This is a genomic window from Marinobacter sp. C1S70 (genome assembly GCF_000475355.1).
GTDB classification, from domain to species: domain Bacteria; phylum Pseudomonadota; class Gammaproteobacteria; order Pseudomonadales; family Oleiphilaceae; genus Marinobacter; species Marinobacter nauticus.
The window spans coordinates 55,958-113,628 of the sequence record NZ_AXBW01000028.1 but is presented as its reverse complement, the minus strand read 5'-3'; the positions used below and the strand labels follow the sequence as shown (position 1 = coordinate 113,628).

The window sequence follows — 57,671 nt, the reverse complement described above, 5'->3', positions numbered from 1 at the left end:
AAATCACCACCGAGTTCTTTTTCAGTAATCCGCGATTTTCAGCACGCATGACGGCACCGCCTCCGGTCGCCAGCACCGTGCCCATCTCGTTAGACAACTCGTCGAGCATGGCGGTTTCACGCTGACGAAAACCGTCCTCACCTTCAACATCGAAGATCCAGGGAATATTGGCACCACAACGCTCTTCGATAATCCGGTCCGAATCCAGGAATCGATAGCCGAGCTCCTTGGCCAGCAATCGGCCAATGGTACTTTTTCCAGCCCCCATGGGCCCAACCAGAACAACACGTTTGGGCAAAGACATAATTTCCGCTCAACAGGTTTCAGGCGGGTGAGAATAGCATAAGGACCGGCAATCCATAAGCGGCTCGGAACCGGTGAACCAGCCCTGAACGAAAAAACCGCCGGGGTTACCGGCGGTTTTTAGATTGCAGCAAGCTTACTGCAGTATGTCGTTCTTGATGATCTTTGGTGTAATGAAGATCAACAGCTCGCTGCGCTCATCAATTTGCTCAGTGCGCTTGAACAGACGACCGAGATAAGGGATATCTCCCAGGAACGGTGTTTTCGTAGTCTGAGTGGCAACCTCTGACTGGAAGATACCGCCCAGAACCACCGTTTCACCATTAGCAACCAGAACCTGGGTGGTAACTGAGTTCGTATTAATAGACGGGATCCCTGCAGTTACCTCACCACGAGAGTCCTGATTCACCACAAGATCCATAATGATCTTGTCGTCAGGAGTAATTTGCGGGGTCACCTCGAGAGACAGAACCGCCTCTTTAAATTCAACGTTGGTGGCACCGCTGGATGTCGCCTCCTGATAGGGAATCTCCTCACCCGACTTGATGGAGGCACTCTGGCGATCCGCAGTTACAACTCGCGGCTGAGACACAACTTCCGCTCTGCCGTCGCTTTCAAGTGCTGAAAGCTCCAGGTCCACCAGGAAATCATCACTACCCCAACCGATGGCGAACGAAGAAGCCCCCTCACCACTTACACCAAGATCTACACCCAATGCTCCGGGGAATGAAATAGTGTTACTACCTCCAGATGCTGCATCTCTGGCCTCTTGCAGAGTGCCTAGAGAACCCCCGATGCTGATCACATCATCCCCGTCGACGTTATACGCAGCTCCACCCCAGCGTACACCCAGGTTTTCGGCGACGCTGGTTTGCGCCCGTACGATTCTTGCTTCGATGGATACCTGGCGAACAGGAACATCCCAGGTGGATACCAGCCGACGGATCTCCTCAAGCTTCTCCGCCGTTTCACGAATACTAATGGTATTCGTTCTGGCATCAGACGACACAAAGCCGCGGGAGGAGATCAGCTCCTCATCCGCCTGGATCAGAGATACAATATCTGCTGCCTTAGCATAGTTCACCTGCACAATATCCAGCCGCACCGGCGCCAACTCAGCAATCTGCTTAGTCGTCTCAAGCTCAAGTTTTTCACGGGCCGCAATTTCTTCAGCGGGCGCAACCAAAAGTACGTTGCCAATCTGGCGCTTGTCCAAACCCTTTGTCTTGAGAATCAGGTCCAGCGCCTGATCCCAGGGAACATTCTGCAGACGCAGCGTAATACTGCCACCCACTGTGTCACTGGCAACCAGGTTAAGGCCCGTGAAATCAGCAATCAGCTGGAGCACAGAACGAACCTCAATATCCTGGAAGTTCAGGGAGAGTTTCTCCCCGGTATACGGGAACTTCTCTTCCCGCCGGGCTTCGGCCTCTTCCTGGGTCAGCGCCTCAACACTGACGGTAAACTCCCGGCCTGATTGGTAGGCGATGTAGTCGTAGTCGCCTTGTGGCCGAATTTCGACAACGGCGTTTCCTTCTTCAACAAATGTGTCTATGCGATTGACCGGTGTGGCAAAATCAGTGACATCCAGCCGGCGACGCAAATCGGCCGGTACCTGAAGATCCGGCATGGTCAACCGAATGCGGCCACTCACTTCGTTCAGGTTAACGGTCGCGGTATTGCTACCCAGATCGACGATCACCCGACCCTCGCCCTCTTTACCACGACGGAAATCAACGCCGGCCAGCGCATTCGACGATGCGGACGGAGTGGCTGCCGTGCGCTGGGCAGGCTGAGAAGTTGCGGCGACCTTATCGGACTCACCGCCAATGGTCATTACCAGCGAGTTATTGGTACGTACAGTATCGTGCGGCACCAGTTCAACCAGGTTAAAAATCAGCCGGGTGCGATCCTTGGTTTCGACCACCGTCACGCTCTGGGCATTACCTGTACCCAACTGGATGCTGCGCTGATTCAGTGCGCTGGTGGTATCTTTAAGATCCACTGCAATCCGGGCAGGCCGCTCTATGGTGTAGCCCGAAGGTTCCGGCGGCGTGCCGTCAAACTGCATGGTGACTTCCAGCCGCTCCCCTGGCAGCGACGAAAACGACAAGTCCTGAAGCGTGACCGCACTGGCCAGGCCGCTCCATAACCCGATGGCAATCACGCCTATGCAGACATTGAGTTTTTTGAACATCGCTAGCCTCGACCCTAAACCTGTTTGTTCATAAATGTTTTCTGAATTCATAGCCTTACCGCTCCTCAGCCTTCATCCAAAGACAGGGAGCGCGGGCGTTCCACCCAACCACCCCGACCGTTCGGAACGATTTCAATCAGTTCAATGCGGGTCTCACTGACCCCAACAATACGACCATAGTTCTGGCCCATGTAATTGCCGGTGCGAACCCGATGAATACCACCGGTATTGTCCCGTACCAGAGCGAAAAGATTGCCCTCAACACCCTGGAGTGTGCCCACCATGGCCAGAGACTTGAGATCAAAATTCTCAAGCACCTCGCGCGGGCGATCCAGGTCCGGCTCTATGTCACTGACCGGTTGCTCATCAACCATCGTAAGCTGGACATCCACCGGCGGCTCAAAAGGCGCCCGGCGATCAGATGCCGAATAACTGAAGGCTTCATAAGCCTTGAACTCCGGCAAAGGTTCCACGTGCCCCCGAGGCTTGGCTCGGGTATCTGCCATGAACTTGTCGAGATCCGAGAAACCGTTTCCCTGGGAACAAGCCGTCAGCAAAGACGCCAGACACACACCCAGCCAGGCCTTTCCCGCATGCTTTCCTGTCATGCTCATTCTCCAGCCCGGTAGCGGTAAGTACGGGCAACCACCTGCATGTCCAGCTGGTCTCCGTCTCCGCCAATTGGTTTGATGGTTAAATCATGCAGCGTCACGATACGCGGCAGGCTCGCTACGCTGCTAACGAAAGAGGCCAGCTCGTGATATGAACCGGATACCCGAATATTAATCGGTAGTTCGGAGTAGAAGTCTCGCTGCTGCTCCGGCTGAAGTTTGACTTCCTGAAGCGCCAAACCACTCCCTAACGCCGTATTGGTGATATCTTCCAGCAGGCCCGGCACCTCGGTCTCACTGGGCAGCTGACGCACCAGGGCTCCAAAGGTTTCTTCCATTTCTTCCATCTGGGCCTTGAATACATCCAGGTTCGCCACCTGATAGGCCTTTTGCTCATAACGCTGCTTGAGCTCCTGCTCCTGCTGCTCCACCCGATCAAGCTGGGCATACTGATCCTTGATAAAGAACCAGTAACCACCACCAAGTATCAGGCCGAAGACAATTAACGCCACAATAGCCTTTATCGGGGCAGGCCAGATGCCGGCATTGTTGATATCAAGATCATTGATATCAAATTCATTAAGACTTTTCAGAGAGTCCGCGAGGCTCATCAGTTATCCTCCCCTTCGGGCTCAGGCGTCCGCTGCTGGACAGAGAGATTGAACTGGCTGTAGCCAGAGCGGGCGCTGTCTGCTGCAGCCACATTGGTCAGATTGGGATTGGCAAACCATTCGGAATCTTCAAACTGACGCATCAGATTCGAAATTCGGCTGTTGGACTCTGCCATCCCCACAATATCCAGTCTCTCACCGGTTTTCTTGAGATCGGTGTAGTACAGCCCGTCAGGAAGGGTCCTCACCAATTCATCGAACACCCGAACAATCACCGGCCGCTTGCCCTGAAGATCCTGAATCACCTGCATGCGTGCCAGCAATTCATCGCGCTGACGCTTCAGGTTTTCAATCTCCTTGATCTGCTTGTCCAGTTCCTTGGTTGCAGTCTCAATGTAGGCATTACGGGATTGCTGATAGGCAATCCGGTTGTCCATGTCCGATTTCCAGAGGAAAGCCAGGCCACCGGCGATAATCACGGCGCCCAGTATCATCACAACAAACTGTTTCTGCTTCTCGGCGCGAAGCTCTTCCCGCCAGGGCCTGAGGTTAATTTTTGCCATCAGTCGAAACTCCTCATTGCCAGACCGCAGGCAATCATCAACGAGGGGGCATCATTGCTGAGCGCAGAGGCGTTGACCCGGGAACCCACCGCCATGTTGGCAAACGGATTGGCCACCAGGGTTGGCGTTCCGGTTTTCTCTTCCACCATTTCCGTGAGCCCCTGAATCGACGCTGTTCCACCGGCAAGCACTACGTAATCCACCGCATTGTACTGACTGGCGCCGAAGAAAAACTGCAGCGCCCGCGCCACTTGCTGAACAACCGCTTCCCGGAACGGAGTCAGAACTTCCTCGTTGTAGTCGTCCGGCAAACCACCCTGTTTCTTGGCCAGACCAGCCTCTTCGAGCGACAGGCCATAACGACGCTGAATTTCTTCAGTCAGCTGTTTTCCGCCAAAGATCTGCTCACGGGTATATACCGTCTTACCCTCTGCCAGCACACTAAGAGTTGTCATGGTTGCACCGATATCAACGATGGCAACCACCAACTCTTCTCCCTGGGAGTCAAGCTGAGGCTCAATCAGGCTGTAGGCTCGCTCCAGGGCGTAGGCTTCCACATCGACAATCCTGGTTGTCAGCCCTGCAATTTCCAGGGCGTCTTCGCGGATATCGACGTTTTCCTTACGGCAGGCCGCCAGCAGCACATCCACCTGATCCGGGTTGGATTCGGAGGGGCCCTGGACTTCAAAATCGATTGCTACTTCATCAAGGGGGTAAGGAATGTACTGATCAGCTTCCAGCGCGATCTGGTCTTCCATTTCAAACTCGTTGAGACCACCATCCATCTGGATAACCTTGGTGATCACCGCCGAGCCGGAAACAGCAACAGCCACCTGTTTCACACTGGTGCGTGACTTGGACGCGACACGCTTGAGCACTTCCCCAACCGCTTCGACGTCTGTGATATTTTTTTCAACAACTGCATTGGCCGGCAACGGCTCTACCGCATAGCTCTCGACCTTATATCGATCGCCATGTTTTGACAGCTCTAGCAGCTTGACCGAACTGGAGCTTACATCCACTCCAAGGACGGCACTGGATTTTTTTCCTGGTAATCCGAACACGCGCTCACCCTATACCTGGTTAAATGCACCCGGCGTTGGAACCCCTGAACCACTCCCTGTTAAGGCGATCATTTCAGAGGCGTTCTATGTGTTTTTTATGTAAGAGAATTTCTTATTTATTCCGTCTACAATGCAAGCTCTCGAATTTCGGGAGACATTGCAGACGGCGAGGCGACCGAACCTTCCTAAAGCAATTTCTCAAATAATAGACCTATATCCAACAGTTGTCAGAAAAAAATGTCTCATTTGTTGCGTACATCTCGCGTTTTTGCCTGGTTCTTTCTCACCGGCCTGAGTGTCGCCATTATTATTTCCTCAAGCCTGTATCTTTATCTTCGGCCCAATCTGCCACCGGTTGAGCAATTGCTGGATGTCCGGCTTCAGACGCCTTTACGGGTGTATAGCAAAGACAACAGATTAATAGCAGAATTCGGTGAAAAGAGAAGGGCACCGATCACAATAGAACAGATCCCTACAATTCAGTTACAAGCCTTCCTGGCCGCAGAAGACGCGCGTTTTTACGAGCACTTCGGAGTCGACATTAAAGGCCTGACGCGGGCTGCAGTGGAACTGATCACCACCGGAGAAATCCAGTCTGGCGGCAGCACCATCACCATGCAGGTTGCAAAAAATTACTTTTTGTCACGCGACCGGACCTTCATCCGAAAGTTCAACGAGATACTGCTGGCTCTTCAGATTGAACGTGAACTGGATAAAAACCGGATTCTTGAGCTCTACCTGAACAAGATCTACCTCGGCAACCGTGCATATGGAATCGCCGCCGCCGCCCAGGTTTACTACGACAAACCGGTGACAGAACTGTCACTGGCACAGATGGCAATGCTCGCCGGCTTGCCAAAGGCCCCCTCTGCCTACAACCCTCTGGCAAACCCGGAACGAGCCCTGATTCGCCGCAACTGGATACTCGGCAGAATGAAAGACCTTGGCTACATCACCGAAGACGCCTGGTCTCTGGCCACCAAAGCACCCCTGACCGCCAGCTATAACACCCGGGATGCCGAAGTGGACGCCGACTACGTGGCCGAAATGGCCCGGGCAGAAATGGTTCGCCGCTACGGGGAGAATGCCTACACCGACGGTTACAGCGTGACCCTGACGGTCGACAGCACCAAGCAACAAACTGCCACCGAGGCATTGAGAGCAGGCCTCGAAGCCTATGACCGCCGGCACGGATTCCGGGGCCCCATCGGACAGTTTGATATTGAAGGGCTGACACCGGCCGAACTGTCAAACCAGATGCAGAATTACCCGCGAGTTGAAGCACTGGTACCAGCCGTTGTGACATCCATAGATGACGAAAAAGATGAAGTGAGAGTGCACGCACGGCGCCTGGGCCCGGGCGTTATGCCATTTGACACCATGACCTGGGCACGCCGATTCCGAACCGAAAGCATCACCGGCCCCGAACCAGAAAAACCTTCGGATGTGGTCAACCCCGGGGAGGTCATCTATGTAAAAGTTGACCAACTGCCACAGATTAAAGACTCTGAGGCAGAACCTGGCAGCGAGAGCGCATCCACGCAGGCTGTCACCGAACTGCGGGTTTCCCTGGCGCAAGCACCCCGAATCGAGGGCGCACTTATCTCCCTGAAAGCCAAAACCGGCGCCATTGAAGCTTTGGCGGGCGGCTACAGCTTTAACCAGAGCAAGTACAATCGCGCCACCCAGGCCAGCCGCCAACCAGGCTCAACGTTCAAGCCGTTCCTGTACCTTTCCGCGCTGGAAAACGGCCGAACACCGGCGACCATCTACAACGACGCCCCGATTGTGTTCGAAGACTCGGAACTTGAAACCGCATGGCGACCACAGAACTCATCAGGCCAGTTCTACGGACCAACCACATTGCGCGAAGGCCTTTACCGATCCCGTAACCTGGTTTCCATCCGCCTACTGAGAGACCTTGGCATAAACACCACCCTCAGCTATCTGGAGCAACTCAAACTCCCGACTGAAAATATGCCCTCTAACCTCTCACTCTCTCTGGGCAGCGGCCTGCTGACACCCATGGAGCTGGCAAGAGGCTTTGCGGTGATAGCCAATGGCGGTTACGACGTACAGCCTTACCTGATTGAGCGAATCGAGGAATGGGACGGCACCGTGGTCTATGAAGCCCCGGACACCCTATTGTGCGATGAGGATTGCGAAGCCTCATCCGCACCGACAGTCGATACCCAACAGGAAAATCCGGAGCAACCACCCGAAATTGAAGGCATGACACTGCCAGCCTCCGCAGCCGAGGAAAACACAACCGAACCACGGATCATGCAACGCCTGGCCGACGAACGATCCATCTACATCATGCATTCCATGATGCAGGACGTGGTTCGCAGAGGGACAGGACGCCGCGCTCTGGCCCTGAACCGCAGTGACATTGCCGGCAAAACCGGTACAACCAACGAGCAGAAAGACACCTGGTTCGCGGGCTTCAATCACGACATTGCAACCACGGTCTGGGTCGGCTTCGACCAACCCGCCCCTCTGGGTCGCGGCGAGTTTGGCGCCAGTACCGCGCTTCCCATCTGGGTCGACTATATGAAAGTAGCACTGGCCGACCAGCCAGCAGCCACCATGCCCAGACCCAATGGCATCGTGAATATCCGCATCAACCCGGAAACCGGCGAACGAGCCCGCCCCGGCGAAGAAGCTGTGTTCGAGATATTCAAGGAAGAAGACGCGCCCGCCCCTCTGCCAGCCGAGAGCATCGGGAAAAATGGCGACAACGGTAGCGGAGACGACCTGTCGCGGCAGATCTTCTGATCTGCCGCAGCCCCCCAGCCAGTAAGCACAAAAAAACCGGCGGGATCTCCGCCGGTTTTTTTTGAAGCCAGACTACATCCCGATCAGATGATGTCGTCCATAGACTTCAGCGGGTAATGCGCAGGGTACGGATTGCGCGCAACACCGGAATCTACCGCAGCACGGGCCACAGCGGCCGGTACCACTTCCAGCAAGCGAACGTCCATCGGCTTCGGAATAATGTATTCCTTACCAAATTCAAACGCATCAACACCGTAGGCTTCACAGATTTCCTGCGGCACCGGCTCTTTGGCCAGTTCACGGATCGCATTAACCGCGGCAACCTTCATTTCCTCGTTGATAGCGGTCGCACGTACATCCAGTGCACCACGGAAAATGAACGGGAAGCCAAGCACGTTGTTCACCTGGTTCGGGTAGTCAGAGCGACCGGTCGCCATGATCAGATCATCGCGGGTGGCCAGAGCCACTTCCGGGCTGATTTCCGGATCCGGGTTGGAACAGGCAAACACCACCGGGTTCGGTGCCATTTTCGCCAACTGCTCGGCAGACAGAAGATCCGGGCCGGACAGACCCAAGAACACGTCTGCGCCGTCGATGGCGTCATCCAGAGTGCGCTTGTCGGTATCGTTGGCGAACATCGCCTTGTACTGGTTCAGATCATCACGACCAGAGTGGATCACACCCTTACGGTCGAGCATGAAGATGTTCTCAGAGCGCATACCGCAGCTGATCAGCAACTTCATGCAGGCAATGGCGGCCGCACCGGCGCCCAGACATACCACCTTTGCCTCTTCAATTTTCTTGCCCTGCAGCTCAAGGGCATTGATCATGCCGGCCGCAGTTACGATAGCGGTACCATGCTGGTCATCGTGGAAGATGGGCACGTTACACTTTTCAATCAGCGCACGCTCAATCTCGAAGCACTCCGGTGCCTTGATGTCTTCGAGGTTGATACCACCGAAGGTATCGGCGATACGCTCAACAGTTTCAATAAACGCTTGCGGGCTTTCGGAATTAACCTCGATGTCGAAGACGTCAATTCCGGCAAAGCGCTTGAACAGTACGCCCTTGCCTTCCATAACCGGCTTGCTCGCCAGAGGGCCGAGATTACCCAGACCCAGGATAGCGGTACCGTCAGAGATCACGGCGACCAGGTTACCCTTGGCTGTGTATTTGTAAGCGTTCTCGGGGTCCTTCGCGATCTCGCGGACCGGTTCGGCAACCCCGGGGCTGTACGCCAGGGAGAGGTCGCGGGAAGTCTGGGTCGGCTTCGTGATTTCAACACTCAGCTTACCCGGCCGCGGTTTGGCGTGATATTCAAGGGCTGCTTCTTTCAGATCTTGAGACATTGCCACTGTTCCGTTTGTCACGTTTAAAGGTAAATCCCGCTGGAGCTCGCCCAACGGAGCGCGCCATTATGGCGCGCCCGACCCGAAACGACAAGCCGAAATCGAATATTTTGTGAACAGTCAATAGTGCATTTTGCGTATATAGCAACTTTTATTTTTCATTGGCGCACAAAAAAAGCGCCCGAAGGCGCTTTTTTCAACATCCCGGTGCGGATCAGTCTTTCTTGCCACCGATACGGCTGCCGAAACGCTTCTGGAAGCGATCGATACGACCACCGGTGTCCATAACCTTCTGCTTGCCGGTGTAGAACGGGTGGCACTGGGAGCATACGTCCAGCTGCAGATCGTGGCCGATGGTAGAGCGGGTCTTGATCACATTACCGCAGGAACAGGTAGCGGTGATGTCTTCGTACTTCGGGTGAATACCTTCTTTCATGGCGAACCTCTTTAGGTCATGCCGCTACCTGATCACGGGGCATTTTGGCTGCCCAGGTGCCAGGCACCGCATGTTTGAATCAATTGAAAAGACCGTGCACAATCAAGCCCGGCCAGAAACAGACCGCGAATCTTACTGACAAACCCGACCACAGGCAAGTATCTTGGCCATCCGGAACAGTCCGGATACCATGCAACCAGCCTACTTTTGCCCGCTTTCAGGATACGCAGTTACCGTGACACGGCCCTCAACCGCTCGCATCGCCCTGAATCGCCCGCTCCGGCGACTCTTTGATTACCGAATCCCGGAGACCATGACAGTCTCACCCGGGCAACGCGTAAAAGTACCCTTTGGCAGGCAAATCCTGACCGGCCTTGTGGTGGAAACCGGCGTGGTTCCACCAGACGGCATTACCCTCAAGCCAATCCTGGAAGTGCAGGAGCCTTGGCTCGCCTTACCCCAAGCCACTTTCCGGCTCCTTAGCTGGGCCAGTGACTACTATCAGCACCCCTTGGGTGAGTGCCTGTTCACCGCTCTGCCCCCCGCATTACGCAGAGGGCGGCCGTCACAGCAAAAACAGGATGAACACTGGCGAGCCACCCAAAACATCGCCCAACTGCCGGCCAACGCTCATCGTCAGAAAGCCTTGCTGGAAGCCGTCCAGAGCGCCCCCGGCATATCGACCGGCGAGCTGGTTAAAGTCGGCTTCAACCGTCCTCAGATCAAAAGCCTTCACGATAAAGGTCTCATCGAACTGACCGACCCACAACGTCCGGCCTGCAGTAAAACCGCTGGCACAACAGAAGGGCCAGAACTCTCACCAGCCCAGCTGGCAGCAGCAAAAGAGTTACCGCCGGTCACTGATCGCTTCAGCGCCACACTTCTCTACGGCATCACCGGCAGTGGCAAGACTGAGCTGTATCTCCATTTCCTGAAACGACAACTGCAGGCCGACGAGCAAGCTCTGGTTCTGGTTCCGGAAATCAACCTCACACCCCAGACCCTCGCCCGCTTCCGGCGTTATTTCAGCCACCGGATTGTGGCCTGGCACTCAGCCCTGAACGACAGCGAACGCCTGGCTACCTGGCTGAGAATCCGAAATGGGGAACCGGTTATTCTGATTGGCACCCGCTCCGCCGTCTTGCTGCCGTTCACGAATCTTCGCGCCATTGTTGTGGACGAAGAACACGACAGCTCCTACAAGCAGGGCGAAGGGTTTCGCTACTCGGGCCGGGACGTCGCGGTATACCGTGCACACCTCAATGAGTGCCCCGTCATCCTGGGTTCAGCAACGCCATCACTGGAATCCTGGCACAACGCCAGGCAAGGCAAATACCACCTGATTCGGCTCGAACAACGCGCCGGTAACGCCCTGCCGCCGGAAGTAGTCTTGCTCGACATCCGCAGCCGGCCACTGGAGGCCGGCCTTTCGCGACCCACCCTGAACGCAATAAAGGAAACACTGGCACGAGGTGAACAGGCACTGGTATTTGTGAACCGGCGGGGATTCGCCCCCATCATGATGTGCTTCGATTGCGGCCACATGGAGGAATGCCCGCGCTGCGATACCCGGCTGACCTACCATCGCCGGGACAGAGCCATGCGCTGCCATCACTGCGACTTCCAGATGGCCGCGAGCCACACCTGCCCCAAATGCCGGAGCGAAAATTTCAAACCCGTAGGCCAGGGCACCGAGCGCACAGAAGAAACCCTGGCCGAACAATTTCCCGATACACCGATTGTCCGGGTAGACAGGGACAGCACCCAGCGCAAAGGGAGCATCCAGAGCATACTGGCAAAGGTGAACAGCGGTGAACCCTGCATTCTGGTGGGCACCCAGATGCTGGCCAAGGGCCACGACTTTCCGAACGTGACGCTGGTTGCCGCCGTCAATGCCGATGGCGGTCTGTTTAGTGTCGATTTTCGGGCGCCGGAACAGATGGTACAGACGCTTTTGCAAGTCAGCGGCCGCGCTGGCCGGGGCGAAAAACCCGGCAAAGTGCTGATTCAGACCTGTCATAGCGACCACCCGCTATTGAAATCTCTCTGTAAGGGCAACTACGCCGCCCTGGCAGACCAGCTTCTGGCCGAACGCCAAACCGGCGCCCTTCCACCATTCCGTGCCATGGCCATACTCCGCGCGGAAGCCGACACCATGCAGGCCAGCCTGCACCTGCTGGACACCATTAAACCGATGACGGCCGCGCAAGGCATAGAAACCTGGGGGCCGCTACCGGCGGTAATTGCACGTAAAGCCGACCGGCACCGGGCCCAACTGATACTGGTCAGCGACAGCCGGCACCGGCTCAACCACTTGCTTAGTCACATTTGCCAGCACCTGGATCAGAGCAAGCTGCCAGCGAGCACTAAATGGATTGTGGATGTGGATCCGCAGGAGACCGGGTAATGCCCCACACTCTAGAATGTGACATAGCGCTCATCCTGCAATTCGTTACAATCTTTTTCAGAATTCCCAATCCATAAGCATTTCGTTTGAATTGACTGTGCTATGATTTTCAGCCATATAACCAACAAACCTAGAATGAAACCTGAGGTTGCGGTTCTCGTGCCGGGAATGCGCAGCGAAAAGGCTTTTGCTGTAAACGAAAACTGGAGATAAGAAGATGTCAGGGAAATTCCTTGCGCGTGCGTCAGCGTTGTCGCTGGCTTTTGTGTTAGCTGCTTGTGGGGGCGACGACAGCTCAACCCCTCTGGGCGGCATTACCGACAACCAAGACCAGGGTGGCACTGATACTGGCGGAAACACGGATTCAGGGAGTACCGACACACCTGAAGATGGTGATACAGGCGGAATTATCTCCCTCCTATCCGACAGCACTCAGATTGGCACCGCACCAAACTCCGAACTGGAACTAATTGCTTATTATCGCAACAATCAAGGCGTCGCCCAGTCAGAGACAGCTGTCAATTTTACTGTTGATCAGCCAGAATCTTTCACCATCTCGAGCAACACCCCACCAACAGATGAATCTGGAAGAACAACCACCAAACTGATCAGCCTCGATCAAGAATCCAAAAACCGAACCGTAAGAGTTACAGCGTCAGCCGGAGAAGCAACAGGTTCACTCACCATCAATGCGGTCGGAACCTCTCTGTCGCTAAGCGGACCGACAACCCTATCAAGCGATGCTTCTGAGCCCTACAACTACACAGCAAGACTTACGAACTCCGAGGGTGACGGCATTCAGGGCCAACCTATCAACGTGAGCACACCCTCGATCGCCACAGTAGCTGGCGTTACTGCCGGAGGCACAACCACGAGCGCTGGGCTCTACGAATTCACTGTTACCCCGCAAGCAACAGGCAGCGAGACAATCACCGTCTCAGCTTTTGATGGTGAGAGCCAAGTTTCAGCCTCTCTAAATCTTACTGTTGCCTCTGAAGTATTCCAGATTACATCGCCGACAGCCGAGTCAACGATTGACATTGGTGACACTGAAACAATAAGTCTTGATTGGACCAAAGACGGCTTGCCGATAACAGACGGGGAGACTGTCACCTTCACCACCGATCTCGGCACTCTAACCGACTCCCAACCAATCACCTCTTCCGGTAGCGCACAAACCAGCATTACTTCGGACATAGCAGGCAAAGCAACCATTACTGCAATTGCAACGAGCGGAGAAAATGAGCTTACCGCCCGAAGAGTCGTAAATTTCGTCGCGACTACTCCATTTGAACTTATCGCTGAAGCAAACAGAACACTTCTAGCAACAGGGGAGAGCACAGAAATTACGGCGAAACTCTTTGACGTCAACGGCAACCCGGTTGCAAACCAATATGTTGAATTTAAGAGAAAGAGCGATCCCAGCTCAGGTTCAATCCAACCATCAATCGTAAAGACCAACTTGCTTGGGCAGGCGTCAGCTGTTTTTACAGCTGGTACAACTGGCTCGGGTGATCAGGGTGTAGAAATTGAAGTCTCAAACCAGGACTTATTGCCCGAAACCCAGGTTGTTTCATTAAGCGTAAACGATAAACCAGGGCGTATTGTAGCGGGCACTGGTAATGAGCTCGAGGAACTCAGCTCCGCTACTTACCGTAAAGAGTGGAGTGTCTTTGTAACAGATTCAAGCGGTGCCCCAGTAGCAAACAATGAGGTACAGCTAAGCATTCTGGCCCATTCATATGGCAAAGGATCGTTCGAGCGTGTGGATACAGATGGTGACGGTACCCCAGATATTTGGGCGCCAATAAGAGTGGTGACTTGCGATGCCGAGGACGCCAACAAGAACTCGATATTGGAGTCAGGAGAGGACATCAATGGCAACGGAACGCTAGAGCCAAGCAATGAAGCGACGCTCAACAGCAAGGTCGTTACAACTGATGAAAGTGGTATGGCAACCTTCTATGTAGTATACCCGCAAAACAGCTGCGCTTGGACGGATGTTACTCTGAGGGCCACTACCAAAGTTGATGGCTCTGAGGCGTCCTCCACAACAAAATACACGCTTTCTTGTTCAGCTGAGGACTTAACCAACATAGATAATTCACCGTCTTTGGGGACTGAGAGCAAGTTTGGCACCGCCAGTGTTTGTTCGAACCCAGACTAAAGCTTCGAAAGCGAAAAACAAAAGCCCGGCCCGAGCGCCGGGCTTTTTGCTTACACACCAACTTTCCGCGATAATACGCCCCTTCTATTTTCAACGGGCGCCCTGCCCTGACACCCATTCTTCTGCAAACCGAGTCATTCGACAGCATGAAAGAGACCGTATCCGAGCTTCTCCAGTCTGCACTGGCGACCCTGCAATCTGACGGCACACTGCCGGCAGACCAGAGCTTCACTCCTCAGGTGGGCAACACCAAAGACAAGTCCCACGGGGACTATGCCTGTAATATTGCCCTGGTGGCCTCCAAAGCCGCCGGCTGCCCACCTCGCAAGCTGGCCGAAGCTCTGGTGGTGGCATTGCCAGAGAGTTCTGCCGTAGAGAAAGTGGAGATTGCCGGGCCGGGGTTTATCAATTTTTTCATGAGCACTGCCAGCGCCTTCGGCATTGTGAACACCATCCTGGACGAAGCGCAGCAGTTCGGCCGCAACAACTCCGGTAAAGGCGAGAAGGTTCAGGTAGAGTTTGTGTCTGCCAACCCCACCGGCCCTCTGCACGTGGGTCACGGACGGGGCGCCGCCATTGGCGATTGCCTGTGCCGCTTGCTGGAAGCCAACGGTTACGACGTCACCCGGGAGTTTTACTACAACGACGCCGGAGCCCAGATCAACAACCTGGCCCTCTCGGTGCAGTCCCGCGTTAAGGGCCTGACGCCGGAAGATGAAAGCTGGCCGGAAGATGGCTACCGGGGCGATTACATCATCGATGTGGCGAACGCCTACCTCGCTGGCGAAACCGTGGTGGCCGACGACCGCGAGGTAACCGCAAAAGCAGATCCGGAAGACCGGGATGCCATCCGGGAATTCGCCGTCGCCTACCTACGCCGTGAGCAGGACCTGGACCTGAAAGCCTTTGGGGTTCAGTTCGATGTGTATTTCCTGGAATCCTCTCTGTACGAGGATGGCAAGGTGGAAGCCACCGTCGAGCGCCTCAAGGCCAACGGTTACACCTATGAGCAGGACGGCGCCATGTGGCTGAAAACCACCGAGTTCGGCGACGACAAAGACCGGGTGATGCGCAAGAAAGACGGCGGCTACACCTACTTCCTGCCAGATGTCGCTTACCACCTGGACAAGTGGCAGCGCGGTTTTACCACCGTGATTAACGAGCAGGGTGCCGACCACCACTCCACCGTAACCCGCGTTCGCGCGGGCCTGCAGGCCCTGAAGGCAGATATTCCACAGGGTTGGCCGGATTACGTTCTGCACCAGATGGTGATGGTGACCCGCTCCGGCCAGGAAGTAAAAATCTCCAAGCGCGCCGGCAGCTACGTCACCGTGCGAGATCTGATCGACGAAGTGGGCCGCGATGCCACCCGCTTCTTCCTGGCGGCACGTCGCGTGGATTCACAGTTGACCTTCGATATCGACCTGGCGCGCTCCCAGACCAATGAAAACCCGGTGTATTACATCCAGTATGCCCATGCCCGGATTTGCAGTGTAATGCGTAAGCTGGCCGCAGAGGGCGTGCAGCGCGGCATGAACGAATGCGTCGGCGACCTGAGCCTGCTGACCCTGGATGAAGAGAAGGAACTGGCCAATCAGCTGGCGAAATACCCGGAACTGATTGCCAACTCCGCCGCCCAGCGCGAGCCGCACCACCTCACCCATTACCTTCGTGAGCTGGCCGGCCAGTTCCACACTTACTACAACGCCCACAAGGTGCTGATTGAAGATACCGGCCTGCGGGACGCCAGAGTCAGCCTTTACCTGGCCGTGCGCCAGGTAATTGCCAACGGCCTGGACCTGCTTGGCGTAAGCGCCCCAGAGGAGATGTAATCAGGCCATGGCCAGAGATTACGCCAGGAAAGATCGCCCTGCGGGCAAAGGGGCCGCCGCCAGCAAGCCCGCGGCCAGGCCCCGCAAGCCGTCCAAACCCAAAAAGAGTGCACCCTCGCATTCACAGCATGGCGCCTTGTCTATGAAAACCATCCTGTCTCTGGCCGCCGTGGGTGGCTTCATCGGCTTTATCGTCTACCTGAACACCTTGCCCGGCGGGCCGGAGACGGCCAGGCAAACTCCGATTCAGGAGCAAACCCCGGTAGCGCCGAAACAACCCGCCAACACCACGGCTAAACAGGACAATCGGCCGAAAGAGCAGAACTTCCGATTCTACGAAATGCTGCCGGAATCCGAGGTAGTACCGCCCAACGTGGAAGAATATACCCCGGGCCCGGCCATGCAGGAATTCGATTACGTCGTCCAGTCGGGCTCCTTCCGGAAAAAGGAAGACGCCGAGCGACAGCGTGCGCAGATTGCCTTCCAGGGACTCAGAGCTCATGTACAGCGCATCGATCTCGACAACGGAAGTGTGTGGTACCGCGTGAATGTGGGGCCATTCAACTCCCGTAGCCAGATGAACTCGGCGGTCGACAAGCTGGTTACTATCAATATCCAGCCTCTGGTTCGGAAGATCCCGAAAGAAGGCTGAACTGTGTTCCGCCACCTCCCCTGCTCTTGAAATCCCGCCCCGCGCCTCCATAAAGCCAAAATACAAATTCAAACAGGCAACTGGAGCCCCAATGACCACCATAGTTTCCGTACGCCGGGAGAATGAAGTCGCCATGGGCGGTGATGGCCAGGTATCCCTTGGCAACACCGTTATGAAAGGCAATGCCCGAAAGGTACGCCGCCTGTACAACGGCCAGGTAATCGCTGGTTTTGCCGGTGGCACCGCCGATGCCTTCACCTTGTTCGAGCGATTCGAAGCCCAGTTGGAAAAGCACCAGGGCAACCTCACCCGTGCCGCTGTAGAACTGGCCAAAGACTGGCGCACAGACCGCGCCCTGCGCAAACTGGAAGCTCTGCTGGCCGTTGCGGACAAAACCGCTTCTCTGATCATTACCGGCAACGGCGACGTAATCGAGCCGGAGCAGGGGCTGATCGCTATCGGTTCCGGCGGGCCGTTTGCCCAGGCCGCCGCCCGGGCGCTGCTGGAAAACACCGAGCTAAGCGCCCACGAAATCGCCGAGAAGGCGCTCGAAATTGCCGGCGACATCTGCATTTACACCAATCAGAACCGCACTCTGGAAGTGCTGCCCATTAAAGACTGACGACCGGAGCGACCATGTCTGCAATGACTCCCCGAGAGATTGTCCACGAACTGAACAAACACATCGTGGGCCAGGAAGAAGCCAAACGCGCCGTCGCCATTGCCCTGCGTAACCGCTGGCGCCGCATGCAACTGGACAGCAGCCTGCGGGATGAAATCACCCCGAAAAATATCCTGATGATCGGCCCCACCGGTGTCGGCAAAACGGAAATCGCCCGCCGGCTGGCCAAACTGGCGGATGCCCCCTTCCTGAAAGTGGAAGCCACCAAATTCACCGAAGTGGGCTATGTAGGCCGGGATGTTGAGTCCATCATCCGCGACCTGGCCGACATGGCGGTTAAAATGCTGCGCGAACAGGAAATGAAGCGGCATGAACACCGTGCACTGGATGCCGCCGAAGACCGCATTCTGGATGCCCTGCTGCCGCCCCCCAGGGATTTTAACGAAGACAGCCAGCGCACCAATGCGGACTCCTCGACCCGACAGCTGTTCCGCAAGAAATTGAGGGAAGGCGAGCTGGACGACAAGGAAATCGAGATCGATTTGCGCAGCAGTGGAGCCGGCGTGGAGATCATGGCACCTCCGGGTATGGAAGAGATGACCTCCCAGTTGCAGAGCATGTTCTCCAACCTGTCTTCGGACAAGCGCAAAACCCGCAAGATGAAAGTGGCGGATGCCATGAAGCGGGTGAAGGACGAAGAAGCCGCCAAGCTGGTGAATGAGGAAGAGATCAAGCAGAAGGCCATTCAGGCGGTTGAGCAGAACGGGATTGTCTTTATCGATGAGATCGACAAGGTTGCCAAACGCTCGGAAAACACCTCCTCGGATGTGTCCCGGGAAGGCGTTCAGCGCGACCTGTTGCCTCTGATTGAAGGCAGCACCGTAAGCACCAAATACGGTTCCATTCGGACCGACCACATTCTGTTTATTGCCTCTGGCGCCTTCCACCTGTCCAAGCCTTCTGACCTGATTCCGGAACTGCAGGGCCGCCTGCCGATTCGCGTGGAGCTGCAGGCGCTGACGCCGGACGACTTCAAGCGCATTCTGACCGAACCGGATGCCTCGCTGGTACAGCAGTATGAAGCGCTGATGGGCACCGAAGGTGTGAAACTGACCTTCGCCGACGATGCCATCGCCCGCATTGCGGAAGTGGCTTACAAGGTGAACGAAACCACCGAGAATATCGGTGCGCGCCGCCTGCATACCGTGCTTGAGCGCTTGCTGGAAAGTCTGTCCTACGACGCTGGCGACCAGGTCACCGATACCTTTGAGGTGACCGCGGACTACGTTGACGAGAAGCTCGGCGAGCTGTCTGAAGACGAAGACCTGAGCCGCTACATTCTCTGATTCGCGGTTTCCTGAAATGCCAACAAAAAAGCCGGAGGGGATGACCTCTCCGGCTTTTTCATGCCCGTATCGGCAACATCAGTACTTATTCTGCCTTTGAGAACAGGTGCGTGACGGTACTGAAGCCGCTCGCAATCCGGTTCTTCTCGCCCTGCTTCTTGCGACCTTTGGCCACATACAGGGGCAGCATTTCACCATACAGGCTGGTACTGATGGTTCTCTGCTCATCCTCAAGACGATCCCGGCGCAGCGTAATGCCGTACTTGCGCAGTTTGGGCTCCAATTCATCTGCCCGCCGGAGCAGATCTCGGCGGGTCATCTGATAGGCGTGCTCACACACCATCCGGCGACTCTGGAAGCTGAACACATTTGAGAAAAACAGCTTGGCATCATCCCGGGTAGGTTCAAACAGCAGTATGTCCTTATCCGGATAATCACGGGTATATTGAGCAATACCCGACTGCATACGGGAATAAACCATGGTCCGGAACATCTGGGACAACAGATTCGGCATTCCGGAACGGGTGAGCTCTCCCGGCTTCATGGTCCCCGCGCGCACCGCAGCACTGGCATCGATGGGCACCTGGGGATTGACCGCCAACACCAGATCCGCGCCATCTTCAAAAGCGACCGAGGCATGCAACCCCTTTCGCAGCGTACCGTCCACGTAAAAACGACCATCAATCTCGACCGGCACGTACAGCCCCGGAGATGAAGTACTGGCTTGAACCGCCCGGGATATGGGGACATGATCGTACCCGGGCGCACCAAAGCAGACCGCTTCCGTGCTCTCCACGTCTGCAGCAACCACATACAGACTGCGCTTGAGCTGACGAAAATCATTCGTGCGGCCAAGCATGGTGAAGGCGCGCTTCAGGTACTCGTGCAACCCCTCGTTATCGAAAAGTCCGGCCGGTGCCGCCTGGGCCAGAATGGTCATGGCTTCCAGCAGGCTCTGGTCGTAAGGGTTGTTCACAAACCGGCTGACCGCCGTTGAAAGCAAGCCCGGAACGGCGAGCAGCCGGCGCCCGATCTCACGCAAAGCCGGACGATAGAAAACCTCAGGGTGAAACGGGTGAACCTCAGCTTCGTTCCTTACAAAGATGCGGCAAAGCTGGGCTGTGGTCATCTGGTTTGCCAGATTGGCAGCCACAAAAGAGCCGGCATTTACGCCGACATAGACATCGATATTATTGAAATCCAGACCATCCAGGGCTTCGTCCAGAGCCCGCAGGGCACCGATCTCGTAAATACCACCCAGAGGCCCGCCGCCGCCAAGGGCGAGGCCAATTCTCGGTGCTGGCTTGAGCTCGGTCGCTGTCTTCATTGACTGTCCTTATCGGATACTGCTGCAGGATTTCAGTTATCCAACAACCTAACAAGGGAATTTAGAGTGCGCACACTATAACCCTCACAATGCTCAGGAAACGGCCTGTTCCGCCAGCGCTGCTGACGAAGTGCGGGCAGGCCGCAAATAGCGACCAAATCCGGCATTACGCAGCGCCAGATCAACACAACTCTTGATGACGTGGGGCGAATCCAGCAACAGTACATCTTCCAATAGCTGAATGGCCCACTCCCGCCCCACGCTGCGGATCACGGACTTTACTTTCGGCAGACTGGCTGCGTTCATCGACAAGGAGTCATACCCCATGGCCATCAACAACAGAGCGCCGCCCGGATCACCCGCCAGTTCGCCACAGATACCCACCGGCTTGCCCACCGAATGGGCATCCTGAGCCACCCGCACCAGTGCCTGAAGAACGGCAGGATGATAGGAGTGATAGAGCTGCGCCACCCGCGGGTTGTTTCGATCTACTGCCAGCAGGTATTGGGTCAGATCGTTGGAGCCCACCGACAGGAAGTCCACCCGCTCAGCCAGCTCACGAATCTGGTACACCGCCGCCGGGATTTCCACCATCACACCCACCTTGGGCATGTGGATGTCGTAACCTTCTTCACGGACTTCGTGATAGACCCGATAGATCAGGTGCAGGGACTCCTCCACCTCAGAAATATTGCTGATCATCGGCAACATGATCTGCAGATTGTTCAGGCCCTCACTGGCCTTGAGCATGGCCCGCACCTGAACCAGGAAGATCTCGGGGTGGTCCAGCGTTACCCGGATACCGCGCCAGCCCAGGAACGGGTTTTCTTCCTGAATAGGGAAATAGGTGAGTGCCTTGTCACCGCCAATATCGAGGGTTCGCATGGTCACCGGGTTGGGGGCAAAGGCCTCCAGCTGTTCCCGGTAGTATTCCCGCTGCTCCTGCTCCGACGGGAAGCGGTCCTTGATCATGAACGGCACTTCGGTGCGGTACAGGCCGATACCTTCGGCACCATGGGAAAGAGAGCGCACCACGTCGGTCATCAAACCGGTGTTTACCAGCAGGGAGACCCGGTGGCCATCGGTGGTCTCGCAAGGCTTGTCGCGCAGTGCTTCAAGGCCCCGAACCAGCTCGTCCTCTTCGTCGCAGATGGCTTGGAAAAAGGCCCGAAGATCCGCCGAGGGAGAAGCAAATATCTGTCCCTCAAAACCGTCAACAACCAGTTCCCGGCCTTCGAGCTGGTTTACCGGAATGTCCACCAGTCCCATCACCGTGGGTACACCCATGGCCCGGGCCAGAATGGCGACGTGGGAGTTGCTCGAACCCTTAACCGAGACAAGCCCGACCAGCTGCCCTTTGGGCACTTCACCAAGCATAGCCGGCGTCAGCTCTTCACTCACCAGCACTGTGCGCTCGGGATATTCGAGATGCTTCTGCTCACCTTCCTGCAGGTGCGAGAGTAGCCGGCGGCCCAGATCACGGATGTCGACTGCGCGCTCTTGCAGGTACAGGTCGTCCATCATCTCAAAATGACGCACATACTGCTGAACCACCTGTTTCAAGGCGCCCTGAGCCCAGATGCCTTCCCGGATTCGATTCGCCACCTCACCCGGTAGCGCCTCATCTCCCAGCATCCGCAGGTAAACATCGAACAACGCCTGCTCTTCCGGCCGGAGCTGGGAAGCAAGGCGGTTGGCAACGCGCTCGATATCTTCCCGCACCGCCGAAACAGCTGAACGAAAGAGTTCCAGCTCCTGATCGATGTCTTCGGTCGGCTTTTCCGGAACCACGTCCAGATCGGCGGCAGGATAAACCACCACGCCCGTTCCAATGGCGACACCCGGCGCTCCGGGAACGCCGCTGAAACTGACATCGCGGGCTTCCTCACCCGTCAGCGACAAACCACTGATGGCACCTGTGGCCTCACTGTGGGCAATCACCCCCGCCAATTGCGCCGAAACAGTAACCAGGAATGCTTCTTCACCTTCATCGAAGCAACGGGAGCTTTCCCGCTGCTGCACCACCAGCACGCCCAGTACCCGGCGATGGTGGATAATCGGCACACCCAGAAACGAGCGGAAGCGCTCCTCACCGGTTTCCGGGAAGTAACGGTAGCGCGGGTGGGATGGCGCATCTTCAAGATTGATGGGTTCCTCACGGGAACCGACAAGCCCCACCAGACCCTCGGAGTAGGCCAGGCTGACCTGACCCACGGAGTCTTTGTAAAGGCCTTCGGTGGCCATCAGGATGTAGCGATTGGAGGCGGGATCCAGCAGATAAACCGAGCAGACCTCTGTGCCCATGGCCTTTTGCACCCGCGATACAATGATTTCCAACGCCTCCTGGAGATCGCGGGCGCTGTTTACCTCTTGTACTAGACTTCGCAGGATGCTCAGCATGGAGTCAGTCCGTCATTTCTGATGTTCCTTCATACGCCGTGGGTTCTCGGCCCGGTGCCACTGCTCCATGTTATGAAACAGTCTGGGGGCCAGTTCCCTCAACGCGCGTCTGTATACTTCTCGTTTAAATGAAACCACCTGCCCCAACGGATACCAGTAGCTCACCCACTGCCAGCCGTCGAATTCCGGTGAATCCGTGCCATCCACGCGTACATGCGCATCTGGCGATAACATCCTCAGCAGGAACCATTTCTGTTTTTGCCCCACGCATACGGGGTGCGAGTTATGGCGTACCATCCTCCTCGGAAGCCGGTAACGCAGCCAGCCCCGGGTGCAGCTGATGATTTCCACATCGCTGGCACACAGGCCGATTTCCTCTCCAAGCTCCCGGTAGAGTGCATCCTCGGGGGTTTCGTTGTGCTTGATACCGCCCTGAGGAAACTGCCAGGAGTCCTGCCCTATTCGCCTTGCCCAGAGAACTTCTCCCCTGTGGTTGGCCAGAATGATTCCGACGTTGGGTCTGAAACCGTCTGAGTCGATCACGGCACAGTCCTCGTAGTAGTCGGCTGCCGGTTATTTTTTAACCGGCGAAAATTGTCCAAGTTGCTCTCATTCTTACAGAAACCCAAGACTTCGGCAAACGGAGCTGTTGGCGGCACGTTACTGGCGTGCCGTGGTAGACTGTCGCCTTTGCCATAAGGCCTGTACGGATGGGAGGGGAAGGCTTGACGCTCGCGATTTTTGATCTGGATAACACTTTGCTGGCCGGGGACAGCGACCACGCCTGGGGCGAATTCCTGGTGGAAGAGGGCATGGTGGATGCGGAGGAGTACAAGCGGGCCAACGACCGCTTCTATCAGGAATACCTGAATGGAGAGCTGGATGTTTTCCATTACCAGCGCTTTGTGCTGGCGCCGCTCACTCGCCACAACATGGATGAGCTCGAGGACTGGCGGGCGACTTTTATGGCCAAGAAGGTGCAGCCGATGATGCAGGACAAGGCGGTGAAGTTACTCGCAGACCATCGTGAGCAGGGTCACACGCTGATGATTATTACCGCGACCAACCGTTTTATTACGGAGCCCATCGCGGAATTGCTGGGCGTGGATCACTTGATTGCCACAGAGCCTGAGCTGGTGAACGGGAAGTTTACCGGCGAAGTGGCGGGCACACCGAGTTTTCAGGAGGGCAAGGTGGAGCGGCTGAATGACTGGCTGACTGCCCACGGCGAGAGCCTTGAGGGCGCCTGGTTCTACAGCGATTCCCACAATGATCTGCCGCTGTTGCGGAAGGTGGACAATCCCGTGGCGGTGGATCCGGACCCTACCCTGGAGAAAACGGCAATTGAGAATGGCTGGGCGGTGATTTCGCTGCGGGCGTAACGCCCGCAGATCACAAAAACCCAGTCAGGGAACGCACAAAGCAGGACTTGATATAGTCCGTCTCCGGAATGCCCGGTACGATCGGATGATCCGGCGCCTGGTGACCCTGTTCCAGCAACTGCACAAACCGGTCGATCTTGCGGCCGCTGCTACGAATAATATCGATCAGCTTTTCCTGGGAAAGGTGCATGGAACAGGAGGCCGACACCAGTAGTCCGTCGCGTTCCAGCAGCCGGAGCCCCAATTGATTCAACCGGGCATAGGCCTGCTCACCGGCTTTCTGGTCCCGGCGGCGCGGGATCAAGGCAGGAGGGTCCAGCACCACGATGTCGAATTTTTCCTTTTCGTCCGCCAGGGCTTTCAGGGCATCAAAGGCATCGCCTTCAATGGTATCCACGTTCTCCAGCCCATTCAGTTTGGCGTTGTGGTGTACCGCATCTACAGCGGCTGAGGATGCATCCACGCAGGTCACCTGGGATGCGCCGGCACAAGCGGCCTGAACGCCCCAACCGCCCACGTAACTGAACACATCAAGAACCTTTTTTCCGGGCGCGTAGGCTTGCAGGCGCTGTCGATTCATGCGGTGGTCGTAGAACCAGCCGGTTTTCTGGCCGCCCGCCAGGGGCACTTCAAAGCGGGCGCCGTTTTCTTCCACCAGCACAGTGTCGGCTTCCGGACCGTGGGCAAATTCCACGTAAGTATCCAGCCCTTCAACCTTGCGCATTTTTCCATCGTTCTTCAGCACTATGATGCGGGCATGAGCCAGGCGCTGGACGGCACGGACAATAGCCTCCTTCATCTGCTCCATGCCGGCGGTGGAGATCTGCACTACGACGACATCATCGAACCGGTCTACTACCAGGCCAGAGAGACCATCGCTGTCGCCGAATACCCAGCGATAAAAGGGTTTATCAAACAATCGCTCCCGCAGACTCAGTGCCGCCTCCATGCGATCAGTCAGCCGCTTGGACGTCATGCCGTGAGCAGCATCACGACTGATCAAACGACCGCAGATCAGGGCATGGGGGTTCACAAACGCCACCCCCATCGGTTTGTCGTTCGATGCCCGAACCTGCACCTGCGCGCCGGGCTGAAACTCCGTTAGCGGGCTGCGGCGGGTATCCACCTCGTTGCTGTACACCCACAAATGACCGGCCCGGAGACGACGTTCTGCGCCTTTGCGCAGATAGAGAACGGGGAATTCCATCAACAACTATTCCTCAGCAGCCACGTGTTCAGCGTAGGCAGCCGCATCCATGAGGCCTTCCAGCTCGCCTTCGTCGGCCAGCTTCACCTTGAACATCCAGCCATCGCCGTAGGGGTCTTCGTTAACGATTTCCGGTTCGTCTTCGAGCTTTTCGTTGATCTCGATGACCTCGCCGGTTACCGGACTGAATACGTCTGAGGCGGATTTCACGGATTCTGCCACTCCGGCTTCTTCGCCGCCGTTTACCGTTGCGCCCGTTTCCGGCACACCGATGTAGACCACATCTCCCAGCTGCTCCTGGGCAAAATCGGTGATGCCCACGGTGGCGGTGCCGTCAGCGTCAACGCGCACCCACTGGTGAGTTTCGATGTACTTCAGATCAGAAGGGATTTCACTCATGATTTGTGTGTCCTGTGATAATTTTCCGCGCAGTTTAACCGAAGAGATTAGTTCCAGCGAATGCTGCGGGCCAGCTTCACGAACGCGTTCAGATAATCCACCGCCTCGTCACGCTCCCGGAAACCCAGAAAAATCTGTTTGGGCATACCTTGTTGACCGAGTTTCAGGGCTCTGATGGGCATGTTCCGGGCATAGTCATCCACCAGCCAGCGTGGTAACGCACTCACCCCTCGCCCTGCAGCAACCATCTGCAACATGATATCGGTGGTCTCAATGGTCTTATGGCGTGCCGGTGCGGTATGCGCCGGCAGAAAAAACCGCGTGAAGATGTCCAGACGCTCTACTGCCACCGGATAAGTAATCAGCGTTTCTTTTTCGAGTTGATGCGGCTCTACCCATTTTTCATCGGCAAGCGAATGATCTTCCGACACCACCAACACCTGTTCATAATCGAACACGGGCTCAAAACGTACACCGGGCTTATGCAACGGGTCCGGGGTAACCAGCAAGTCGATATCATGACCAAACAACGCGCCCATACCGCCGAACTGGAACTCCTGTTTCACATCCACATCGACATCCGGCCACTGCTGCAAGTAAGGGCCTACTACTTTCAGAAGCCATTGATAGCAGGGGTGACACTCCATGCCAACTCGCAAGCTGCCGCGCTGCCCTTGGGCAATCTGGTGAATCTGCATCTCAGCGTGTTCAAACTGCGGCAGCAAACGATTGGCCAATGCCAGCAGTTGATGACCAGCCTGAGTCAAACGCAACTGACGCCCCTCTCGGAGCCAGACCGAAGTGCCCAGTTGTTGCTCCAGTTTACGAATAGCGTGGGACAACGCCGACTGGGTGAGGTGTAGCTGTTCCGCCGCAGCCGTCAGTGAACCCTGGCGCTCCACCGCTCGCAAGATTTCCAGATGATGCCGCTCGACCATAACCTTTCCGTGAACGTTTTTCATGATTTAGTGAAATAATACCATTTTTATTCATGCAAAAGCCCACCTAACCTTGAGACCTGACTCAACACACAGGATTCAAGGACTCAATCATGGCAACCACACATAACCTCGGCTTCCCCCGTATCGGTGGCCAGCGTGAGCTGAAATTCGCGCTGGAAGACTATTGGGGCGGCCGGCAAACCGAACAGGAACTGGCCATCACGGCAGCCGATCTGCGCCGGCGTCACTGGCAGCAACAGGCCGGGCTCGATTACGTGCCGGTAGGCGATTTTTCCCTTTATGACCAGGTGCTGGATATGTCCGTCACTCTGGGAAACCTCCCCATCCGGGCCGCCAGCAAAGAAGGCTCGGAGCTGGACGCTTACTTCCGTGCCGCACGTGGCCGGGGTGCCAATGATAGCCCCTGCTGCGCCACTGCCGCTGGCGAGATGACCAAGTGGTTTGACACCAACTACCACTATATTGTGCCGGAGCTGACAGCTGACACTCACTTTGAACTCAATCCGGAACGACTGTTAACACAACTGTCCGAAGCACGGAAGCAGGGACTCAACGCAAAACCCGTGATTATTGGCCCGGTGACCTATCTCTGGCTGGGAAAAACCTCGGATGGAAGCAATCCTCTGGATTTGCTGGAGCGCCTGCTACCGGTGTACTCCCAACTCCTGGAAGCCCTGGCGGATGCCGGCGCGGAATGGGTTCAGATTGACGAACCTGCCCTGGTCACGGACCTGGACGCCAACTGGCGTTATGCCTTTAATCTGGCTTACCACCAGCTCAAAACGAACCGCCCGAAACTGCTATTGGCCACCTATTTCGGCGAGCTCAGGGACAATCTTCAACTGGCGTGCGAATTGCCCGTTGCAGGCCTGCACGTTGATGCCATCAGCGCGCCGGCCGAGGTCAGTCGCGTGGCAGACTGGCTGCCGAGCCACAAGGTGCTTTCTCTCGGGGTGGTCAACGGTCGCAACATCTGGAAATCGGATCTGAACAGCACTCTGGGCTGGTTGGAACCCCTGAACGAAAAACTGGGGCAACGTTTGTGGCTGGCACCAACCTGCTCGCTTCTGCATGTCCCTGTCGATCTCTCCCGGGAACAGGAACTAGATCGCGACATTCGCAACTGGCTGGCGTTTGCGGTTCAGAAACTCGACGAACTGAAGATTCTCGCCAGAGCACTGAACGAGGGCCGCAGCAGCGTGCGCGCCGAGCTGGCAGACAATCAATTGGCCATCGATAGCCGCCGCAGCTCCCATCGCGTGACCAATCCGGAGGTTCGAAAGGCCGTTGCCGCCGCCACGTCTGAGCTTGGCAATCGCCAGAGTCCCTACCCTCAGCGGATCGTCCGCCAGCGGGAGAGACTAAACCTGCCCGCCTTCCCGACCACGACCATCGGATCTTTCCCGCAAACCCGCGAGATTCGACAGGCGCGACTGCAATTCCGTAAGGGCGAGCTGAGCGAAAAGGCTTACATCGAACAAATGCGAGCAGAAATCGTTCGTTGCGTGGAAGAGCAGGAAAAGCTCGGACTGGATGTCCTGGTACACGGCGAACCCGAACGTAATGACATGGTGGAATACTTTGGCGAGCAACTGGACGGCTATGCCTTCACGCGCTTCGGCTGGGTTCAGTCTTACGGTTCGCGCTGCGTGAAACCTCCGATTCTGTTTGGCGATATCCGCCGACCCCAGGCCATGACCGTGGAATGGATCCGCTATGCCCAGTCGCTGACGGACAAACCAGTGAAAGGGATGCTGACCGGCCCGGTGACGATTCTGAACTGGTCTTTCGTGCGGGATGATCAGCCTCGCAAGGATTCCTGCCTGCAACTGGCCCTGGCAATTCGCGAGGAGGTTCAGGATCTGGAACAAGCCGGCGTGAACATCATCCAGATCGACGAAGCCGCTCTGCGCGAAGGTCTGCCGCTGAGAAAGTCGGACTGGGCAACGTATCTGGAGTGGGCAATCAACAGCTTCCGCATCGCCGCCAACGGCGTAGATGACAGCACCCAGATCCATACCCATATGTGCTACTCGGAATTCAACGACATCATCGAAGCCATTGCCCGTATGGATGCCGATGTCATCACCATCGAGACCTCTCGGTCAGACATGGAACTGCTGGATGCGTTCCGGAGCTTTGAATACCCCAACGACATTGGTCCGGGCGTATACGACATCCATTCGCCCAACATTCCTGACAAGGAACACATCATCAACCTGATGACTCTGGCGGCTGAACGTATCCCCGCAGAACGGCTGTGGATTAACCCGGACTGCGGCCTGAAAACGCGGAAATGGGAAGAAGTGACGCCGGCACTGGAAACCATGGTAGCGGCCGCACGGGAACTGAGAAGCTAGGATGCACAAACCTGCAATCTGTGGGTGCGCTCAAAAAAAGGCACCCGCAGATTGATCGGTGCGGCTACCACTTGTCGAGCTGCAAGCCGTGCTCTTCCAGGTAATCGCCATGCTCCTCCAGATAAGACGCTGTGGCACTGGCAAAATCGGCGGGGTCGCCCTCAACCTCAGTAGCAGATACTCGCATCACCTCCACCGCGTTACTTCGCTGGCTCATCATCCACATTACGACCTGGCCGCCGGGGGCCAGGCCAAGTACCAGGCTATGGCGGGGCATATAACGTTCTTTGCCACTAGGAGTCGTGGTAAGGGCGGGCACACTCATTCTGGCTTCCAGATCGTCAGGAACCCTGATCAACGTTGAGTAAAACTTCTGCTCGGCATACGAGAACCAGTGAAGCGCAATCAAGTTGGGAAACGGATCCATTTCACCGCCACCACCTCGTGGACCATACTTGCCCGTCCAACAACATGAAACAGTGCCTATAGGCACGCGCCAGCTGCGCTCACCCGACCTCTCGAGGTGCATGTTCATCACCCACATCTCATAGTGCTGGGGAGCAGCTACACCAATATACCAGGGAATATCACCTTTCTTCGATGTGGAGCAGCCAGTGATAAGCAAGCCAACGCTGACAATCATCAAAAGCCTTCGAAGAGAATACATAACGGCACCTTATCGGTTGGCATGAATGGCGCGCTCTCCTGACGAAGCAGGAGCATTAGGACTAAAGTTTCGTCCGAAACGAATGTTCGTAACGGTTTCACCGATCATAAACCTTAACGCGTTATAGTTTGCCGAATAGTGAACATAGCGCTGCCTAATCAATGCCTGTTGACCCAAGGTCAACGAGGGAGAATCACAACCAGAAATAACTTGATGAAGAATGTCCTCGGAAACTTGCATCAAGTCATCAGGTATACGCGTTTCTTCGTCTGCACGAATATCTCGTAGCGGCACTCCAGCCTGGCTGGCCAATTCCCACATAACTTTGAAAGCTATTCTGGAGTACTCTCCCCTAACCTGCCGCACCATCCGCAACGCCAGCTCTACCCGTCCATCTGGCGCCGGGTGAGCGGATACTTTCTTATGCACTTGATAATAAGCATCTCCCAGCGGACCGAGCTGACTGGGTGCTGGATCCGGTTCTTCAGATGATTGAACAGGCATACTGTATTCCCCGATCCAGCCTTCCGATTCAAATTTGAGTTTCAAGTTATTCAGGTTATCCCATTCCATCGTCTGCTCTGGCCAACGATGACGATGTGTCGGAATCACATAGTAAGGAGTTACCAGAACATCCTCGCGTTGATTATCCGAGTAACCACCACCGATATCGGAATGCACCCCCGGCAATGAGATTTCCCGGAAGTTTTCAGGGAGACTGCCATCAGAATTCCGTAAGCTGTTGAGGGAGAAATTTTCCCGATGTTCGTCAGCTGCAATTAAATGCGCTGCGGCCTCTACCTTTTTGGGATCGAGATAGACAGTAACAGGTGCATTACGCTCATTCGACGGCGATAAATCAATGGCGAGCGGATTAATTACCGCAGCCACAGTGTCGAATACCCCCACAAAGCGGACAGCAACCTTACCTGGCCATTCCATGTCAAATGACTGAAACATCCGCCCCAGTGCACCAGTTGGTCCTTCGAGTATTTCGTGGGCAGCCAGGCGAGCCGAGGCTGCTCCACGACTGAATCCGAATAAATCTACCGTTAGCGTTCTAATATTGCTCGACAATCCCAAACCATAAATTCGCCGAACAACTCGAAAAAACGCATTTCTCACCTGACTAACAATTCCTGTTTCCCCCATTCCAGAAACAGATCCAACCAGCGAATCACCTTCGCCAGTTTTGGTGCCAATACCAGGCGCATAAATCAACAGACGATGTATAGCTCGACCATTCGACTCTTCACTGGACTCAATATAATGACGAGCCAGCTTCGCCACATTACTCGGCGCATTGCCATAACTCCCACCCAATGCCAGAGACAATCGATACTCACATTCCTCCAGTGACATCTCGCCGCGCTCAAAAGCCTCAACGCATTCGGTCGCCACTCGCTCTTCCAGTTCCCTGGAATTTTCAGCATTGTTGAGGGTGCCATCAGTGAAGATGCCGATTTCGAGATGGACCTCCGGAGGTGCTTCGGTGGTGGAAGATTCGGTCGTCTTGGTCAGTGGAGAGACAGGCAAAACGTTTTTCGAGAATGAGCTGGGTGAGCCGCCGGATTGAACGTCTTGCCGCGAAGCCTGCTCGCGCTGTTTAAGGCGATACTCCATCGCGAAATCGCCTGAAGGCAGACTTCCCACGCCCAGACTGCCCTGAACCCGCAAATCTCCCGGGGTAATACCGTGCTGATTCAGAGCGTTTACTCCGGCGATGATCTCATGATCAACTCCGGCGTCTGTCACCTGCCAACGGCCCTCGCCTCCCACCTCCTCACGCCAACGCACGACGGGTGAGGATGGCTCGCCATCAATACTGTCAAAAACCAGAAGAAGTCGCCCATCCCGTATTTCCCGGAGGACATTTTCAATATGGGTATTGCGCTGTAGATTGAACGCCCGCGCTCCCAGACCGTAAGTTGCCGGCTGTCCAAGGAGGCGCTCCAGATTTATGTTGGGGTTGTTCTGAATAAAGCGCCGGGCTTTTTCCAAGGCAAAAAAGGGCGATTCCAGCCCTGGCAGATCCGCAGCCCGCAGATCCTGAGGTTGTATGATTTTCATTCCGTGTCATCCGTTGACGAGTGCTGATCTTCCCTGTGAAATCCCCTTCACAGGCTTGTCATATTATCAAAGCCGTCAACGTAAACCGTGATCTGCCTTCAGCCAGGCCCGAATCAATACCCGGTACTCTTCTCATCCAGGTCAAACTCGAAACTGGCCGCCCGGCGGACTTCCGTTTTGAAGCATCCCGAGGGGTCAAGTTCCAGCCAGCGATAGCCGGGGGCCAAAGGCTCCACGGCAAAGTCGCTGGATCCTGTGGCAAACTGGATGCAGGTGGAGGGTGTAGCCAGCAGACATGCACCATTGCGCTGCTGTTCAAGCTCTTGATGAATATGACCCCATAGCACCACACGAACCTGCGGATGCCGGTCAATCACTTGCCAGAAGGCGTCCCGGTTTTTGAGCCCGATTTTTTCCATCCAGTCTGAGCCGATATCCACCGGGTGGTGATGCAGGCAAACCATAGCAGGCAGCTCTGGCCGTTCGGACAGAGCCCGATCGAGAAAACTCAATTCATCGGCCGAAAGCTCACCAAACACTTTGCCGTGTACCGAGGAATCCAGCATGACAAACTGCCAGCCGCCCTGTATCCATTGTTTCTGATCAGAGCCGGTCTCCGCCGCAATCGCAGACAACAGCGCAGAATCGTCGTGATTACCAGCAATCCAGAGCGAGGGGCAATCAAACGCCTGCAGTTGTTCACCGAAATACCGGTAGGCCTCCGGCGATGAATCCTGGGTGAGGTCTCCGGTGGCAAGAATCAGGTCGGGCTGGCCGTGATTGCGAAGCACTTCGCCAATCACCGCCGCCAGGCTGTCACGGGTGTTGACTCCCAGCAAGGCGCCATCCGCAGACGCCATCAGGTGCGGATCGGTAAGCTGCAACACATTGAGTGGGCGCGCCGTTGTGGGTTTGGTCATGCCAGGCCTGTTCTGTTTTCTGCAAGCAGTTGATAATCCAGACAAGTGTACGATGGCTGAGTTCAGATTGATTGTTCACGAATGGAAGGTGGATCACATTCTGACCAGCGGCACGCTAGATTTTGCAGTATTTGACAACTCTGCCACAGGTCCGACAACCGACTTTATAGACTTTCGGCGAACTGAGAAACCGTGCAGAGATGATGTCTTTCAATCGATGCCTTCGCCCGCCGACCAGGCTGCATGCTCCATCGGCAGATGCCCGAAGCGCAGGCAGTAGTCCAGCCAATCGGCAAGGAAGCCATTCACCTGAACCTTTTCATCCGGGTGGTGCATGAACCGGTTGGGATAGTCATTCACGGGCGCAATCTGTCGCTGCCGGTAGCAGCTGATTACTTCGGCCATCAAGGCATCGTGATAAACACGAACGGTCATCCGGGGGTTGTTCAGCCACCGACCAATGTTGTGGACTTGTTCCAGCAACAGGGTTTCGGTGAATCTGGCCGTCTGCAGCACTTCAATCCGCACTCTGCCCAGGTACTGGTTCTCCCGGTGCAGTTCGAACTCGCATACGGGCTTGCCGTCAGCCTCAAGCTGGCGCAGCTTGCGCAGGCGCTGATAGTTGCCGTCGCAGAGTGCTCCCAACTGGCGCAGATCCGGCACATACTGCTTGGGCCGCTTTACCCACTCCGTCATGCTTGCCACTCCCGCCGCAACCGCTCCCTGTTCAGTTGCAGCCACTGGATGGCAATAATCGCGGCGGCGTTATTGATGCGGCCATCGGCAATCATGGCGAAGCATTCATCAGCCGAAACCACGTGGCTGAGAATGTCCTCATGCTCATGCTCCATGCCAAAAACACCACCGGCCTCGGCGCTGCTGATCTGACCACAATAGAGGTGAATCATTTCCGTGGTGCCGCCGGGGGACACCAGATAATCGCAGATTTTGTCCAGGCGACTGAAACTCAGCCCAGCCTCTTCCTGACCTTCTCGCTGAGCCACCTCTTCCGGGCTCTCACCATCCTCATTCATACCAGCAACAAGCTCCAGTAACCAGGGGGACTGATTACGGCCGAGCGCACCCAGACGAAACTGCTCCAGAAGTACAACCTCGTCGCGCGCCGGGTCGTATGGAAGTACGCAGGTGGCATCACCCCGGATAAACAGTTCCCGGGTAAAGACGGGCATGTCGCGACCATCGAAGCGCGGATGCGTCAGCCAGAGTTTGTCCATGCGGAAGAAGCCCTGGAACACGGTTTCACGTTTTTCGACTTTGACGTCGCTGGCGTTGAACTGGAATGGTTTTGGCATTACTTCACCCGGTTGCGCATTCGGCCTTGAACGATAGCCGGAGCCACGGCGGGGTGCAAGTTAACACCCCACCAGGCTCGGATTCACGCCATCATGGAACCAAGTGAATGCGGGTCAGATCTTGTCGTAAATCTTGCTGCCCGATTCCACAAACTCCCGTGATTTCGCCTGCATACCGGCATCAATCGCCGACACCTCATCGATACCGTGCTCTGCCGCGTAATCCCGGACCTCCTGGGAGATTTTCATGGAGCAGAACTTGGGGCCACACATGGAACAGAAATGCGCCACCTTGGCCGATTCCTTGGGAAGGGTTTCGTCGTGGTAGGCGCGGGCAGTATCCGGGTCCAGCCCCAGGTTGAACTGGTCTTCCCAGCGGAACTCGAAGCGGGCCTTGGACAGGGCGTTATCGCGGATCTGGGCGCCTGGGTGGCCTTTGGCGAGATCGGCAGCATGGGCAGCGATTTTGTAGGTGATGATGCCGGTTTTTACGTCATCTTTGTTGGGCAAGCCCAGATGCTCTTTCGGGGTGACGTAGCAAAGCATGGCGCAGCCATACCAACCGATCATCGCCGCCCCGATGCCAGACGTGATGTGGTCATAGCCTGGGGCAATATCGGTGATCAGCGGTCCGAGCGTATAGAACGGCGCTTCGGCACAGCATTCCAGCTGCTTATCCATGTTTTCTTTGATCAGGTGCATGGGCACGTGGCCGGGGCCTTCGATCATGCACTGGACGTCGTGCTTCCAGGCAATTTTGGTGAGTTCTCCCAGGGTTTCCAGCTCGCCAAATTGTGCCGCGTCGTTGGCATCGGCAATGGAACCCGGGCGTAGGCCGTCACCGAGGCTGAAGGAGACATCGTAGGCCTTCATGATTTCGCAGATGTCTTCAAAGTGCTCGTACAGGAAACTTTCCTTGTGGTGAGCCAGGCACCACTTGGCCATGATCGAGCCGCCCCGGGACACGATGCCCGTGGTGCGTTTGGCGGTCAGTGGCACGTGGTGCAGGCGTACGCCGGCATGGATGGTGAAGTAATCCACGCCCTGCTCCGCCTGTTCAATCAAGGTGTCGCGGAAGATTTCCCAGGTCAGGTCTTCGGCCACGCCGCCGACTTTTTCCAGGGCCTGGTAGATGGGCACGGTGCCGATGGGAACCGGGGAGTTGCGAATGATCCATTCCCGGGTTTCGTGAATGTTCTTGCCGGTGGACAGATCCATGATGGTATCCGCTCCCCAGCGAATGCCCCAGGTAAGCTTTTCCACTTCCTCTTCAATGGAGGAGGTCACAGCCGAGTTGCCGATGTTGCCGTTGATCTTCACCAGGAAGTTGCGGCCGATGATCATCGGTTCGATTTCCGGGTGGTTGATATTGGCTGGAATGATGGCGCGGCCACGGGCCACTTCGTCGCGGACGAACTCCGGGGTAATTTCTTTCGGCAGGTTGGCGCCGAATGACTGGCCGGGGTGCTGCTCGGCCAGCAATCCATTCTCTCGGGCTTCCTGCAGCTTCATGTTCTCCCGGATGGCAATGTACTCCATTTCCGGCGTAACAATGCCCTGCCGGGCGTAATGCATCTGGGACACATTGTTGCCGGGTTTGGCACGCAGGGGTTTGCGCTCGTCCATAAACCGGAGCGGATCCAGAGTCGGATCTTTCATACGCCGGCGGGTAAACTCAGAGGTATACCCTTCCAGTTGTTCGACATCGCCGCGTTCGGCAATCCATGCAGCGCGCACCGGCGGCAGCCCCTTGCGCAGATCGATGCTGGCTTCCGGGTCTGAATAGGGCCCGGAGGTGTCGTAGACAACCACCGGAGGATTCTTTTCCCCGCCCATTTCGGTGGGGGTGTCACCCACAGTAATTTCCCGCATAGGCACGCGGAGATCGGCTCGGCTACCCTGCACGTATATTTTTCGTGAGCTTGGTAATGGTTTGATTGCTGCGGAGTCTACTTTTGCGGAGTCGCTGAGGTATGCTGGTAAGTCCGTCATGATCTGCTCCCGGATGGTCTTGTGGTATCGGGTCGCGTATGACGGAGTTGCGACAAATAGCCCTACAGGCATGGTGTCGCGGTTCATCTGGCCTTAATCCCTACGCCGGTATTATCCGGATCAGGTCGCGGGTTCTGCGTTGCAATCTCAGCCGATCGCCTGGTTCAGGCGAATCAGCACCCCGTCAAGACGCGATAAATATTCTGTTTTGCTCACAAAATGAGTGAACTTTTCAAGTGTAGAGACGGGAACGATTATTGTCCATAATGGGCCACCAATACCTTTGGGTCACTATCGGGATAAACCCGCGCTCTACACGTTGACCTGCCGATACCTGTGTCCAGATCACGGATGCCCGGAGATAGTTTTCAGGAGCAATAATGAAGAAACGTTTACTTCCAGGTTTGATCACCCTGCTGGCCGCCCAGCCCGCTTTCTCTCTGGATCTTGTGGAGGCCTACGAGCAGGCACTGTCATACGACTCCGGCATCGCCTCAGCCTTGGCACAGTTTCAGGCCCAACAAGCGGCCAGCGATGTGAGCAAGAGCACCCTGTTACCGCAGGTTGGCGCGTTTGCCGAGGCCAACCACACAGATTTCGACGCTGAGAACGGCCCGGGAGACAGCTACAAGTCATTCAACTACGGCGTTCAACTGTCGCAACCGGTTTTCCGCGCCGACAACTGGTTCCGCTACGACGCCAGCCAGTTCCAGACCGAAGCCGCCCAGGCCCAGTACAACCTGGCCCAGCAACAACTGATTCTGGATGTTGCAACCGCCTATTTTAATGTCCTGCGCGCTCAGGATACCGTTGCAACAGCTCGCGCGACTGAAGCAGCAATCCAGCGCCAGTATGAACAGGCGCAGGAACGCTTCGATGTCGGCCTGATCGCCATCACCGAAGTGTACGAGGCCCGCGCCAGCTATGACGACAGCAAGAGCCAGCGCATTGCTGCAGAAAACCAGTTGAATGTCGCCCGCGAGCAGCTGGCGCGACTGACCGGCGAATATGCTGAAGACCTGGAAAACCTGCGCGAGAATTTCCCGCTCGGTCGACCTGAACCCATGAACCCGAATGCCTGGGAGACAACCGCTCTGGACCAGAACTGGTCTATTCAAGCGGCCCTGTCCCAACTGAACGCCAGCGAGGCTAATCTTAAAGTTGCCAAATCCGGCCATCTGCCAACAGTGGATCTGGTAGCCTCCTACGGCGAGTCTGAGTTGGACGGAGCCCGGAACCCGCAGCAGGAGGGAACCCAGGGGGTTATTGGCCTCGAGCTGAACGTGCCCCTCTACATGGGCGGCGGCACTCAAGCCGGCGTGCGCCAACAACGCTCTCTGGTTACCGCAGCCGAGCAGGATCTGAACACCGTCCGTCGCGATGTGCAGGTGAACACCCGCAGCCTGTTCCTCACCGTGAACAACAACGTGGAAACGGCATCGGCCCTGGAACAGACCATCATCTCCCGTCGCAGCGCACTGGATGCCACCCGGGCCGGTTATGACGTTGGTACCCGCAACATTGTGGAAGTGCTGGATGCCGAGCGGGCGTACTACGTTGCCCTTCGGGATTACGCAAATGCACGGTATGACTACGTGATCAATACCCTGCAACTGAAACAGGCAGCCGGAACCCTGAGCCCCCAGGATCTGGTGGATCTGAACAACTGGCTGAGTGAAGGTGCCCGCGGCATAGAAGCCATGGCAGAAGAAGACCGGACACTGGACGACCCTACTCAGTAATCCTGAAAAGGAGAGCCCCGGGCATCACCCGCGATGCCCGGGGTTACAGGCGTTCAATAATGCCTTCGACAACCTTATCAAGGGCGCCACGGTTTTTCTGAACGACACTCAATGCACGCTCTCCGTAGGCCCGACACTCCTCTTTATCAGCCATCAACTTGCTGATCGCCGTGGCCAAAGCATCCGCCCCGTCTATTACCTGAACACCGCCATCCGTCAGCAAGTGTTCAAAAATGGTTTCAAAGTTGAATACGTGGGGACCTGAAAAAACCGGTATTCCCCAGGCTGCCGGCTCCAGCGGATTATGCCCGCCCCGTTCGATCAACGAGCCTCCGACAAAGGCAATATCACTGGCACCGTAGAGCATCATCAGCTCGCCCATGGTGTCGCCCAGATAGACTTGGGCCTGAGCAGGGTCATCACCGGTCGAACGACGGGCAACAGAAAATCCCTCTTTCTCCGCCAGCTCGGCAACCAAGTCAAAGCGATCCGGATGCCTGGGCACAATAATCAGCAAAGCCTCAGGATGTTGCTGAAGTATTCCCTGATGAGCGTCAAGCAACTGCTGGTCTTCTCCGGAGTGCGTGCTGCCGGCAATCCAGACCGGGCGACCCCCAAGCTCCTCACGCAAGGCACGGGAAGCCGCACGCACATCATCCGGTATATCGACATCAAACTTCACACTACCAGTAACCTCAACGTGGGAGGCGGCAACGCCAATGCGCCGAAACCGGTCAGCATCCCGGTCGGCCTGCGCCGCCACCCAGGTAATGCTTTTCATGATCGGCGCGGCCAGCCCTTTGACCCGTTCGTAACCACGGGCAGAACGCTCGGACAAGCGCGCATTTATCAGGAAAACCGGAACTCTCCTCCGGCGGCATTGGCGGATCATATTGGGCCAGATTTCAGTTTCGAGAATAACGAGAATCCTGGGATTGATGCGGTCCAGAAAACGACGGATGGCGCCAGGCGTATCGTAGGGGGCATACGCATAGGTTACCCTGTCACCGAACATCTTGCGGGCCTGGGCCAACCCGGTATCGGTCATGGCCGTCATCAGGATGGTTGCGCCGAGATTTCTGGCAAGCAGACGCCTGACCAAAGGGCCAGCGGCAATGGTTTCACCCACAGACACCGCATGCACCCAGATAACCGGGCCAGAGATTTCGGGCACCCAACCCAGGCGATGCTGGCAGTCACGCCGCAGCGCGGGCGCTTTACGCCCTTGCCACCACAACCGGATCAGTATGAACGGCAGCGCAAGGCGAATCAGCTGGGAATAGATAAACTGGAACACGCAGGACTCCCGGCAAAACAGTGCGTTATCATAGGGCCAATTTTTCTCTGGACGGGCATCTTGCCCCCCGGAAAACCGTTTGTCGATGCAGGATTCACGATTTTGAAGAAGAAGTACCGCAAACTACCACGAAACACAGACTATTCCGCCTACCGCCATCCACGATGGTGGCCAACCTGGCTTGGCATAGCCGCGATGTGGCTAGTGGCCCAGTTGCCGCTGCGCCTGCAATGGTGGCTGGGCAAGATTGCTGGCCTGCTGGCCTGGCGGCTGGCGAAAAGCCGGCGCCATATTGCCGAAGTGAATATTCGCCTGTGTTTCCCGGAGCTGAACCAGCAGCAACAGGCCGCGCTGGTTCGCAATGCCTTTATCGCCAACGGGATTGGCTTGCTGGAGATAGGTATTGCCTGGTTTCGTGACCCAGCCAGGCTCACGGGCATCACACAAGTCCATGGCCTTGAGCATTTCGAACAGGCCCTGGCTGGCGGCAAAGGCGTCTTATTACTGGGAGGGCATTACAGCACCCTGGACCTGGGCGGCAGCCTGGTTACACAGTTCATCGAAGCAGATGTCATGCAGCGGGATCATAACAACCCGCTGATGAACGCGGTAATGACAAGAGCCAGGGAACGCCGCTACGGCACCGTGCTGGGCGCCCGGGACCTCCGGGGCCTGTTTCGCAGTCTGAAGAAAAACCGGGCGGTCTGGTATGCTACCGATCAGGATTACGGCCGTAAGGATATCGTGTTCGCGCCGTTTTTCGGCATCCCCGCCGGCACCATTACCGCCACGTCGCGAATCGCCGAACGCAGCGGCTGCAAAGTTGTTCCGTTCAGCCATTTCCGCCGGGATGGCAAACCTGGTTACGACATATACTTTCATCCGGCTTTGGATAACTTTCCGAGCGGCGACGATCAGGAAGATGCCACCCGCATCAATGCCATCATTGAAAGGGAAATCCGAAAGGCCCCAGATCAGTACCTCTGGATGCACCGCCGCTTCAAGACCCGCCCAGACAGGGATGACCCTGGTTTCTACGGGCGAAAGCGCAAGGACTAACTCGTGAGCAATCACTCGCAAGCACCGGTTGTCTGGCTGCTGACAGACAACAAGCCCGGCCACAAAAACCAACTCAAGGGGCTGGGCAATCGCCTGCGGGTGCTGACCGGCGCGGCGCTCTACTGGATCAGTGCCGAAGAATACCCGGTACCTCTGTGGCGAGCCCTGCTGGGTGTGGCCCCAGCCATGGATACAGCACTGCCCAAACCGGCCCTGATCGTGGCCGCAGGCACCGGTACTCACCGTTTATTGCTGGCACTTCGGCGCCTGGGCAAGGCCAAAACCCTGATATTGATGAAACCGGCCTTCCCACTGGGCTGGGTAGATGGCGCGATTATCCCGGCCCATGATGAGGTAAAGCCTGCTAACAATATCCTGCACACCGAAGGCGTGATCAACACCATCACACCCCTCGCCCGGCTGACCAGCAAACCGGAAGCCCTGATCCTGGTGGGTGGGCGTTCGGAACATTTCGATTGGGACGAAGATGCCATTCTGAATCAGATAAGCGACCTGATAGCCCGCTACCCTCAGTGGCGCTGGACCATCACCGATTCCCGTCGCACGCCGGAAACGACCAGCGAGCGACTGGCCGAATTGCAGAGCCCGAAAATCTCCGTAGTGCATCACACCCGTACCCACGACGACTGGCTCAGCCACCAGCTCGCTGCTTCCCGCGCAGTGTGGGTAACGCCGGACAGCATTTCCATGGTGTGCGAAGCCGCCACTTCCGGCGTGCCCACCGGCCTGCTGAACCTGAATGCGCGTGCCAACAGCCGCGTGGCGAACGGCGTAAAACGCCTGACAGAGCGGGGGTTGATTGCCCACTGGGCAGACCATGCCAGCGTGATGGCCGAACAAGCAGAAAGGCATGAACGACTCTGGGAAGCCGACCGGGCCGCCCGATGGGTGGCGGCTAACTATTTGGCTGCTTTTCAAAAATCAGGAAAGGAGGCCAGACAATGAAGATTCTCCAGGCTCTTCCTGCGCTCTATAGCGGTGGCGTGGAAAGAGGCACAGTGGAATTCGCCGCCGAGCTGGTCAAACGCGGCCATCAGTCATTCGTGGTCTCCAACGGTGGACCAATGGCCGAACAGGTTCGCGGCCAGGGCTCGACTCATATCCACATGCCCATTCACCGTAAAACACCCGCCTCGTTCGGGCAGGTTTTGCCGATGCGCAAACTGCTGCAAGAGCTCAAGCCGGATATTGTGCACGTGCGCTCCAGGATGCCCGCATGGATTATTCACCTGGCCCTGAAAACACTGCCACGGAACGAACACCCGGCCATAGTCTCGACCTTCCACGGCATGTATTCCGTCAATCCGTACAGCGCCATCATGGCCAGGGCAGACCAGGTGATAGCGGTTTCCAATTGTGTCCGGGACTACGTACTGGAAAACTTTCCTGTTCCGGAAAACAAACTGACAGTAATCCAGCGCGGCGTAAACATCGACGCCTTCCGTAACCGCGCCATCAACGACCAGTGGCTGGATATCCTGCTATCGCGCTTTCCACAACTGGCTGGCAAGAAGATCATCATGATGCCCGGCCGGATTTCCCGCTGGAAAGGCCAGCTGCATTTCATGGAAGCCATGGCCAGAATCGTACGCCAACGGCCGGACTGTCACGGCATCATCGTTGGCGGCGCAGAGCCCGGTAAGGAAAGATTTCTGCAAGAGCTGGAAAAAGAACGCAGCCGCCTGGGCCTGACCGACAAGGTCACCTTCCTGGGCCAGCGCAACGACATGACCAACCTGTACCTGCTGGCCGATGTGGTGTGCCATATGTCCACCAAGCCTGAGCCGTTCGGGCGGACAGTAACCGAAGCCCTGGCGTCCGGCACACCGGTGGTGGCCTACAACCGTGGCGGCGCCGCAGAAACCCTGCAGGCCTGCTTCCGGGATGGACTGGTGACACCAGATGATACCGGGGCGTTTGCCAGTGCCGTGCTGGGACTGCTGGATAAGCCCCGGCCGGAGATTGAGTTGCCAGAGCGGTTTTTGTTGCGGGCGCAGACGGAGGCCACGCTCGCCATCTATCAAAAACTGATGGCAGCGCGGCAGGATCTCACCCCGTGAATATTCTGATGCTGATGCTCTCGGACAATCCAGATACCGGCGGCATGGAAAAACACGCCCGTGAACTCTCCAGCGAACTGGCACGACTGGGGCACACGGTGACGTTGGCGGCTGCATCACAGCATCTCTCGGACCTTGAACCAGCGGTAAAAACGCGAGCATTGGATACAGGTGGCTCACGCAACTCTCCCTTTTTACTGCTCACCGTCCTTCGTCTAATCAGAGCCAACGGTTTCGATGTTATTCATGCACAGGGCACGAAAGCGGCCTTCGTTCTTCAGCGGCTGACACCTTTTACGAGAAGCCTGATGCGAGTAGCGACCATTCACGGCTTCAAGTCGCGCTACCCTAAAGCCGCTGCGTTTCACCAACTGATCGCCGTCAGTCAGGCCCTTGCAACGGACATCGCCCAACCGGGCGTTACGGTCATCTACAATGGCGTATCGGTTATTCCTCAGGCGCCAGCCCTGCTTCCCAAGGAAACAGAACGGCCGGTTTGGCTGGCCGTGGGCAGATTGGTGTCGGTCAAAGGCTTCGACTTTCTCATCAGAACCTTTCAGTATTGCCCGGGAACCCTGCTCATAGCGGGTGACGGGCCTGAGCGGCAGCGACTTGCGGATCTCATCAGCTCAACCCATCAGTCTGAGACGGTGAAGTTGCTTGGCTTCCGCTCAGACGTTCCCGCACTGATGGCTGCGGCAGATGGGGTGGTGATCAGCTCTGAAAGAGAAGGGTTTTCTTATGTGTGTGCAGAAGCGCTCTTGCTCGGTAAGCCCGTCATTTCAACCGACGTACCGATAGCCAACGAAATCTTGCCTGAAAAACACATCTTTCGTGGTGAAGACCCAAAGCGGTTTGCTGCTTATCTAAGCCAAGACACTTCAACATTGGTCGCCGAGCAGGCAGAAGCACAAGCATTTGCTGCTGATCAACTATCGCTTTCCAGCATGGCTAGCCAAACGCTGAATGTCTATCAGAGAGCTATCGCTAACCTTGTTTCAATACACTAATAATCTTCGCCGCAATCCGTTCATGCCCTGCGGCTGTCAGGTGAGTACCGTCCTCCATGAGAGTGAGGTCGCGATGCGCCCAGATATCCTCATAAACATCCACGTACATCACATTATCGTGGGATTCCGCAATCCTCGCTAATGCTTCGTTGTAGACTTTGATCCTTGGGTTGCGTGGCTCATCCAGGTTGGGCGCCGTTGCAACAAGAATAAAACGGGTCTTGGGCGCCGATACAATCACCTGATGAAGGTTATCCACGTATTCTGATAACGGTACCTGTTCAACAGCCCCCAAACGCTTTTGCAGCTGCCATACACGCGCCAGTTTCTTGAGCTTCTTAACCAGCTTTCTGGCCAGTTTACGCAAGGGGAAATCAGGGTAATAAAGCACATAGGGTGCCCCGCGAAACGTTAGCCAGGAGTCCACCAGACCATACTGGACAAAAGCAACAGCGTACTGTGACGCGGGGAAAGCACGATTGTACTCAAGCAGTTCACGAGTCGTGCTCATAGTGTGTCCGCAATTGGTCAGCTCAAGCGCTTCCGACTCACAAACAATCTGTGGCCATAAAGGGAAACATTCACCTTTAAGCCCTTCTGTGTTGCAATCCCCGTATGCTATTGCCCGATTCACTCTCTCGCCTCAACTAATGAAACCATGCTAGACCTGTCTGACAAGTTGCCGTTCGCGCAGGGCTACAATCGCCTGTGTTACGAACACCCGTTAGATTCAGCCCGCTGCCTGAAGATCGTTCGCCCCGAAAATATTGCAGCCCGCACCCAAAGGCAATCACGCCTCAAGCAGCTTTTAGGAACCAATCGGCTCAACGATAACACCCAGGAGATCATCGCGCACAATCAGCGTGCCATACGAGAACTGCTCGCTAAAGGTCGCGAAGATCTTGTCTGGTCGCATCTGCCAAGGTTCTATGGAAGCGTGCAAACTTCCCTTGGCGAGGCCAATGAAAGCGAACTGATTCGTTGTGCTGATGGCAATGTTGCGCCAACGCTCGAAACACTGATGCAAGACCATGGCCTGACACCGGAACTGGAAACAGGCATCAGAGAATTTCTCGACTGGCTGAAACAAACCCGAATACTCACCAGAAACCTGCTCCCTCATAACCTGGTCGTCACGGATCGGATTGGCCGCACTCAATTGTTTCTGGTGGATGGTCTCGGGGCGCCAACGATCCCCCAGGCGCTGGCGCCGCTACCGGGCTGGAGTTCACATTACATAGATAGAAAGATCGACAGGTTCAGAAAACGACTGGCCTGGGAACAAAACGGCGAAGGTCTATCCTGGGAAGATTTCCAACGCCTAAGATAAAACCGTTAAGATCTGCGTGTTAACATATAGTGTCAGTGATTCTTAGCCGAATTGGCAACAATTCAACACCCTGGAGCGCGCACATGATTCACCCCGTCATTATGGCCGGAGGCACCGGCTCTCGCCTTTGGCCGTTATCCAGGCAACTGAACCCCAAGCAGTTCCTGAAACTGACGGACCAACATCTATCCATGCTGCAGCTGACCGTGGCGCGGCTGGATGGTATGGAATCCGCCGATCCACTCCTGATCTGCAATGAAGACCACCGTTTTCTGGCGGCTGAGCAAATGCGCCAGGCGGGCTACAAAGATGCCCGAATTATTCTGGAGCCTTGTGGACGCAACACGGCACCGGCCATCGCTCTGGCAGCCCTGCAACTGGTCAAGAACATCGATGAAAACCAGAACCCGCTGATGCTGGTTCTGGCCGCAGACCACCTGATCAAAGATATCGCTGCGTTCCAGAGCGGCATCCAGAAAGCCATACCCCTGGCTCAGCAGGACAAGCTGGTGACCTTCGGCATAGTACCCGGCCATGCGGAAACCGGTTACGGCTACATCCAGCAAGGCCCGAAATTGGCGGACGACAGCTTCAGCGTTAGCCGGTTTGTAGAGAAGCCCGACCAGACTACCGCGGAAGAATACCTCGCATCCGGTGATTACCTCTGGAACAGTGGCATGTTCCTGTTCGGCGCCCGCACCTACCTTCAGGAACTGCAGAAACACCGCCCGGACATTCTTGCGATCTGCCAGGCAGCGCTGGACGACGCCAGCGAGGATCTGCACTTCACCCGCGTGAATGAAAGCGTATTCGCCGAGTGCCCGGAAGATTCCATCGATTACGCCGTGATGGAAAAGACCGATAACGCCGCCGTGGTAGCGCTCGATGCCGGCTGGAGCGATATCGGCTCCTGGTCCGCCTTGTGGGAAGTTTCCGAGAAAGACAGCTGCGGAAACGCATTCAGCGGTGATGTCATTGCCCATAACACAGAGAGCACTCTGGTCCGGGCAGACAGCCGCCTTGTGGCCACGGTTGGCGTGAAAGATCTGGTGATCATTGAAACCAAAGACGCCTTGCTGGTCGCCCATAAAGATCAGGTCCAGGATGTCAAAAAGGTGGTTGAACGCATCAAGAATGATGGTCGACACGAGCACATGAATCACCGGGAAGTCTACCGGCCCTGGGGTGTATATGATTCCATCGATAATGGCCACCGCTACCAGGTGAAACGCATCACCGTGAAGCCCGGCGCCAAGCTGTCTGTCCAGATGCACCACCACCGGGCAGAACACTGGATTGTCGTCAGCGGCACCGCAAAGGTAACCAATGGCGAGGAGTCGTACCTGGTGACCGAGAACCAGTCCACTTACATACCGGTCGGCCAGATCCATTGCCTTGAAAACCCCGGCGTTATTGATCTGGAACTGATTGAAGTGCAGTCCGGATCCTATCTGGGCGAAGACGATATTGTACGATTCGAGGACCGGTACGGCAGATCATGAGCAAATTCAAGTATTACCTGATTGCCGGCCTGTTGCGGATGGTTAGCTATTTACCCCTGGGAGCCGCACAGTTCATCGGCAAATGGCTGGGGCTCCTGGCCTGGAAACTGGGCGGCAGGCCAAAGAAGATCACCGACATCAATCTGGACATCTGCCTGCCGGAACTCACCGAAGAGCAGCGCAGGGACCTTTCCAGAGACTCCCTGGCCCACACCGGCATGACGGCCCTGGAAATTCCGCTGATGTGGGAGTGGCCCGTAGATAAGTGCCTTGGGTTGATCAAGGAAACGGAAGGCCTGGAGCTGGTTGATGAGGCCCTGGCGACCGGCAAAGGATTGATCTTGCTCGCGCCCCACCTTGGCAACTGGGAGCTGGCCGGCCTGTTTTTCTCTTCCCGCTATAAGATGGCCGCGCTATATAGCCCTCCGCACATCAAGGAATTCGAAGATTACATGATTCGGGTGAGGGGGCGCCTGGGCTCCGAACTGGTACGCGGCGACCGTAAAGGCCTGATGCGCCTGATGGGCATTTTGAAGGAAGGTGGCGTAGCCGGCATTCTTCCCGACCAGTCTCCCCGGGGCAAAACCAACGCCTACGCGCCCTTTTTTGGCATGGACGTGATGACCATGACCCTGGTCGGCAAGTTGGTACAGAAAACCGGGGCCAATGTTCTGGTGACCTACGCCGAGCGCCTGCCCAACGGCGAAGGCTTCAAGATTCTGGTCACTCCGGCGGAGCCTGGCATTGGTGCCGATGATGCAGTGGCCGGCGCCACCGCATTGAATCAATCCGTGGAAAAGGTGGTACGAATGGCCCCTGAACAGTACCAGTGGGAGTACAAACGTATGCGGCACCGGCCGCCGGGGAACCCGAATCCTTATAAGCCCGGGCAGATTTGCGACTAACCGCCCGGCTGCCAGGAACTACCTTAGGATTGCAAGGTTGCGGAGTAGAGTCCCAGGTAACGCTCCGCTACCGACGCAGGGCTGAACGCTGTTAATCCAGCCTGGGCAGCGTCTGCGAAAGCGGCGGCCTGCTCAGGGCTATCGAGGATAAACTGAATCGCCGAAGCCAAAGCCTCCGGGTCACCCGGAGATACCAGAAGACCATTCGCTTTATCGGAGATCAGATCAGGAATGCCTCCGGCTTTGGCCCCAACCACCGGCACACGATGTTGCATGGCCTCAAGAATCGTTGAGCCAAGCCCCTCGGAGAGTGAGGGGAACACGAAGACATCCAGAGCTGCCAACCAATCCCCGACGTTATCTTTATGCCCCAGAAAACTGACGTTGGGCAAACCCTGTGCCTGGGACTTGAGCCACTGTTCATCTGGCCCTTCTCCCAGGAAAATGAACTGCACGTCTGGCCTGAGGCTGCCCAGCAAACGCGCTGCCTCAATCGTGATGTGATAACCCTTGTGCTTCAGGAGGCGCCCCACTTGGCCAACCAGGCGTTTGGCGGGATACTGCTGCCGGATAGCTTCGACGGCGTCTGGTGCGGCGGGAAAGCCTGAGAAACTCGAGGGAATGATGACAGTGTCCACGCGGCCCAGTCGCTGTTGTACAACTGATTCAATGGCCGAACTCAGGCAGACGACGGTCGCGGCTCCGCCATAGGCCGCAGACGTCAGGCGCCCGGTTCCGATGGGATTATCGACTCGCCGTGTGACGACGTAAGGCGTTCTACGCAGGCGGGACTCGATCCAGGCCCAGTAGACTGATTTACCGTCGTGGCAATGAACGAGGTCCCAATCCCCCTTGCCGTGGCCCAGCAGAAAATGTGCAGTCTCTCGCCTACCGAGCGATTGGATGCTTTCCAGCTCAGCCCATAGACGACTCCCCGGCCGGGCCACCAGCGATTGCTGAATGCCACGCTTCGCCAGCTCCCGAATCAGGTTTACGGTCTGTCGCTCACCACCGGAAAAACCTCCGGCCAGATTTACGTGGCAAATGTGCATACCAACTCGGCCCCGTCGATGTTTTAATGGCGGCAGTGTAAGAGATCGACCATGAAAAGGACATAACACTGTGAAGCTACTTGTAATCAGCTCCTATGTAGATACCTGGAACTCTGTTCGGCCAGAAGCCGAAATGCTGATCGGGCTGGCAAAATTGGGTGTCGAAGTTGAGCTGATGACACAACCGGATGCGGAGTACCGCTCCCGATTTGAAGAAAACGGCATCAAGGTACACGGTTTCCATCCCCGAAAGAAAATAGAGCCTGAAGCCATTCGTCGAATTCGTCACCTCCTGATCGAAGGCAAGTTTGACGCCGTGTACTGCTTTAACAACAAAGCCATCGCTAACACCAACCTTGCGGCAATCGGCCTGCCAGTCAAAGTTATGACCTATCGAGGCCAAACCGGCAATATCAGCCGCTGGGACCCAAGTGGCTACCTGACCCACTTAAGCCCACGGGTGGATCGAATTATCTGCGTTTCCAAAGCAACCCGCGATGACCTACAAAAGCACGTCTGGGGCAACAAAGACAAAGTTTGTACGGTCTATAAAGGCCACGATCTCGACTGGTACCAGGATACTCCGGTAGACCTCAAACAATTCGGCGTACCGGATGGCGCCTTTGTGGTTGGGTCGGTGGCAAATATCCGCCCCAGAAAAGGACTGCCAATTCTGCTGAAAGCCACACACCTTTTACCCGCGGACAGCAACATCCACCTATTGCTCGTGGGCCGGGGAATGGACAATCCAGAGGTTCAGACTCTAATCCAGGCCAGCCCGATGGCCGACAGAATTCACCTGACTGGATTTAGAAAAGACGCGCCGGCCATCATTGCGTCCTGCCAGGTATCCGTGCTGGCTTCAACCAAACGGGAGGGGCTTCCAAAAACGGTGATTGAAGCTATGGCCTATGGCGTTGCACCGATCGTCAGCGATACCGGAGGGAGTGCAGAGCTCATTGAAGATGGTGTATCCGGCATACGCGTAACGCCCGGTAGCGCTGAAGAAATTGCTGCAGGCATTCAGCGGCTACATGAATCCCCAGAGCTATGCACCAATATGGGTCAAAGCGCCCAAAAAAGAATCGCCTCGCACTTTCATGTACAGCAGTCGTCTGAAGCCCTTTTGAAGGTGCTGAACGAAACCGTCAACGGCGAGTTTTAATCCAGAGCGCTGCGTATTTGTTAAAGGCATAAATGGCGGTGGTGACGGCCAACAAAAACCCATGCCGGCCGTCCAGAAACCCTCTTTGAAGCAGATACTTTCGGACAAAGGCGCCAACGCCGTGGATGCATGCAGAGAGCAGGGATGCTGTCTTGCCGCGGCGGGCCCGCCCTTCGGCCCAATCCTCAGCATAGCGAACGGATTTCGCCATATACTCCGGGAAATTAGTGGCAGTATAGTGCAGAAGATCCCCTTCAAGCGTTTCCACGCTGGCATCCGGACAGTGCACCTTTTCGTGCACCAACGCATCGTCATACCGGTATTCTTCGCGGCGGTATAACCGAACCACTTTATCGGGATACCAGCCGGAGTGCCGGATAAAGCGGCCAAAAAACCACGACAACCGCTTTACCTGAAACACCTGCTTCGCCCTTGCCTGCTCGATGGCGTGCTGAATGGAGGAGGCCAGCTCAGGGGTGACCACTTCGTCGGTATCGATCCAGAACAACCACTCGCCCTGTGCGTGGCTTTGGGCCCTCTGACGCTGCGGACCAAAGCCTGGCCAGTCGTCCGATTTGAAAATGCGCGCCCTGAATCGCTCGGCGACGGCCAGCGTATCGTCCGTCGAACCAGAGTCCAGCACTACAATCTCATCGGCAAAAGCCAGACTCTCCAGGCATTTGGCAAACTCAGGCCCTGCGTTCTTAGTGATCAGTACCGCGCTGAGTTTCACTGGCAAGCCTCCAGAACCCGCTGCACGGAAATACCGGTCAAGCAATTGTAATGACCAAAACGGCAGGTCCGCTCAAAGCAGGGACTACACTCCACCGGATGCCGGACAATCGTCGCCTTATCCGTCAGCGGAGGCGTGAAATCCGGGCTGGTGGAACCGTAGATGGCAACCACATCAGCACCAGAAGCGGCGGCCACGTGCATCAAGCCGGAATCGTGACTGACCACTTTGCGGCAATGACTGAACAGGTCCACGGTATCTTCCAGGCGGGTTTTGCCACAAAGATTGAACACGCCTTTCTGACCATTGGCAATCTGGTCACCCGGCTCCACATCTTTCGGACCGCCCATAACCCATACTTGAAAACCCTGCTGTACCAGTTTTTCGGCGAGCGCCCGGTGGCTTTCAAGAGGCCACTGCTTTGCTGGGCCGAACTCCGCACCAGGGCAGATGGCAATGGCGGGGCGTTCCGGGTCCAGGCCCAGCTTGCCCATCACGTCGTTCAGGTTTGTCTTGTTAATCGTCAGTGACGGTTGTGGCACATCAAACTGATAGGTTTCGTAATCCGCCTTGCTGGCCCCAAGCCCCATGTAACGCCACACGGTTTTGTCAGTGATGGTAGAGCCGTCTCGAGTCGGGTGTCTGCGCCGGGCATCGGTCAGCAGAATCGAGCGTCCTTCCCCACTGAAACCAACCCTCTCGGGAATGCCTGCAAAGAAAGGGATCAAAGAGGACTTGAACGAACGCGGCAGGACAATGGCTTTATCATACCCTTTTAGCATTCTGGCCAGTCGCCACTGAGCCTTCAGGGCCAGCTGACCACTTTTCCAGGGTGCCGCGATGCCTGTGTTGACCTCAGGCATACGCGCGATGATCGGGAGCGACCACCCGGGAGCCAGCACGTCGATTTCTGCTTGCGGGTCCTGTTGTTTGAGGGACATGAACAGCGCCTGGGCCATGACCATGTCACCCACCCAGGACGGCCCTACCACCAGGTATTTCATCGGTCCAGCCAGGCCAGATAGCTCTCAACACCACTGGCCACATCAGCAAACTCAGCGGTGTAGCCAACATCACGCAAAGCGGTAATATCGGCCTGGGTAAAGCTCTGATAGCGCCCTTTCAGCTCATCCGGGAAGGGAATGAACTCAACACTGCCCTTGCCGTGGTAGCGGATAACAGCCTGAGCCACATCCAGAAACGACTGGGCGCGCCCTGTACCCAGGTTGAAAATGCCGGACTGTTCGGGGTTGTCGTAGAACCAGAGGTTAACCTTGCAGACATCATCCACGTAAACGAAATCCCGCTGCTGACCACCATCAGAGTAACCATCCCACCCCTCGAACAGCTTGGGGTTCTGGCCGGCCTTGATCTGCTCGTGCAGGTGATAGGCAACCGAAGCCATCTTGCCCTTGTGCTGCTCCCTGGGGCCGTACACGTTGAAGTAGCGGAAACCAACAATCTGGCTGCGGGCGGAGGGCAGAATCTTGCGCACATACTGGTCAAACTGCCACTTGGAATAACCGTAAACGTTCAGCGGCCGCTCGCACTCCCGCTCTTCACGGAATTCGTCACTGGCACCGTAGACCGCCGCGCTGGACGCGTAGAGGAACGGCACCTTGCGATCAAGGCACCAGTGCAACAACACCTTGGAGTAGGTGTAGTTGTTCTCCATCATGAACTTGCCGTCCCACTCGGTGGTGTCTGAGCAGGCACCTTCATGGAACACGGCACGGATACCCATGGGCAAATCGTTGGCTTTCACCCGTTCCAGAAACTCACCTTTGTCCATGTAGTCCGTGACATCTAGCTCCGCCAGATTCCGGAAACGGGTACCGTCGGTCAGATCGTCCACCACCAGAATATCGGTTTCGCCACGCAGGTTAAGGGCGTGAATAATGTTGGCTCCAATGAAACCGGCACCGCCAGTGACGACAATCATGGTAAGGCTCCTGAAATTTCTGTGCGGACAGGCCAGAAGATGGCCACTGTGTTCAGCCATAATACTAACCTCTTTTGTACCTGCCTAAAACAACCAGAGCCCGAGCGGCCATCGGCCAGAAGCATGATGAACACTGGATTAACGGGCGGTTAGCCTGTGAAAAAGCATATGGGACGCCTGTTGCGGCCATGATACACTTCGCGATTGGAACTGGTGCTGCCGCACCGGGTCGACTTTGGGATTGTTCATACCGGAGGCTCACATGTCCCAGCCAAGCAGTTACCTCGCCACCCTGGAACGGCACCGCAAAACTTTTGCCGTGATGGAAGAACACCAGGAAGCCGTCGAGCAACTGTTGGAGCTGACGCGCCAAAGCCTGAAACGGGGCGGCAAGATCATCTTTCTGGGCAACGGTGGCAGTGCCGCAGATTCGCAGCATTTGGCAGCCGAGTTCATGGTCCGCTATAAAAAAGAGCGCGGCCCCCTGGCATCCATCGCCCTGACCACAGACACCTCCATTCTGACGGCACACCCGAACGACTACGAATTCGAGACCGTATTCGAGCGGCAAGTTCTGGGGCTGGGCAAGCCGGAAGACCTGGTGATCGGCCTGACCACCTCCGGCCAGAGCGAGAACATCAACCGTGCCCTGAAAGCCGCAAACGACCTGGGCGCAGCAACCGTTGCCCTTACCGGCCGGGACGGAGGCAAAGTCAGAGACATCGCGAAGCTATCTATTATTATTCGTAGCGACGAAACCGCCCGTATCCAGGAGGCCCATATGTTCATCGGCCACTGGCTGTGTGAAGCGATGGATGAGGTGGTGCTGTCCGGAGGCCTTGACTGATGCTTGACCTGGCCCGGCTGGACCAGCTTCAGAATGCTTCTGTTCTGGTGATCGGCGATGTGATGCTTGACCGCTACTTCATTGGCGACACCAACCGCATATCACCAGAGGCGCCGGTGCCGGTGGTGCGCGTTGCCCACACCGAAGACCGTGCCGGTGGTGCCGCCAACGTTGCCAGGAACATTGCCCACCTCGACGGCCAAGCTGCCATTCTTGGCATCATCGGCAACGACACAGACGGTCGTTTGCTGAAAGACCTCCTTATTAAGGAGAAAGTCCACTCCGAACTGCTGGAGCTGGACGACGCCCGCACCATCTCCAAGACGCGAATCATTTCCCGCCATCAACAGATGGTTCGGCTGGACATGGAAGACACCTTCCCCGTCGCACAGGCCGAGAGTGTCAAGCAACGCTATGCCGAACTGATCGAGCAATACAACACGGTCATCATCAGCGACTACGCCAAAGGCACCCTCGCCTGTGTTGGCGACTTGATCCAGGCTGCGCGAAAGGCCGGCAAGCAAGTGCTGGTGGACCCGAAAAGCAAAGACTTCTCCCTGTATCGTGGCGCAACTGTCATTACCCCGAATCTGAGTGAGTTCAAGGCCGCCGGCGGAGATGCCTCCTCAGATGACGCCATGCTGAGCTCGGCCCGCGCCATGCTGACCGACGCGGGCATCGATACCATGCTGCTGACCCGCAGCGAGCAAGGCATGAGCCTGATCACCCCGACGGAGCACCACCATTTCCCGGCGGAAGTCCTGGAAGTGAGTGACGTCACCGGTGCCGGTGACACCGTGATCGCCACCCTGGGCACCCTGCTGAGTGCCGGGTTTGATCTGAAAGACGCGGCCTGGCTGTCCAACCTTGCGGCCGGCATCGTGGTGGCCAAACTAGGCGCCGCAACCGTTTCCCCGGAGGAACTGGCGGCCCGCGCCAGCCATCAGTGGTCGGCCAAGACCAGCGGCTACCACCCCAGCGTCGAGCAGAGCCTGCTGCACATTGACTACGCCCGCCAACAGGGCGAGCGGATTGTCTTTACCAACGGCTGCTTCGATATCCTGCACGCCGGCCATGTGCGTTACCTGGCGCAGGCTAGGGCTCTCGGTGACCGGCTGGTCGTGGGGTTAAACTCCGATGCTTCCGTGCGTCGCCTTAAAGGCGAAGAACGCCCGGTAAACTCGCTGGAAGACCGGATGGAAGTGCTATCCGCCCTGGCTTGCGTGGACTGGGTCATCCCCTTCGGTGACAACACTGTGGAGAACGACACCCCCGAGCAACTCATCAAACGGGTGAATCCGCAGGTGCTCGCCAAAGGCGGCGACTACTCCATCGACACCATCGTCGGCGCGGACTTTGTTCAGGAAAACGGCGGTGAGGTTGCCATCCTGCCCACGGTTGAAGGCCGTTCCACCACCGGGCTGATCAAGAAAGTTCGAGGCTGACTTGTCTGCGCCACGCTCCATCTGCCTGCTGCGCCTGTCGGCCATCGGCGACACCTGCAACGCCGCTGCCGTAGTGAATGCCATCCGGCAACATTACCCGGAAGCTGAGATCACTTGGGTGATAGGCAAGGCCGAAGCCGCGCTGATGGCAGGCATGGACGGCGTCAACTTTGTCGTGTTTGACAAGAAGCGGGGCATGGCCGCGTACCGCAACCTTCGGCGCCAACTCCAGGGCAAACGATTTGACGCCCTGCTACTGATGCAAGTCGCCCTGAGAGCGAATCTCGCCAGCTTGTGTATTTCCGCCAAGCGGCGAATTGGCTACGACAAAGCCAAAAGCAAAGAGCTGCACAGCCTGTTTATCAACGAGCGGATCGAGCCAACGGACAAGGTCCATGTGCTGGACAATTTCCGACAGTTCCAGAAATCGCTGGGCATCCCACTCGAAGAGCCCGACTGGAACATTCCGGTTAATGCGGAAGACAGGGGCTGGGCCAAAGCCCAGCTCGACCCGAACACCAGCAAACACCTGATCATCACCGCCGCCGCCTCCAACACCGAGCGGAACTGGCTGCCAGACCGATACGCCGCGGTAGCCGACTACGCCGCCAGTCAGGGTTTTTCCGTGTATCTGTGTGGCGGGCCGGCCGATTATGAAAAGCAATTGGCTGCCAACATTCAGGCCCATGCCAAACATTCCTTGCACAATCTGGTTGGCCAGTCGAGCCTGAAGCAATTGTTCGCCCTGATTGGTGAGGCCAGCCTCGTGCTCGCACCAGACACCGGCCCGGCCCACATGGCCGTTGCTGCCGGCACACCCGTTATTGGCCTCTACGCTCACAGCAACCCGAAACGTACCGGCCCCTACCTTTGGCAAAACTACGTGGTAGACGCCTATACCCCCGCACTGAAGCAGACGCGAGGCGAGACCCCAGAGCAGAGCCGCTGGGGCCAGAGACTCAAGGGCGCAGAGTTGATGGAAAACATCACGACAGAACAGGTTATCGACATGTTGGACCGCTGTATTCAGGAACAGAACCTATGACCAACAAAGCCGTATTTCTGGACCGGGATGGCGTGATCAACGTGGATCACGGCTATGTATACCGCAAAGAGGATTTCGAGTTTGTAGACGGGATTTTCGAAGCCTGCCGGCATTTTCAGGAAAGGGGCTACCTGTTGATTGTCGTCACCAATCAATCCGGCATTGCCCGAGGTATGTACTCCGAAGCCCAATTCCGGGAACTCACAGATTGGATGGTGGAACGCTTCAAGGAACAGGGCGTGACCATCTCCAAGGTTTATCATTGTCCGCATCATCCGGATTTCGGACCTGCAGGTGAACGAGACTGTGACTGCAGGAAGCCGAAGCCGGGGATGATATTGAGGGGGATTGAGGAGTTTGAGCTGGACCCGGCGGAGTGCATTATGGTCGGGGATAAACCAAGTGACGTTGCAGCAGCGGAACGAGCCGGTATCGGCACAAAGGTAAGGGTGTTGACCGGCAGCCTCTTTGTGACGTTGTCGAACAACGAGGCCTCACTATCTCTGCTAACGCATGTTGACCAGATTATCCACGATAGATCATCGGTCTAGTGTGATTACATAAGACCAAATAGAAAGCTAAGGAGCGGGAATGCTACATCAGCCTTCAATTGAGATTTCTGGCAATTCGGGATGCACCGTAAGGCTGCTTACTCATGACCAGCGAATCATGGTTGAAAAAGAATGCGCACTCCCGTCGTATATTCCGCGTCTCCAGGCACAAATTCGCAAACAAAACGACTTCCGACACGCACTTACGAACCCTGCCATAATAGTCCCAGAACTCTATGATGAAGCGGATAATCCCGGCCTCTATTCCGCACGAATGGAATTTCTACCCTACCTGAACTTCATCGACTTCCTTGGCGTTTGTTCCGTGCCTGCGTTAATGCAAAGTATCAAAGCAATCGAAGGCTTCATCGATCACAACCTGCGAACCGACTACCAAACAGTTAATACGTCGGCTTTGTTAAAGCTGGATGAAATATCTCGCAACATTTCAGGGGAGCCTCAAAAACAAGAGATCGACCAGCACTTCGGGAATAAATTGCGAAACCGATTAACAAAAAAAGAAATTAATATTCCGAATGGTTGGTGTCACGGCGATTTTACCCTGTCCAACATCGTTTTTTCTGCCAATGGTGATTGCATCGGCCTATTCGATTTCCTGGACAGCTACATCGATTCCCCAATCATGGACCTAGTCAAGCTTCGACAGGATACACACCTTCACTGGTCTCTCGCCAAATCCAAAAAGCCATTCTCTCATCTTCGAGTCTGCCAAGGCCTCCGGCAATTGGATATATTTACAAAAAGTAAGCTTTCAGCTCTCGGAATCTCCGGGAAAGAGTACAACATACTCCAATCTGTCAACGTTCTAAGAATTTTGCCGTACGCCAACGACACAACCACTTTAAATTTCATTCAAACATCCCTGAAGACTCTGGAGGACTAAATGCACCTTATTCTGCCAGTTGCTGGAAGCTCATCACGGTTCCCAGACATGAAACCAAAATGGCTCCTTACTCACCCCAGGGGCCACATGATGATTGTCGAAGCGATCAAAAAGCTGGACCTGGATAAATTTGAAAGTATCAACTTGATCTGCTTACAGGAGCATGAAGACAAACATTCCGTACGAGTCGCGATTGAAACTCAGTTTGATGAAATTGGCCACAGAGACAAACTTCGTTTTATCATGCTGGAAGAACGCACACGAAACCAGCCCGAGACGGTTTATCAAGGACTCAAGACTGCGGGCATCACCGGTCCAATATTCATTAAAGACTCTGACAACCAGTTCTCTGCTCCCGTTAGGGAGGGAAACCACGTCTGTTGTCTGGATCTCCACGAGCTAGAAACCGTTAACGCACGAAACAAAAGCTATATAGACATTGATGAATACGGCTTTGTCCAAAATATTGTTGAGAAAAAGATCGTTAGCTCAACGTTCTGTGTGGGAGGTTACGTTTTTGAGTCAGCCCAAACATTTATGGACACTTATGAAAAGCTGAGCAGCGACTCGCCCGACCTTTACATATCTAATATCATTTATCAGATGCTTCTCGACGGCCACACTTTCAACGCCCTGCATAGTGAAGATTATTGTGACTGGGGAACGATTCGCGAGTGGAATCAATATAAGGCTCAATACTCTACGCTTTTCGTAGACCTTGATGGAACCTTAGTAGAGAATTCGGCCCAGTACAACTCTCCATATTGGGGCGAAACCGATGGTATAACAAAGAACATTCAGGTCCTGAACAAACTCCACAAATCTGGGAAAGTCCAGATAATTATCACTACGTCGCGAAAGGAAAGCTTTCGAGAAGCGACCATCCAGCAACTTGAGCGATTAAATATTCCTTACGACGATATTATTTTTGGCCTGGTGCATGGCCGAAGAATCGTAATCAATGATTACGCCAGAACAAACCCGTTCAAGAGCTGTGACGCGATAAATATCAAACGAAACAGCGACGACCTAAAAGAAATGCTTGAAGAGTCTATTGGCTTCGATATTGGCATATGAAACCTGATACGAGCATGAGAATGAGCGACTTTTCTGACATTAGCGTG

Annotated in this window: 51 protein-coding genes and 1 riboswitch (2 of these 52 running past the window's edge); of the genes, 25 read left to right on the top strand and 26 right to left on the bottom strand. The window is 56.0% G+C overall.

The window, feature by feature from the left end; all coding sequences use genetic code 11:
• The 6 genes from aroK to Q669_RS09680 all read right to left on the bottom strand — a co-directional run.
• Positions 1 to 304: the 5' portion of a shikimate kinase AroK gene (aroK, locus tag Q669_RS09705; RefSeq protein ID WP_022992082.1), read on the bottom strand. 287 nt of this gene lie to the left of the window's left edge; the window shows 304 of its 591 coding nt (coding positions 1-304); it begins with the start codon at positions 302 to 304; its stop codon lies beyond the left edge, outside the window.
• 135 nt (positions 305 to 439) lie between these two features.
• Complete coding sequence (pilQ, locus tag Q669_RS09700; RefSeq protein WP_022992081.1) at positions 440 to 2,500, bottom strand: type IV pilus secretin PilQ family protein; 2,061 nt, start codon at positions 2,498 to 2,500, stop codon at positions 440 to 442.
• Between the two features lie 65 nt (positions 2,501 to 2,565).
• Positions 2,566 to 3,108 carry a pilus assembly protein PilP gene (locus tag Q669_RS09695; RefSeq protein ID WP_022992080.1) on the bottom strand — a complete coding sequence of 181 codons (543 nt, stop codon included), beginning with the start codon at positions 3,106 to 3,108 and terminating at the stop codon, positions 2,566 to 2,568.
• A 2-nt stretch (positions 3,109 to 3,110) separates the two neighbouring features.
• Positions 3,111 to 3,722: a type 4a pilus biogenesis protein PilO gene (locus Q669_RS09690; protein WP_022992079.1), complete on the bottom strand. Its 612-nt coding sequence runs from the start codon at positions 3,720 to 3,722 to the stop codon at positions 3,111 to 3,113.
• On the bottom strand, positions 3,722 to 4,285 hold the full coding sequence (locus Q669_RS09685) for a PilN domain-containing protein (RefSeq protein WP_022992078.1): 564 nt from the start codon (positions 4,283 to 4,285) through the stop codon (positions 3,722 to 3,724). The genes Q669_RS09690 and Q669_RS09685 overlap by 1 nt, the downstream gene beginning before the upstream one ends.
• Complete coding sequence (locus Q669_RS09680) at positions 4,285 to 5,349, bottom strand: pilus assembly protein PilM (protein WP_036149326.1); 1,065 nt, start codon at positions 5,347 to 5,349, stop codon at positions 4,285 to 4,287. Before Q669_RS09680 ends, Q669_RS09685 begins: the two co-directional genes overlap by 1 nt.
• Before the next feature lie 237 nt (positions 5,350 to 5,586).
• Here Q669_RS09680 and Q669_RS09675 point away from each other — a divergent pair, with 237 nt between their 5' ends.
• Positions 5,587 to 8,127 carry a penicillin-binding protein 1A gene (locus tag Q669_RS09675; protein WP_022992076.1) on the top strand — a complete coding sequence of 847 codons (2,541 nt, stop codon included), beginning with the start codon at positions 5,587 to 5,589 and terminating at the stop codon, positions 8,125 to 8,127.
• 83 nt (positions 8,128 to 8,210) lie between these two features.
• Here the strand turns inward: Q669_RS09675 and Q669_RS09670 are convergent, their stop codons facing one another.
• Positions 8,211 to 9,476: a malic enzyme-like NAD(P)-binding protein gene (locus tag Q669_RS09670; RefSeq protein WP_022992075.1), complete on the bottom strand. Its 1,266-nt coding sequence runs from the start codon at positions 9,474 to 9,476 to the stop codon at positions 8,211 to 8,213.
• A gap of 214 nt (positions 9,477 to 9,690) precedes the next feature.
• On the bottom strand, positions 9,691 to 9,912 hold the full coding sequence (gene rpmE / locus Q669_RS09665; protein ID WP_014420566.1) for a 50S ribosomal protein L31: 222 nt from the start codon (positions 9,910 to 9,912) through the stop codon (positions 9,691 to 9,693).
• 190 nt (positions 9,913 to 10,102) lie between these two features.
• Between rpmE and Q669_RS09660 the strand changes: the two genes are divergently transcribed.
• From Q669_RS09660 to hslU, 6 genes are all read left to right on the top strand, one after another.
• Positions 10,103 to 12,319 carry a primosomal protein N' gene (locus Q669_RS09660; RefSeq protein WP_052000797.1) on the top strand — a complete coding sequence of 739 codons (2,217 nt, stop codon included), beginning with the start codon at positions 10,103 to 10,105 and terminating at the stop codon, positions 12,317 to 12,319.
• Between the two features lie 217 nt (positions 12,320 to 12,536).
• Positions 12,537 to 14,486, top strand: coding sequence for an Ig-like domain-containing protein (locus Q669_RS09655; RefSeq protein WP_022992073.1), 1,950 nt, complete (start codon positions 12,537 to 12,539; stop codon positions 14,484 to 14,486).
• Between the two features lie 146 nt (positions 14,487 to 14,632).
• Positions 14,633 to 16,318, top strand: coding sequence for an arginine--tRNA ligase (gene argS / locus Q669_RS09650; protein ID WP_022992072.1), 1,686 nt, complete (start codon positions 14,633 to 14,635; stop codon positions 16,316 to 16,318).
• 7 nt (positions 16,319 to 16,325) lie between these two features.
• Entirely contained in the window at positions 16,326 to 16,970 is a 645-nt protein-coding gene (locus Q669_RS09645; RefSeq protein ID WP_022992071.1) for an SPOR domain-containing protein, read from the top strand.
• 91 nt (positions 16,971 to 17,061) lie between these two features.
• A complete protein-coding gene (gene hslV / locus Q669_RS09640; RefSeq protein WP_011784337.1) occupies positions 17,062 to 17,592 on the top strand; it encodes an ATP-dependent protease subunit HslV in 531 nt (176 codons plus the stop codon).
• Positions 17,593 to 17,606: 14 nt separating this feature from the next.
• A complete protein-coding gene (hslU, locus tag Q669_RS09635; RefSeq protein ID WP_011784336.1) occupies positions 17,607 to 18,938 on the top strand; it encodes an HslU--HslV peptidase ATPase subunit in 1,332 nt (443 codons plus the stop codon).
• A gap of 85 nt (positions 18,939 to 19,023) precedes the next feature.
• On the opposite strand, the gene Q669_RS09630 is transcribed toward hslU, so the two are convergent.
• The 3 genes from Q669_RS09630 to Q669_RS09620 form a co-directional block, all read right to left on the bottom strand.
• Positions 19,024 to 20,265: a patatin family protein gene (locus Q669_RS09630; protein ID WP_022992070.1), complete on the bottom strand. Its 1,242-nt coding sequence runs from the start codon at positions 20,263 to 20,265 to the stop codon at positions 19,024 to 19,026.
• Between the two features lie 93 nt (positions 20,266 to 20,358).
• The gene (ptsP, locus tag Q669_RS09625) at positions 20,359 to 22,665 is read right to left on the bottom strand and encodes a phosphoenolpyruvate--protein phosphotransferase (RefSeq protein ID WP_022992069.1); all 2,307 of its coding nucleotides are present in this window, start codon (positions 22,663 to 22,665) and stop codon (positions 20,359 to 20,361) included.
• A gap of 12 nt (positions 22,666 to 22,677) precedes the next feature.
• Entirely contained in the window at positions 22,678 to 23,208 is a 531-nt protein-coding gene (locus Q669_RS09620; protein ID WP_011784333.1) for an RNA pyrophosphohydrolase, read from the bottom strand.
• Between the two features lie 182 nt (positions 23,209 to 23,390).
• On the opposite strand from Q669_RS09620, the gene Q669_RS09615 reads away from it, so the two are divergent.
• Entirely contained in the window at positions 23,391 to 24,047 is a 657-nt protein-coding gene (locus Q669_RS09615) for an HAD family hydrolase (RefSeq protein ID WP_036149342.1), read from the top strand.
• Between the two features lie 10 nt (positions 24,048 to 24,057).
• Here Q669_RS09615 and Q669_RS09610 read toward each other — a convergent pair whose 3' ends face one another.
• The 3 genes from Q669_RS09610 to Q669_RS09600 are packed head-to-tail and all read right to left on the bottom strand — an operon-like array spanning position 24,058 to position 26,591.
• Complete coding sequence (locus Q669_RS09610) at positions 24,058 to 25,254, bottom strand: class I SAM-dependent rRNA methyltransferase (protein ID WP_022992067.1); 1,197 nt, start codon at positions 25,252 to 25,254, stop codon at positions 24,058 to 24,060.
• A gap of 6 nt (positions 25,255 to 25,260) precedes the next feature.
• Complete coding sequence (gene gcvH, locus Q669_RS09605; RefSeq protein WP_022992066.1) at positions 25,261 to 25,653, bottom strand: glycine cleavage system protein GcvH; 393 nt, start codon at positions 25,651 to 25,653, stop codon at positions 25,261 to 25,263.
• 47 nt (positions 25,654 to 25,700) lie between these two features.
• A complete protein-coding gene (locus tag Q669_RS09600) occupies positions 25,701 to 26,591 on the bottom strand; it encodes a LysR family transcriptional regulator (protein ID WP_022992065.1) in 891 nt (296 codons plus the stop codon).
• Positions 26,592 to 26,704: 113 nt separating this feature from the next.
• On the opposite strand from Q669_RS09600, the gene metE reads away from it, so the two are divergent.
• On the top strand, positions 26,705 to 28,975 hold the full coding sequence (gene metE, locus Q669_RS09595; protein WP_014420557.1) for a 5-methyltetrahydropteroyltriglutamate--homocysteine S-methyltransferase: 2,271 nt from the start codon (positions 26,705 to 26,707) through the stop codon (positions 28,973 to 28,975).
• Positions 28,976 to 29,039: 64 nt separating this feature from the next.
• Here the strand turns inward: metE and Q669_RS09590 are convergent, their stop codons facing one another.
• The 6 genes from Q669_RS09590 to thiC all read right to left on the bottom strand — a co-directional run bounded on the left by Q669_RS09590 (position 29,040) and on the right by thiC (position 35,937).
• Complete coding sequence (locus Q669_RS09590) at positions 29,040 to 29,618, bottom strand: DUF2931 family protein (protein ID WP_226374446.1); 579 nt, start codon at positions 29,616 to 29,618, stop codon at positions 29,040 to 29,042.
• Between the two features lie 33 nt (positions 29,619 to 29,651).
• A complete protein-coding gene (locus tag Q669_RS09585; protein WP_014420555.1) occupies positions 29,652 to 31,712 on the bottom strand; it encodes a T6SS phospholipase effector Tle1-like catalytic domain-containing protein in 2,061 nt (686 codons plus the stop codon).
• A 113-nt stretch (positions 31,713 to 31,825) separates the two neighbouring features.
• Positions 31,826 to 32,632, bottom strand: coding sequence for a 3',5'-cyclic-AMP phosphodiesterase (cpdA, locus tag Q669_RS09580; protein WP_022992064.1), 807 nt, complete (start codon positions 32,630 to 32,632; stop codon positions 31,826 to 31,828).
• A gap of 210 nt (positions 32,633 to 32,842) precedes the next feature.
• Positions 32,843 to 33,328, bottom strand: coding sequence for a DUF1249 domain-containing protein (locus tag Q669_RS09575; protein ID WP_011784324.1), 486 nt, complete (start codon positions 33,326 to 33,328; stop codon positions 32,843 to 32,845).
• Positions 33,325 to 33,945 (bottom strand): NUDIX domain-containing protein, encoded by a 621-nt coding sequence (locus Q669_RS09570; RefSeq protein WP_011784323.1) that lies wholly within the window; start codon positions 33,943 to 33,945, stop codon positions 33,325 to 33,327. The genes Q669_RS09575 and Q669_RS09570 overlap by 4 nt, the downstream gene beginning before the upstream one ends.
• Before the next feature lie 114 nt (positions 33,946 to 34,059).
• Complete coding sequence (thiC, locus tag Q669_RS09565; protein WP_036149321.1) at positions 34,060 to 35,937, bottom strand: phosphomethylpyrimidine synthase ThiC; 1,878 nt, start codon at positions 35,935 to 35,937, stop codon at positions 34,060 to 34,062.
• 80 nt (positions 35,938 to 36,017) lie between these two features.
• Positions 36,018 to 36,131: riboswitch (TPP riboswitch) on the bottom strand.
• Between the two features lie 186 nt (positions 36,132 to 36,317).
• Here thiC and Q669_RS09560 point away from each other — a divergent pair.
• Positions 36,318 to 37,679: a TolC family outer membrane protein gene (locus Q669_RS09560; RefSeq protein ID WP_011784321.1), complete on the top strand. Its 1,362-nt coding sequence runs from the start codon at positions 36,318 to 36,320 to the stop codon at positions 37,677 to 37,679.
• 43 nt (positions 37,680 to 37,722) lie between these two features.
• Here the strand turns inward: Q669_RS09560 and waaA are convergent, their stop codons facing one another.
• Entirely contained in the window at positions 37,723 to 38,976 is a 1,254-nt protein-coding gene (waaA, locus tag Q669_RS09555; protein ID WP_011784320.1) for a lipid IV(A) 3-deoxy-D-manno-octulosonic acid transferase, read from the bottom strand.
• A gap of 102 nt (positions 38,977 to 39,078) precedes the next feature.
• Between waaA and lpxL the strand changes: the two genes are divergently transcribed.
• The 4 genes from lpxL to Q669_RS09535 are packed head-to-tail and all read left to right on the top strand — an operon-like array spanning position 39,079 to position 43,126.
• A complete protein-coding gene (gene lpxL, locus Q669_RS09550) occupies positions 39,079 to 40,035 on the top strand; it encodes an LpxL/LpxP family Kdo(2)-lipid IV(A) lauroyl/palmitoleoyl acyltransferase (protein WP_011784319.1) in 957 nt (318 codons plus the stop codon).
• 3 nt (positions 40,036 to 40,038) lie between these two features.
• Positions 40,039 to 41,001 carry a mitochondrial fission ELM1 family protein gene (locus Q669_RS09545; protein WP_011784318.1) on the top strand — a complete coding sequence of 321 codons (963 nt, stop codon included), beginning with the start codon at positions 40,039 to 40,041 and terminating at the stop codon, positions 40,999 to 41,001.
• Positions 40,998 to 42,116, top strand: a complete 1,119-nt coding sequence (locus Q669_RS09540; protein WP_011784317.1) for a glycosyltransferase family 4 protein — start codon at positions 40,998 to 41,000, stop codon at positions 42,114 to 42,116. The genes Q669_RS09545 and Q669_RS09540 overlap by 4 nt, the downstream gene beginning before the upstream one ends.
• Positions 42,113 to 43,126: a glycosyltransferase gene (locus Q669_RS09535; RefSeq protein ID WP_011784316.1), complete on the top strand. Its 1,014-nt coding sequence runs from the start codon at positions 42,113 to 42,115 to the stop codon at positions 43,124 to 43,126. Before Q669_RS09540 ends, Q669_RS09535 begins: the two co-directional genes overlap by 4 nt.
• On the opposite strand, the gene Q669_RS09530 is transcribed toward Q669_RS09535, so the two are convergent.
• Positions 43,104 to 43,760, bottom strand: coding sequence for an SGNH/GDSL hydrolase family protein (locus Q669_RS09530; RefSeq protein WP_011784315.1), 657 nt, complete (start codon positions 43,758 to 43,760; stop codon positions 43,104 to 43,106). The two genes, Q669_RS09535 and Q669_RS09530, sit on opposite strands and share 23 nt — an antisense overlap.
• 24 nt (positions 43,761 to 43,784) lie before the next feature.
• On the opposite strand from Q669_RS09530, the gene Q669_RS09525 reads away from it, so the two are divergent.
• The 3 genes from Q669_RS09525 to Q669_RS09515 all read left to right on the top strand — a co-directional run bounded on the left by Q669_RS09525 (position 43,785) and on the right by Q669_RS09515 (position 46,863).
• Complete coding sequence (locus Q669_RS09525) at positions 43,785 to 44,456, top strand: YrbL family protein (RefSeq protein WP_011784314.1); 672 nt, start codon at positions 43,785 to 43,787, stop codon at positions 44,454 to 44,456.
• A gap of 83 nt (positions 44,457 to 44,539) precedes the next feature.
• Positions 44,540 to 45,958 (top strand): mannose-1-phosphate guanylyltransferase/mannose-6-phosphate isomerase, encoded by a 1,419-nt coding sequence (locus Q669_RS09520; RefSeq protein ID WP_011784313.1) that lies wholly within the window; start codon positions 44,540 to 44,542, stop codon positions 45,956 to 45,958.
• Entirely contained in the window at positions 45,955 to 46,863 is a 909-nt protein-coding gene (locus Q669_RS09515) for a lysophospholipid acyltransferase family protein (RefSeq protein ID WP_011784312.1), read from the top strand. Before Q669_RS09520 ends, Q669_RS09515 begins: the two co-directional genes overlap by 4 nt.
• A gap of 23 nt (positions 46,864 to 46,886) precedes the next feature.
• Here Q669_RS09515 and Q669_RS09510 read toward each other — a convergent pair whose 3' ends face one another.
• Positions 46,887 to 47,915, bottom strand: a complete 1,029-nt coding sequence (locus tag Q669_RS09510) for a glycosyltransferase family 4 protein (protein WP_022992060.1) — start codon at positions 47,913 to 47,915, stop codon at positions 46,887 to 46,889.
• Positions 47,916 to 47,985: 70 nt separating this feature from the next.
• Between Q669_RS09510 and Q669_RS09505 the strand changes: the two genes are divergently transcribed.
• On the top strand, positions 47,986 to 49,080 hold the full coding sequence (locus Q669_RS09505) for a glycosyltransferase family 4 protein (RefSeq protein ID WP_022992059.1): 1,095 nt from the start codon (positions 47,986 to 47,988) through the stop codon (positions 49,078 to 49,080).
• On the opposite strand, the gene Q669_RS09500 is transcribed toward Q669_RS09505, so the two are convergent.
• From Q669_RS09500 to rfaD, 3 genes are read right to left on the bottom strand one after another with little or no spacing between them, the layout of a single operon-like run.
• A complete protein-coding gene (locus Q669_RS09500; RefSeq protein WP_011784309.1) occupies positions 49,064 to 49,813 on the bottom strand; it encodes a glycosyltransferase family 2 protein in 750 nt (249 codons plus the stop codon). The genes Q669_RS09505 and Q669_RS09500 overlap by 17 nt on opposite strands.
• The gene (gene waaF, locus Q669_RS09495) at positions 49,810 to 50,817 is read right to left on the bottom strand and encodes a lipopolysaccharide heptosyltransferase II (protein ID WP_011784308.1); all 1,008 of its coding nucleotides are present in this window, start codon (positions 50,815 to 50,817) and stop codon (positions 49,810 to 49,812) included. Before waaF ends, Q669_RS09500 begins: the two co-directional genes overlap by 4 nt.
• Positions 50,814 to 51,755: an ADP-glyceromanno-heptose 6-epimerase gene (rfaD, locus tag Q669_RS09490; RefSeq protein WP_011784307.1), complete on the bottom strand. Its 942-nt coding sequence runs from the start codon at positions 51,753 to 51,755 to the stop codon at positions 50,814 to 50,816. The genes waaF and rfaD overlap by 4 nt, the downstream gene beginning before the upstream one ends.
• A gap of 262 nt (positions 51,756 to 52,017) precedes the next feature.
• On the opposite strand from rfaD, the gene Q669_RS09485 reads away from it, so the two are divergent.
• The 7 genes in view from Q669_RS09485 to Q669_RS09455 are tightly spaced (at most 40 nt apart) and all read left to right on the top strand, a layout consistent with a single transcriptional unit that may run on beyond the window.
• Positions 52,018 to 52,602, top strand: a complete 585-nt coding sequence (locus tag Q669_RS09485) for an SIS domain-containing protein (RefSeq protein ID WP_022992058.1) — start codon at positions 52,018 to 52,020, stop codon at positions 52,600 to 52,602.
• Positions 52,599 to 54,047 carry a bifunctional D-glycero-beta-D-manno-heptose-7-phosphate kinase/D-glycero-beta-D-manno-heptose 1-phosphate adenylyltransferase HldE gene (hldE, locus tag Q669_RS09480; RefSeq protein WP_396627806.1) on the top strand — a complete coding sequence of 483 codons (1,449 nt, stop codon included), beginning with the start codon at positions 52,599 to 52,601 and terminating at the stop codon, positions 54,045 to 54,047. Before Q669_RS09485 ends, hldE begins: the two co-directional genes overlap by 4 nt.
• A 1-nt stretch (position 54,048) precedes the next feature.
• The gene (locus tag Q669_RS09475; protein ID WP_011784304.1) at positions 54,049 to 55,092 is read left to right on the top strand and encodes a glycosyltransferase family 9 protein; all 1,044 of its coding nucleotides are present in this window, start codon (positions 54,049 to 54,051) and stop codon (positions 55,090 to 55,092) included.
• Complete coding sequence (gmhB, locus tag Q669_RS09470; protein WP_011784303.1) at positions 55,089 to 55,643, top strand: D-glycero-beta-D-manno-heptose 1,7-bisphosphate 7-phosphatase; 555 nt, start codon at positions 55,089 to 55,091, stop codon at positions 55,641 to 55,643. The genes Q669_RS09475 and gmhB overlap by 4 nt, the downstream gene beginning before the upstream one ends.
• A 40-nt stretch (positions 55,644 to 55,683) precedes the next feature.
• Positions 55,684 to 56,547 carry an aminoglycoside phosphotransferase family protein gene (locus Q669_RS09465; RefSeq protein ID WP_011784302.1) on the top strand — a complete coding sequence of 288 codons (864 nt, stop codon included), beginning with the start codon at positions 55,684 to 55,686 and terminating at the stop codon, positions 56,545 to 56,547.
• Positions 56,548 to 57,624, top strand: coding sequence for a hypothetical protein (locus Q669_RS09460; protein ID WP_011784301.1), 1,077 nt, complete (start codon positions 56,548 to 56,550; stop codon positions 57,622 to 57,624).
• Between the two features lie 20 nt (positions 57,625 to 57,644).
• Positions 57,645 to 57,671: the 5' end (the start) of a WavE lipopolysaccharide synthesis family protein gene (locus Q669_RS09455; RefSeq protein WP_049756919.1), read on the top strand. Its footprint extends 981 nt past the window's final position; the window shows 27 of its 1,008 coding nt (coding positions 1-27); it begins with the start codon at positions 57,645 to 57,647; the stop codon falls past the right edge of the window.

Excerpts from the sequence above, each read along its gene's own strand:
- pilQ (WP_022992081.1), bottom strand. The coding sequence starts at position 2,500 with ATGTTCAAAAAACTCAATGTCTGCATAGGCGTGATTGCCATCGGGTTA.
- Q669_RS09695 (WP_022992080.1), bottom strand. The coding sequence starts at position 3,108 with ATGACAGGAAAGCATGCGGGAAAGGCCTGGCTGGGTGTGTGTCTGGCG.
- Q669_RS09690 (WP_022992079.1), bottom strand. The coding sequence starts at position 3,722 with ATGAGCCTCGCGGACTCTCTGAAAAGTCTTAATGAATTTGATATCAAT.
- Q669_RS09685 (WP_022992078.1), bottom strand. The coding sequence starts at position 4,285 with ATGGCAAAAATTAACCTCAGGCCCTGGCGGGAAGAGCTTCGCGCCGAG.
- Q669_RS09675 (WP_022992076.1), top strand. The coding sequence starts at position 5,587 with ATGTCTCATTTGTTGCGTACATCTCGCGTTTTTGCCTGGTTCTTTCTC.
- Q669_RS09670 (WP_022992075.1), bottom strand. The coding sequence starts at position 9,476 with ATGTCTCAAGATCTGAAAGAAGCAGCCCTTGAATATCACGCCAAACCG.
- rpmE (WP_014420566.1), bottom strand. The coding sequence starts at position 9,912 with ATGAAAGAAGGTATTCACCCGAAGTACGAAGACATCACCGCTACCTGT.
- Q669_RS09660 (WP_052000797.1), top strand. The coding sequence starts at position 10,103 with ATGCAACCAGCCTACTTTTGCCCGCTTTCAGGATACGCAGTTACCGTG.
- Q669_RS09655 (WP_022992073.1), top strand. The coding sequence starts at position 12,537 with ATGTCAGGGAAATTCCTTGCGCGTGCGTCAGCGTTGTCGCTGGCTTTT.
- argS (WP_022992072.1), top strand. The coding sequence starts at position 14,633 with ATGAAAGAGACCGTATCCGAGCTTCTCCAGTCTGCACTGGCGACCCTG.
- Q669_RS09645 (WP_022992071.1), top strand. The coding sequence starts at position 16,326 with ATGGCCAGAGATTACGCCAGGAAAGATCGCCCTGCGGGCAAAGGGGCC.
- hslV (WP_011784337.1), top strand. The coding sequence starts at position 17,062 with ATGACCACCATAGTTTCCGTACGCCGGGAGAATGAAGTCGCCATGGGC.
- hslU (WP_011784336.1), top strand. The coding sequence starts at position 17,607 with ATGTCTGCAATGACTCCCCGAGAGATTGTCCACGAACTGAACAAACAC.
- Q669_RS09630 (WP_022992070.1), bottom strand. The coding sequence starts at position 20,265 with ATGAAGACAGCGACCGAGCTCAAGCCAGCACCGAGAATTGGCCTCGCC.
- ptsP (WP_022992069.1), bottom strand. The coding sequence starts at position 22,665 with ATGCTGAGCATCCTGCGAAGTCTAGTACAAGAGGTAAACAGCGCCCGC.
- Q669_RS09610 (WP_022992067.1), bottom strand. The coding sequence starts at position 25,254 with ATGGAATTCCCCGTTCTCTATCTGCGCAAAGGCGCAGAACGTCGTCTC.
- gcvH (WP_022992066.1), bottom strand. The coding sequence starts at position 25,653 with ATGAGTGAAATCCCTTCTGATCTGAAGTACATCGAAACTCACCAGTGG.
- Q669_RS09600 (WP_022992065.1), bottom strand. The coding sequence starts at position 26,591 with ATGGTCGAGCGGCATCATCTGGAAATCTTGCGAGCGGTGGAGCGCCAG.
- metE (WP_014420557.1), top strand. The coding sequence starts at position 26,705 with ATGGCAACCACACATAACCTCGGCTTCCCCCGTATCGGTGGCCAGCGT.
- Q669_RS09590 (WP_226374446.1), bottom strand. The coding sequence starts at position 29,618 with ATGATTGTCAGCGTTGGCTTGCTTATCACTGGCTGCTCCACATCGAAG.
- Q669_RS09585 (WP_014420555.1), bottom strand. The coding sequence starts at position 31,712 with ATGAAAATCATACAACCTCAGGATCTGCGGGCTGCGGATCTGCCAGGG.
- cpdA (WP_022992064.1), bottom strand. The coding sequence starts at position 32,632 with ATGACCAAACCCACAACGGCGCGCCCACTCAATGTGTTGCAGCTTACC.
- Q669_RS09575 (WP_011784324.1), bottom strand. The coding sequence starts at position 33,328 with ATGACGGAGTGGGTAAAGCGGCCCAAGCAGTATGTGCCGGATCTGCGC.
- Q669_RS09570 (WP_011784323.1), bottom strand. The coding sequence starts at position 33,945 with ATGCCAAAACCATTCCAGTTCAACGCCAGCGACGTCAAAGTCGAAAAA.
- thiC (WP_036149321.1), bottom strand. The coding sequence starts at position 35,937 with ATGACGGACTTACCAGCATACCTCAGCGACTCCGCAAAAGTAGACTCC.
- Q669_RS09560 (WP_011784321.1), top strand. The coding sequence starts at position 36,318 with ATGAAGAAACGTTTACTTCCAGGTTTGATCACCCTGCTGGCCGCCCAG.
- Q669_RS09540 (WP_011784317.1), top strand. The coding sequence starts at position 40,998 with ATGAAGATTCTCCAGGCTCTTCCTGCGCTCTATAGCGGTGGCGTGGAA.
- Q669_RS09525 (WP_011784314.1), top strand. The coding sequence starts at position 43,785 with ATGCTAGACCTGTCTGACAAGTTGCCGTTCGCGCAGGGCTACAATCGC.
- Q669_RS09520 (WP_011784313.1), top strand. The coding sequence starts at position 44,540 with ATGATTCACCCCGTCATTATGGCCGGAGGCACCGGCTCTCGCCTTTGG.
- Q669_RS09515 (WP_011784312.1), top strand. The coding sequence starts at position 45,955 with ATGAGCAAATTCAAGTATTACCTGATTGCCGGCCTGTTGCGGATGGTT.
- Q669_RS09510 (WP_022992060.1), bottom strand. The coding sequence starts at position 47,915 with ATGCACATTTGCCACGTAAATCTGGCCGGAGGTTTTTCCGGTGGTGAG.
- waaF (WP_011784308.1), bottom strand. The coding sequence starts at position 50,817 with ATGAAATACCTGGTGGTAGGGCCGTCCTGGGTGGGTGACATGGTCATG.
- rfaD (WP_011784307.1), bottom strand. The coding sequence starts at position 51,755 with ATGATTGTCGTCACTGGCGGTGCCGGTTTCATTGGAGCCAACATTATT.
- Q669_RS09485 (WP_022992058.1), top strand. The coding sequence starts at position 52,018 with ATGTCCCAGCCAAGCAGTTACCTCGCCACCCTGGAACGGCACCGCAAA.
- gmhB (WP_011784303.1), top strand. The coding sequence starts at position 55,089 with ATGACCAACAAAGCCGTATTTCTGGACCGGGATGGCGTGATCAACGTG.
- Q669_RS09465 (WP_011784302.1), top strand. The coding sequence starts at position 55,684 with ATGCTACATCAGCCTTCAATTGAGATTTCTGGCAATTCGGGATGCACC.
- Q669_RS09460 (WP_011784301.1), top strand. The coding sequence starts at position 56,548 with ATGCACCTTATTCTGCCAGTTGCTGGAAGCTCATCACGGTTCCCAGAC.